The following is a 57,671-nucleotide window of genomic DNA, read 5'->3' as shown; positions in this document are numbered from 1 at the left end:
GGGGCTGAACATCACTCACAATATCGTGACAGGAATATTGGGAGGCCGGATCCGCGTCCAAAGCGAACCGGGCGTCGGAAGCGCCTTCATCCTCACATTGCCGTTGGCGGCGCCGCAGATGACGGGGGAAGATGAGCCGATGCGGCCACAATCCTCCGGAGCATAGAAGCGCCGAAAATCATCGGTAGACAGATTGATCAGCCGCGAAGGAGCGACGCTACTTACAGTGCGCACCGGTCCCCGTCGATTGCGCCAAGACGTTTTACAATTAAAATGGATACGACGTCCGTTCGTCGCAGTGAAGACTGATTCTTTTTGCATCAAAGCCGGTGAACGACGTGCGCCGCACATTTCACAAAAGCGGCAACCAGTCGAGACACTTACTCGGTCCGCCGGCTTTTGCCCACGTACTGCCATATCGTAAGACCGTAACCGGAATCAAGATCGGCAAAACTCTCGCGCTCCATGTAGAAACGTGTTTCGGTCTTTCCGTCTTGCGATTGCCAATAGCCCGCGCGCGGGCATTCCTCGCCTGCCGTTGCACGCAACACACTCGAGTCCAATTCGTCGCGCTGACGCTCGGGCGCAGATTCAAGGTATTCTTTTTCCTCGTCGGGAATGGTGCCGTCTAAATAGCGCGTGTCTTGCCAGATCAAGCGCCAGCGTACTGGTATGGCTGGCTCATCCGTTCCGTCCCTGTAGAGTGGCGCGGTCGTTCCAGCGATCAAGTAATTCATGCACCCCTTTTGCAGGGCGTCCGGTTCGCTGGGCACGAACAGGCTACAAAGTTTGACGACCCGGCTCTGTTTAATGGACGGATCAAGCCATTCAGGTTCCCAGATGCCATCGACCGACACTTCTTTTCCAGAATCGACAATTGTCTTTGTGGGCTCTGGAACGTCAGGTAATTGAGATGGAAAGTTGAATTGTGAATAATCAAGATGCCGTGGCCAAGTGTCTGTGAAAAATACGGTCTTCGCTTTAAAGGTTGCGGGCAGCGTCTTGTCCGGATTTTCCGCAATGTAAAAAAGCCTCTTGTACTCTTCAACTTGTAAATGCGCGTTATAGATTTCCTCTTTGTTTACCATCCAATCATGTACATACTCCACCGGATCCATTAATCGGTACGCATATTTGATCTGATGTTTAATCAGCCAATTCGCTTTGTTCCTGAAGATATAGCGGTCACCTTGTTTCAAGAGGGGCAACCCTCTGTCAAAGCCTTCACAGCCTTTCCAAAAACTCTTGAGCGCCTCCACCCAGAAATCATCCGAATCAAGGGGCGGGTGAACATGGTTTACGGCATATTCCCAGCCGTCGGTAAATGCTTGGAACGCGTCGCCCAATGCTTTCCATGCGGTGTAAGAGCTATATTTTCTTAATAGCCAGAACACCCTTTTCCGGTCGTCTTCGGTCATCATCACTTAGTTCCTGTTTTAGCTTGCTTCGTCGCGTACTCATTACTTAAGAGCTTGTCGACCGAAGCCCCATTTTTCGCATTGGCCGCGATTTCATAGCCATACCTATTGGTGGTCTTTCCCCACCCTGTAGACAGGCTTGGAAGTTTTTCAATCAAGGCTTTCAAGTCTGCGGGCCAATCAATGTAAACCTGCATGCCGCCACCAGCCAGGAATTGCCCTGATTCGCTATTGAACTGCTCTGCAGCCTTGCCTTTCCATACTTTTAGTTCTCGTCCGGCCGGAATTTCAAATTTGACGAAAAAATTGTTGAGGTTGAAGTTGTCAAGAACTGCGAGATCCTCGCGCCAGACCTGTGAATCGGGAGGAAGCGTCTCTGTCCACCAAGGAGATGCTTTGCCATTCCTGCCGGGCTTAAGCACCCGGTATATCGTCTTCGGCCCCCTAAACTTGACCGCGTGAATCGGCCCGGAGAACGCCTCAATCACTTCGAGATCTTCCCACTTTTCTAGCGTATCGTTGTATTTAGCCCGCTTCGCCAAATTCGGCCACCCTTCCACATGCTGATAATCCTCAAAGCGATTCTGCGGGAATCCCTTGCTCTTCGGATGTGACGCCGGTGTGCCGTGCTCCACGAGACGCGCTTCAGCTTCGCGGGTCGTGTTCTTCATGGCGGTCTGGACCGTATGCCATTCACCTTCATAGAGCTGCGCCTGTATTTTTTTAGTCGCGCGTTAAGCTCCTTGATCGCTTCCGGGATCATGCGTCCGCCTTGCTCCTTGAGCTTGGCGAGCGCGTTCTGCAAGTCCGCAAATTCCTCCAAGACCTCTTTGGGCAAAACGGACTTCAAGCGATCTGACAAGACGCGCAGGGTGTCGTCGATTCGCTGACAAATGGTGTTGAAACCCTCAATTAGTTTTCCCTGATATTTCGCGAAATCGAGTTGCTTGACGAACTTGACGGCGTCGCCGTGACCGAGCCGGTTGCATAACTGGATGATGGCTTGCAGGATCTCTCTGTCTTGTGCCGCGCTTTTACCCGCTTTCATCACGAGTTTGCCTATCCCCTTGAGCAAACCTCCCAGCAATGGCACGATCGCCAATAATGGCAAGAGCAGCGCAACCCATTCCATCACCTCTTGCCATAGCTTTGGCGCCTTGCTCATGCGGATAAGCTGGGCAATGACATCGCGTGCTGCGGTTACTTCGCCAGCGATCGGAAAGGCACTCAGCGTCGCGTCGAAGGCAATCTGACCGATGCTCAGTTTGTCGTTGAAACCACCTTGGACCGCGCCCCACAACCATTCGCCGACTTCCAGCGCACTACGCTTAAATTCTGCCGCGCTCATGCCCACCCCCTGTATTTCTGCATGAGATTGTTGATATCGCCCTCGCTGAAATTGCTCTTGTAGTCGGGGTTGTCCGATCGGCTTTTCATTTCATATTGGCGTGCATCCGGTTTGAAGCGAATGCGCGCTGGGCCGGGGGGCACATCGTTCAGTCGCACCATGCCTGCGGCGTCAGTCACTCCAGTGCGCTTGCTGCCATCCGAGAAACGGATTTCATACCTGGCATTCTGGAGGCCCTCATTGTCGTGATACAAATGCGTTATATCGAGGTCATTGGGTGAAAGTGTTGTACTCGCGTTGGGTAACCCAGGCAAGCGCGCTGCATGGCTTCCCGCTCCCAGGAAGTCATGCGTACTCCCCTTCACCGATACCGATGCCGGACAGTGAATATCGATATCCGCTCCAGCAAGCTTGATATATCCGCCACCGGACGCGAGCAGAATTTCGTTCTTCGCCTGCAGCGTGATATTCGCATTGCTGGAGGTGACGATCAGCGCCTGGTCTGCCAGCACATCCATCGGTCCGGTGTGTGCTCGCACCGACACGGTTTCCTTCGCAGCGATCACTTTCGCGCCACCGGCATGGGTAAACAGCGATGCAGCCTTCGCGGCCACGATCGAGGCTGCCTGCCCCGCGGTCGCGCGCATCGACGATTCTGCCGTCATCGTTATGTCCTGCCCCGCGAAGATGACTGATGATGCCGGTGTCGCAATATGGATGCCGGCCTGGCTGTCGAACAGTGCGGCAGGTTGTTCGAAGGCTGCGACGTCGTGACCGTCCGCATTTTCCTTGCCTGTCACATTGACCTTCAAATTTTCCAATCCGGCCTGGATGGCGAGTGGCGTTGCCTGATGCTGGGTCGCGGCATTCGACAAAGTTTGCGCGAGCTCGCTGGCTGCCTTGAACCTGTTCTGAGCTTCTTGCGTGTCGAGTTGTGTCGACGTCGCAAAGGCTCTCTGCGTCGTCGACAGGAAGATGCCGCGCTTGCCGCGCAAGCTACTCCATGCATCGGTGGCGAGTTCGAACCCGATGCCACGGTATGCGCTCCGGATATTTCCGCTTTGACGGATCAGGTAGCCGATGTTCAGTTGGCTCACTTCATAAGTCGACGCCACTGTCTGACGCAATTGCCCCGGTGTGTCGTCGATCGCCCACTGGTTGAAACCGTTCGCGCCATATTCTTTTGACTTAATGCCAGCCAGGGCGCCGGGGTGATTGTCCGCGCCGTGAAAAGGCGGCAGGTCGGCACCGTTGTAGAGTTGCCCGACAACGACCGGGCGGTCGATGTCGCCGTCGATAAAATCGACGCACACTTCCTGACCGATGCGCGGGATGAATGAGACCCCCCAATTGGCGCCGGCGGCCGGTTCTGCGACGCGCACCCAGGTGCCGGACGTATTGTCACCCGGCGCATTCGATGACGTCGGGTGTTCCAGTTGGCCTGGTGTCGCCCGCGCTCCACGCTGCCAGAGAAACTGGATCTTGATGCGATGGTCGCGTTCGGTCGTGATTTCCTCGCTGGCGACACCAACCACCAATGCAGTCTGTACGCCAGGCGCGACCGGTTTGGGGAAATGATATCCGGGGCGAATCGGTGTGACGCGTGGCGCGCAGGTGAACTGATTGCGGTAGGTGCCGGCTTCGATATCGGCGCGCTGCGCCAGTTCTGCCGCGCCGTGCGCCAGGTTGTTGGCGCCACGATGTTCGATCGATAGCACCGCGTAGTCGCCATCGGCATCCGGATGTCCGATCAGGGTGAACCAGGTGCCAATGCTCAGTGCTCGGGCAGCCCCTTCTCCACTGATGACATGTTGGGCGAGGCCGAGCGATTCAGCCCGTGCGCGGGCAATGCGCGCGCTCTCTTTAATGTCGGTGTAGCGATAGGCGCCTGAGCCCTGGTAGATCTCCAGTGCGGGTATCGCGTCGGGTCGCGCCTGCACTGATTCTTCTGCGGCGTGCGCTACGAGGTTCTTGTAGTCCCAGCTTGCCAGCGCGACTGCATTTGACTGCATCTGGCGGCGCTGCACGAAATGCGTGATGGAGTCGGTGGTTTCGGCAATATCGGCGCGGTGGAAACGGATCTCGGATTGCGCGCATGCGCGCAGCGCAGCGTTGTCGTCGAACACGACCAGGCGATGACGCATGCCTGCGGCATAAGCGTCGGGAATCGCACCGGCTTGCTCAGCTTCATGCTCGAAAAAGAAGTTCAGGCCTTCTTCCGCCAGCAGGCGGGCGACGAAGTCGTAGTCGCTTTCACGATACTGGATAGTGATTGAACGTTGCGGCAACGCAGTCTTGACATCAAATCGGTAGCTGGCGTTCGGGTAGTCTTTGAAGATGTCTTCGAGAATCTCCAGTATGGTCTTGTCCTGGAAGACATAGCTGTCACGCCGCAGCGTGAGCTGATGCAACCAGGGCACAAGCGTGAGGCGATAACTCGCAAGGCTGCCGTCGCTGCCAAGTTGTGAGGCCTCGCCGACAATGCCGTGGAAAGAGCGGCTACGGCCGTCAGCAAGCATCAAGCGCAGCGATACTTCTTTTCCAATCAGGGTCTTGAGTACGACATAGGCCGAGCTCGCGAGACAGTCGACATCGAGTCGAAACTGGCCGGACATGGATTCCCGTCCCGTGAAGCGCTCCACAATCAGCGCGCCGGCTCCGAGCGGAGTCTCAATCGAGATCAGACGGGCATGTTGCGACAGGCTGTTCAAAAAAGCCTGGCGGCCTTGGCCGGCGAGGTGAGTAAGGACGGAAGACGTGCTTGAACCAGGCGGTCCGGCCGCCACTTCGGAGAAATGCATGGAATTCTTCTTGGCTACGGGATTATTATCAAAAATGCATCAAATATTACTGCATTTGATGTCATTGATGCAACATTAATCCGGCCCGCCGGCCCGGCTTACATGGTTATCTGTAGCCAGGCAATTCCATGCCCCGTCTTCGCTCGAAGGTTATTTCCACTCGCCGCGCAATTCACGCACTTGTTCGTAGAGCATTTCCGGCGTCGCGATCGCCGGCGCGACCGGCTGACCGACCACCAGGGACAGGCGTGAGAACGGTCCGCGCCTGAATGAACGTTCAAAGGGGTTTCCGGGGCTGCGCGTGAGCATGCTGCCCCACAAGCCGCGCAAGGCCATCGGAATGACCGGCACCGGCGTACGGTCTATGATCTTGCTGATGCCACCCTTGAATGCATTCATTTCGCCGGTCGTGGTCAACTTCCCTTCGGGGAAAATGCAGACCAGCTCGCCCTCGTGCAGCGCTTGCGCAATGTCGACAAAAGCCTTTTCCATCAGCCACGGATCTTCCTTGGCGGGCGCGATCGGAATGGCCTTTGCCGTCCTGAAGATCCAGGACAGGAGCGGAATCTTGAAGATGCGGTGATCTATCACGAAGCGGATTGGCCGCGGGCTGGCCGCCATGATGACGATGGCGTCAACGTAGCTGACGTGGTTGCAGACCAGCACCGCCGCGCCCTCCTCCGGGATGCACTCGGTATCCACCGTGTGCACGCGGTGAATGGTATGGATCAGCAGCCAGGCCAGGAAGCGCATCAAGAATTCCTGCACCAGCGAGAAAATGTAAATGGCAACTACTGCGTTCAGGAGTGCGGTCGCCATGAAAATCTGCGGAATGGTATAACCCATCTTCAGCAGGACCATGGCAAACAGCGCTGCTGCAACCATGAACAGCGCATTCATGATGTTCATGCCGGCGATGGTACGCGACACATGCTTGCGGTCGCAGCGCGTCTGAATCAGCGCAAACAAGGGCACGATGTAGAAGCCGCCGAACACGCCGATCATCACGATATCGAACAGAATCCGCATGCTGCCATGCTGTGCGATGAATCCCGCGATGTCGACTGGCGTCGTGCCGGAATAGGCCAGGCTGGCAAGATAAAGGTCGATACCGAAGACGGACAGGCCGATCGAGCCGAACGGGACCAGCCCGATTTCCACCTTGTGCCCCGACAGGCGTTCACACAGCAGCGAGCCGGCGCCGATACCGATTGAAAATACCGTGAGCAGCAAGACAAAGATGTTGTGATCGCCATGCAGGTAATCTTTCGCATAGACCGGGAATTGCGCGAGGATCAATGCGCCGTAGAACCAGAACCAGGAGTTGCCGAGCACCGAGAGGAAAACCGGACGATTCTGCCGCGTAAATTGAATGTTGCGAACCATCTCGGTGAACGGGTTCCAGTTGATCCTCAGCGCGGGCTCGGGTGCCGGCGAGTGCGGAATGCGGCGGCTGACGAGCCAGCCGATCACGGCGATGATGATCGTGCCGAAAGCCACCAGTTCGACACCCCATGGCTTGTGCACGACCAGCATGGCGCCGAGCACCTCGCCCAGAAGAATTCCGACGAAGGTGCCCATCTCGATCACGCCGTTGCCGCCGACCAGTTCGTCCTGATGCAGGTGCTGCGGAAGATACGCATATTTGACCGGTCCGAATAAAGTCGAGTGCAAACCCATCCCCACCACGGCGGCCAATAGCAGCCAGAGGCTATGCATCATCCAGCCAAATCCGGCGGTCGCCATGATGGCGATTTCCAGCAACTTGACGTAGCGCGTCAACGATGACTTTTCAAACTTGTCGGCCAATTGCCCCGCTGTCGCGGAGAACAGCACGAACGGCAGAATGAACAAGCCCGGGATGAGGTTGTTCAGCAATCCGGGCTCAAGCGTGGTCCAGTTCAGGGCCTCGTAGGTGAGGATGGTCATCAGCGCGGTCTTGAACACGTTGTCGTTGAAGGCGCCGAAAAACTGCGTCCAGAAGAACGGTCCGAAGCGGCGTTGCGCAAGCAGCGAAAATTGACTGGATTGGCTCATCTCTTTTTTTCAGGAAAATGTGAATGCGGATCGAATTGCTCGTCGCATGGACGCAAACGACCGGCGCCCATACGCGATGGCGCAAGTGTAGTAGAGAGTCGGTGGATTGTGCGCGCTTTACGGAAAGTCGCGCAGGATGATACGCCGGTTAGCCGATCATTTCCGCCAGTGCCGTGCCGCTCAAATAGGCGTTCTCCACGCGACCGCTGCCATCCAGGCCAGCAGAGAACCAGTCGCCGCACACGCCGACGCGTGCCTGTCCATCCCACAGGCAATCGCCCGGCAGTGTGCTGGTGGCCTGCGCGTACCGCCAGCAGTGCACGTCGGCATACACCGGCTGCACCGGCGATCCGGTTGCCTCGTGAAACGCCTTCAGCAGTTTTTCCTTGACCCGTTCGGGGTCGTCATGCAGATGTTCCTCGCTCCATTCCGGCGACGCATGTCCGATCCAGTGCTCGCCCGGCCGGCGCATGGGCTTGGAGGTATCACGTGCGATCCAGCGCAGGCGCGAACCCTGCAGCCATGCGCCGTCGTAATCGAGGTCGAGTGACTGCTGGAAGCCGAGGATCAATGCCCAGCACGGCGCGAGATGTTCCTGGCCGACCTGATCGGCAAGCGCAGCTACCGGCTGCAGCAGCGGTTGCGCAAGGTCGGCGGGAACGGCAGCAATCACCGCGTCGAACGGGCCCGCGCTGGCATCGATCGCGACCGTATCGGACTGGACGGCAAGCAGCCACTGCTCGCCGTAGCGTTCGATGCGATGAACATTCTGTTCCGTGCGTACTTCGATGCCGTGCGCAAGTTGCTCGCCCAGCGCCGCCATGCCCGGCACCGCGACCAGCCTCTGGTTGGCATTGGAGCGTCCGGCCGGTTTCGCCGATCCGTTTTCGAGCCTGACCAGTTTTCCTTGCCATGGCAGTACCCAGCCGGCCTTGCGCCACCGAGCGACTTCCTTCTTGAAACGCTCGCTGGAAGCCGTGAAGTACTGAGTACCATGGTCGAAGCCGCCGAGCTCGGTCTGGCGGGTTCCCATGCGGCCGCCGACATGATTGTTGCGTTCATAAACGATGACGCTGTGTCCTTGCTCCTGAAGGCGCTGTGCGCAGATCAGGCCGGCCAGGCCGGCGCCGACGATGGCGATATGCATGTTGAATATCCTTTCCGTATCCGACGCTTCCGAGGCTTCGGATCCGATGCGATTCACTCAATGGAAATACAATAAAAAAGGCCGTTCATGGTTCGTCCCATGAACGGCCCTGCAGTCAATGCCACGGCGCAAAGAGGTAAATGCAATAGGCGCAATCGCCGCTCGCTACGATTATTCGTCACCTTCTGCCGGCCAGTCGCGAATATAGGCCTTGAGCATCTTGTTCTCGAAACTCTGCGCTTCGAACACCGCCTTGGCGACGTCGTAAAACGAAATCACGCCAAGCAGCGTTTTTGCGTTCACCACCGGCACGTAGCGCGCATGACGCTCCAGCATGAGGCGGCGCACTTCGTTGACTTCGGTATCCGGCGTAATGGTGATCGGATGATCGTCCATGTGCTTGCGCACGGTCTCGGAGCCGATCGTGCCCTTGTTCATGTACAGGGCTTTCATGACTTCGCGGAAGGTCAGCATGCCGACCAGTTCGCCGAACTCCATGACGACCAGCGAGCCGATGTCCTTCTCGGCCATGATCTCTACTGCCTCTGCCATCGGCTTGTCCGGCGTCACGGTGTAAAGAATGTCGCCTTTGACTTTTAGGATTTCGGATACTTTCATGTGGTCGTCCCAGCAGGTTAATTGTTGTTGTCGCACTTGAAATGTAGCCTAAGCCGCACGAAAAATCCAGCGCAGCGCTGTCGCTCGCATGACAGCTCGAAGAGCCGTTCGGTGCTAGGATTGCAGAGCTTCAAGTGGCTGTACAAAAAACTGATCCAGGACAAGTTTCGGAGACAAGCGAATGAGTGCCCCCAAATATCCAGGGTTCGATACCCTGTCCCTGCACGCCGGCGCGGCACCGGATCCCGCCACAGGCGCGCGGGCCACGCCGATTTATCTGACGACCTCGTTCGTCTTCAAGGATTCCGATCACGCCGCGTCGCTGTTCAACATGGAGCGCGCAGGTCACGTGTATTCACGTATTTCGAATCCGACCAATGCCGTGCTCGAAGAACGCATCGCTGCACTGGAAGGCGGCGTTGCCGGCATCGCGGTGGCCAGCGGTCAGGCGGCGCTGCATCTCGGCCTGGCGACAATCGCCGGCGCCGGCTCGCATGTGGTTGCCTCGCGCGCCCTGTACGGCGGATCGCAAAACCTGCTGGCATATACGATGAAACGCTTCGGCATCGACACCACGTTTATCGATCCGCGCGATCTGGATGCGTGGCGCAACGCGATTCGTCCGAATACCAAGGTGCTGTTCGGCGAGACGCTGGGCAATCCCGGACTCGACGTGCTCGACATTCCGAAGCTTGCCGAGCTTGCGCACGAACACTATCTGCCACTGATGGTGGATGCGACCTTCACCACGCCCTATCTGCTGCGGCCCTTCGACCATGGCGCGGACTTGATTTTTCATTCAGCGACCAAATTCCTGTGCGGGCATGGCACCGCGATGGGCGGCCTGCTGGTAGACGGCGGCACCTTCGACTGGCAGCTTGCGTACGAGAAGACCGGGCACTTTGCGGAATTGTGCGAGCCGTACGACGGATTTCACGGCATGGTGTTTTCGGAAGAATCGACGGTCGCGCCGTTTTCGCTGCGCGCACGGCGCGAGGGCTTGCGCGACTTCGGTGCCATCATGAGCCCGCATAATGCCTTCGCGATCCTGCAAGGCATCGAGACGCTGAGCCTGCGCATGGAGCGGCATGTTGCCAACACGCGCAAGATCGTGGAGTTCCTGGCTTCGCATGCTGCGGTCGAATCGATCGCTTATCCGGAATTGGAATCGCACCCTGATCATGTGCTGGCACGGACGCTGCTGCCCAAGGGTTGCGGTGCGGTGTTTTCATTCAGCCTCAAAGGCAACCGAGCCGCGGGGCGACGTTTCGTCGAAGCGCTCAAGCTGTTTTCGCACCTGGCCAATGTCGGCGATGCCAAGTCGCTGGTGATCCATCCTGCATCGACGACGCATTTCCGTATTCCCACCGACCAGCTCGCGGCCGCGGGCATTACCGAAGGAACGATGCGGCTGTCGATCGGACTGGAGGATCCGGACGACTTGATCGAAGATCTGGCGCGTGGCCTGAAGGCTGCGCAGAAGGGAGCGTGACATGCTGCTCAATGTTCAGGGACAGGAAGCCTATTGCTATACCGGCGGCAAGCCCTTCAATCGAGAACTGCCAACGGTGGTCTTCATTCACGGCGCGCAGAATGATCATTCGGTATGGATTCTGCAGACGCGCTATTTCGCGCATCACGGGTTCGGCGTGCTCGCGCTGGATCTGCCCGGCCATGGTCGCAGCAAGGGCGCGCCCCTGACCAGCGTGGAAGCCATGGCCGATTGGCTGATCGCCCTGCTGGACGCTGCCGGCGTGCAGAAGGCAGCGCTGATCGGACACAGCATGGGATCGCTGATTGCACTGGAATCGGCATTCCGCGCGCCGGACCGCGTCGGCCGGCTGGCACTGGTTGGCACCGCCTATCCGATGAAGGTTTCCGACGCGCTGCTCGACGCCTCGAAAAACAATGAGCAGATGGCGATCGACATGGTCAACATCTGGTCGCACACCTCGATTGCACAGAAGCCCTCCTGCCCCGGCCCCGGCTTTTATGTGATGAACGGCAGCCAGCGACTGATGCAGCATGTCTCCCGTCAGAATCCGGCACAGGTGTTCTATACGGATTTTTCTGCCTGCAATGCATACGCAAACGGCGAAGTGGCAGCAAAGTCGCTGGCCGGCCCTGCCCTGCTGGTGCTCGGCAAACGCGACATGATGACGCCGCCGAAAGCCACGGCGACACTGACCAAAACCATCCCGCAATGCCGGGTTGTGCAAATCGACAACTGCGGCCATTCGCTCATGGCCGAGCAGCCGGATGCCGTGCTGGACGCGTTGTTCGGCTTCATGAAGGAGTAAACCCCATTGCGCAGGACAGGAAGAGAATGCGGCTTGCCGGGAAGAATACCAGTTGCATCTCGACAAAACCGGCTTGCCTGAAATCAAGCAAGCCCAAGATGGCCATCATGTCGAGTCGTTTACCGAACGGAGAGGCGTCGTTCTAAGTGAAATGGGAGGCAAGGGTCTGGCCCAGACCCTGCTCCACCGCGCCTTCGACTTGCTTGGCCAGCACCGCATTGCTCCCGGTATTGAATACGAACATCCGGTACACATCTGCAATTTTCAGTTGTTCCGGATTTGCGAGCAGCACCCATCTGTCCAGACCTTCGGTAAGGTGCTTGCCGAACTGAACGCGCTTCGGCGACTCGGACTTGATTCGTCCCACCCAACCGGCGTCGAGCATCTTCTGCAGCAAGGCTTCCGACTCGTCGAAACCGAGCCGCGTCAGGGCCCGCAGGGTTCGTGCATCAACCGCCGCATTGATGCCGTTCTTGCGGGCCGTATAGAGTACTTCCAGCACCGCCATGGCGTCGACGAAGGCACTGCCCGGCGTGGCCACGTGCCACCAGCGCTCATACTTCACGACCGGCAAGGCTGCCGCGAGCACGGCGCCCATCAACGTAATCAGCCAGGACAGGTATATCCACAACAGAAAAATAGGCATCGCTGCAAGCGCGCCATAAATAACCGTGTAAGTCGGAAATTTGGTCAGGAAGATGACGAAAATGCGCTTGGCGATTTCAAACGCGGTCGCGGCCAGCAAGCCGCCGCAGGCCGCGTCCCGCCAGTCGATAAGGCGGTTGGGCACCGCCAGGTAAAGCAGGGTGAATGCGCCCGTCGTCAACAACACCGAGATCAGCGTATATGAAACCGCGCCAATGACAGGGGATTTCATGCCCAGCCCGCTGGTGACCGAAAACAGATCCGAGGTGAATGTGAGCGACACGCCGATCAGCAGCGGACCGAGCGTGACCACCGCCCAGTAAATCACCAGCCGCTGCATGAATGGCCGCGCCGTCTTGACGCGCCAGATATGGTTGAATGCGCGGTCGATGGTCAGCATCATGACGATGGCTGTCAGGATCAGACCGATCGCGCCGATGGCCGACAAGCGAGTCGCCTTGCTGGAGAACTGATTCAGATACCCGAAAATCGTATTGGCGATCGTCTTGGGCATCAGGCTCTTGATGAAATACGCTTCCAGCGAGGCGCGAAAGGTATTGAAAAGCGGAAAAGTCGTAAAGATCGCAAAGGCGATGGTCAGTATCGGCACCAGCGCCAGCACCGTGGTGAAGGTCAGACTGCCAGCGACCTGCGGCAGGCGCTCCTCGTCCAGTCGCCGGCGCGCAAACTGGAACAGGCCGCGCACATCGTCGAACGGAAAGTTGCGGAAGATCGCCAGGTTGAACGGAAACATGCGCTGTACAGGCTGCGGCTGCGTCATTGAGGGCAGGTCGGGATGGTTGTAAAGCGTCCTATAATAGCAAGCATGAATTATCCTGACCTCACAATCCTTGTTTTATATTATTCCCGTTCCGGAACGACGCGCAAAATGGCAGAGCTGATCGCCCAGGGAATCGAAAGCGTTCCCGGCTGCGAAGCGCGCCTGCGCACGGTGCCCGCAGTCTCCGCCGTGACGGAAGCGACCGAACCCGCCATCCCGAAGGAAGGCGCGCCCTACGTCGAACTGCGCGACCTGGAAGAATGCGCGGGTGTGGCGCTCGGTTCTCCTACGCGCTTCGGCAACATGGCTGCGCCGCTGAAATATTTTTGGGACGGCACCTCGGCACAATGGCTGTCCGGTGCGCTGGCCGGCAAACCGGCCTGCGTGTTCACATCGACCGGCAGCATCCACGGCGGGCAGGAGGCAACATTGCTGTCGATGATGCTCCCCTTGCTGCATCACGGCATGCTGCTGCTTGGCCTTCCCTACACGCATCCGGAATTGATGACCACCACCAGCGGCGGCACCCCCTACGGGGCCAGCCACTGGTCGGGTTCCAATGGGACCAACGCCATCTCTCCCGATACGCACTTGCTGACCGTCGCGCTCGGACGCCGCCTGGCGGAAACCGCGGCGAGATTGAGAGGCGCATGATGCAAAACCGCATGCAAAAGGGTTTTTATTACGGCTCCGCCAGCAGCCTGATCCTGCTGATTCTCCTTGCCGTGGCATGGGAACTTGTACTTGATCCGCTGCGTCCCGGCGGCTCGTGGCTGGTATTGAAAGTGCTGCCCCTGCTGCTGCCGCTGCGCGGCGTCTTGAAGCGCGACATCTACACCATGCAGTGGTCGTCGATGCTCATTCTGCTTTACCTGATGGAAGGTATCGTGCGCGCAACCAGCGACAAGGGCCTGTCCGCGACGCTCGGATGGATCGAAGTCGCGCTCGTCTGCATATTCTTCTTTTGCACTATCTTGTATCTGCGCCCCTTCAAGCAGGCTGCGAAAAAACTGGCGCAGCAGGCCATTCAAAAAGCATCCAAATGAACGATTTCCTTCAACAATGCCGCGACGCCATCGGCGCCGCATACGTACTTACCGATGCCGCCGACACGGCCGGGTATCTGACCGATTGGCGTCGTCGCTTCACCGGCAAGGCGCTGGCCGTGATCAAGCCCGGCTCCACCGAAGAAGTGGCGACCGTGGTCCGCCTCTGTGCGCAATTTCAAGTACCGATCGTGCCGCAGGGCGGCAATACCGGGCTGGTATTGGGCAGCGTGCCGGACGAGAGCGGCAGCGCCATCGTGCTTTCGCTGGCGCGCCTGAACAAGATTCGCGCGATCGATACGATCAATAACACCATGACAGTCGAATCGGGCTGCATCCTGGAGCAGGTGCAGAATGCAGCCGCCGATGCCGACCGATTGTTTCCGCTTTCGCTGGCGGCGGAAGGCAGCTGCACCATCGGCGGCAATCTGTCGACCAATGCCGGCGGTACCGGCGTGCTCCGCTATGGCAACTCGCGCGAACTGTGTCTAGGACTGGAAGTCGTCACGCCGCAAGGCGAGGTGTGGAGCGGCCTGCGTGGGCTGCGCAAGGATAATACCGGCTACGATTTGCGCGATCTGTTCATCGGCGCAGAAGGCACACTGGGCGTCATTACCGCCGCCGTACTGAAACTGTTCCCGCAACCGAAGGCGCAGCTGACGGCACTGGCCGCCATGCAGTCACCGGACGATGCGCTGCGCCTGCTGTCGATGGCGCAGGAAAAATGCGGAGCGATGTTGACCGGCTTCGAATTGATGTCGGACTTTTGCCTGCGCCTGGTCAGCAAGCATTTCCCGCAGCTGCGTCTGCCTTTCCCGCAGAATTATCCGCAATATGTCTTGCTTGAACTTTCCGATAATGAATCGGAAGAGCATGCGAACGCCATGCTGGAAGACCTGATCACCGATGCGCTGGAACAGACGATCATCCAGGATGCGGCCGTTGCCTCCTCGATCGCGCAGTCGAAAGCATTGTGGAGCCTGCGCGAGCACATTCCGCTGGCACAGGCCGAGGAAGGCAAGAACATCAAGCATGATATTTCGGTGCCGATTTCACGCATCGGCGACTTCATTCGCGTGACCGACGTGGAGCTGGAGAAAAACTTCCTCGGCTGCCGCATGGTGACTTTCGGCCATCTCGGCGACGGCAATCTGCATTACAACGTGTCGCCGCCCGAGCATGGCTGTCCCGACGCGTTTATCGCGCATCAAACGGAAATCAATCGCGTGGTGCATGACAGCGTGCACCGCTTCGGCGGTTCGATCTCGGCCGAGCATGGACTGGGCGCATTGAAACGCAATGAAATCGTTCAATACAAATCCGAAGTCGAAATGCGCCTGATGCGTACGATCAAGCAAGCGCTCGACCCCTTGGGCCTGATGAACCCGGGCAAAGTCGTATGAGAAGGTCCGTCAAGTCCATCATGAAGCCGGCCTTGCTGTTCGGCTTCAGTTTCCTGCTGGCGTCGCCGGCCTTTGCCATCTACAAATGTGAATCGGATCACGGCACCGTGTACAGCGACACCCCCTGCCCCAACGCCAAGCTAGTCGACATCAACAATGCGACGCCCGCCGACACCGACGATGCGCGTCGCCAGGCAGCGAAGGAAAAGAAGGCGCTGAAGCAGCTTGAGGATGCGCGCCACAAGACGGAACGGATCGACGACAAGGATCGCCAGCGCGCCGCGCGGGCGCAAGCCGCGTCGCGAAAAGCCTGCGCAAAACTGGCGCTGCGAAAGAAGTGGGCGAATGAAGATGCCGCCTCCGCCACCGGCAAGGCGGCAGACAAGGCCAGACGCAAGGCGCGGCGCGCCGAAGAGTACTTTCAAACGGAATGTGCCTGAATCAGTGCTGTCCGTCGAGCAGAGCAATCAAGGGTTGAAACGCCTCTGCCTCATGCGCCTCCAGTGCGGAAGCCTGCAGGGATAGATCGCGCGCCACGTCGCGAAGCCGCCACTCGATCTCTCTCGTCGCAACCTTGGTTTCGAACAGGATATCGACACTGCGCGATTCAAATATGCAAACCGATTCAGCGAGACATACATCCAGGCCGGTACTGCTGAAGGCGCGCTGGATATTGTTGGTTCGCCGGTTGACGTCGCTCAGCAGCTGGCTCGCCTTCTTCGACCTCAATCCGGGCGACTCCTGCAGCTTCTGTTCCTCTTGCAGCACGGCGTCGATATGCTCGTACAAGGATTGCACCTGCTGTCGTTCCTCGCCAGTCGGCGTGCCGCTATCGGCCGCCGCCGGACCGTTTTCTTCACGCGCTTTTTGCATCGCCGCCGAGACAGCTGAAACCAGCTCGTGCGCATGTTCGCCCGGAATGATCTTCAAGGCCAGCACGGCACGGTTCAGCGGCTGGTCCTGATTGGTCAATATGCCGGAAATCATTTCCGCCACTGAAATCACCTGCCCTGCCGCACTGATCTGGGAGCCGGAAATCTGGCGCGGATAGCCTCCGCCGTCAAAGCGTTCATGATGCTCGAACACGGCCTGCGCAACGGAAGGGGGATAGTTTTCCAGTCCCTGGATCAGCATCTGGCCGATGCGCGGATGGACGACCACATGCCGCCACTCGTGGGGATACAGACGGCGGTTCGAATGCAGATATTCCGGGTCGATGTACAGCTCACCGATGTCATGCAGCAGGCCGGCCAGCGCGACAACCATCTGATCCTTGCTGCTCAGGCCGAATTTCCTTGCCAGACAGATCGATATCAGACTGACCATCACGCTGTGCTGCAAGGCTGTCTGGCCACCGCGCTCGATAATGGTGAGCATGGTGCTCATCGCGCTGCCGAACTCGATCTGCGACAACAGTTGTACTGGCGAAGTGCCGTTGCCGGCCAGCCCGAGCATGGCGCGAATCGGCTCAAACGTATCGGCAATGCGTTGCGCCTCCACCGAAATCATGTCGACGTCGACACCGGAATCCACCGCAATGCTGGATTCGAACGGCTTGCTTAGCCGGCGCATGATCAGCCTCTCCTGCAGGCTGCGGGAAATCTTGGCGCCCTTGGCGACCAGTTTCATGCCGCGCGCATCAAAGATGTCTTCCGTCGCCTTGATATCCTTTTCCTCGGCAAGGTTCATCACCTTGTCGAGATAGTGTTTGTTGACGGAATTGATCAGGAGTTCGTCGGACATCGGGCGTTTCTTTAGCAGGGGTAGCCAGGGTAAAGACGGTGCCAGCGGTCCCACTCAGCAGTTCCGATCAGAAATTGCTGAATGGAAATCACACAAGTATTGTGCCCCGCGTATGGTCTTCCGTAAATGAATTTTTCATAAATCCTTGCGCCATCCTGTTTCTGCGGAACATGCAGAAAAAGCGTTGCACCGCAAAGATGCATACAGGGGAAAACACGGATCAGCGAGGGGTGGCCTGCCCAGCAGGAATCGAACCTGCGACCCTCAGCTTAGAAGGCTGATGCTCTATCCAACTGAGCTATGGGCAGCGCGAAACGAGAGCGAACCGCAACTGAATAAAACGACAACATGGCTGTTGGCGGCGTGCATTCCGTGTGCGATGAAGCTTGCGGATATTACATCTAATAACGCAGGCTTTCAACGTCCAGGAGACTATTCGTGAGAATCTAGTTCAGCTGTAATTTGTTCTCGGCCATCAGCTTCTCAAGCTGGGAAACCGCTACCGGCCTGCTCAAGTAATATCCCTGCATCTGATCGCATCGCTGCTTGCGCAGGAAGTCGAGTTGCTCCACGGTTTCGACGCCTTCCGCGATCACCTTCATCTTCAGGCTGTGCGCCAGTGCGATCACGGCCTTTGCAATTGCCGCGTCGTCAGAATCGGTTGTGATATCTCTGACAAAGGACCTGTCGATCTTGAGCGAGTCGATCGGGAAGCGCTTCAGGTAGCTCAAACTGGAATAACCCGTTCCGAAGTCGTCGATCGACAGGTGCACGCCCATTTTGCTCAACTTGAGCAAGACTTCCGCCGCAGCCTCCGGGTTTTCCATGATGACGCTTTCGGTGATTTCCAGCTCCAGCCATTCGGGGCTGCAACCGGTTTCCTCGAGAACGCGCGACACGGTCTTGACGATATCCTGCTGCTTGAACTGCCGCGCCGACAGGTTGACCGCGACCTTGACGTGCGCCAGCGCATTGTTTTCACGCCAGGCACGCCCCTGCGCACAGGCAGTGCGCAGCACCCACTCGCCCATCGGCACGATCAGCCCCGTATCTTCCGCGACCGGAATGAAATCGCCCGGAAAAACCATGGGCTGGCCGGGCGGCTCCCAACGCAGCAAAGCTTCGACACCAATGATCCGGCCACTGGAGAGATCCATCTGCGGCTGGTAATGCAGGACGAACTCGTCGCGTTCCAGTGCACGGCGCAATCCGCTTTCCAGCTTGAGGCGATCCAGTGCCCTGGAATTCATTTCATGCGCGTAGAACTGGAAATTATTGCGGCCGGCATCTTTCGCGCGGTACATCGCGGTGTCGGCATTCTTCAGCAAGGTTTGCGCGTCAAGGCCATCCCGGGGAAATACGCTGACGCCGATACTTCCCGTGGGGTAGAACTCGTGATCCTGCATCGCCATCGGCCGCGACATCGTTTCGAGAATCTGCTGCGCCATGATCGCCGCGGCATTTTCGTGCGCAATGTCGGGCCGGATCACGACGAACTCGTCGCCGCCAAGCCGCGCGATGGTATCGCCGGCGCGCACGGTGAAGGATAGTCGGCGCGCGATCTCGACAATGATCTTGTCGCCCACGTCATGGCCCAGGCTGTCGTTGATATTCTTGAAGCGGTCAAGATCGATCATCATGACCGCAACCTGGCCGCCGGAGCGATTGGCGAAAGCCAGTGCCTGCGTCAGGCGATCCAGCAACAGCGAGCGGTTCGGCAAACTGGTCAGTGCGTCGTAGTTGGCAAGATGCAGCAACTCTTCTTCAATCTGCTTGCGCCGCGAAATATCCTCGACCACCGTACTGAAATACTTCGGTTTGCCCTGTTCATCGCGCACCGTCGAGCTCGTGAGGTTGACCCAGATGTAATACCCGTTCCTGTGACGATAGCGCTTTTCCCAGGTCTTCTCGTCCACTTCGCCGCCAATCATGCGGCGTGCGACCGACCAGTCGGCGATCACGTCCTCCGGATGGGTAATATCCTGGAAACGCATTTCCAGCAGTTCTTTTCTTGAATACCCGACGATTTCGCAGAGCTTCTTGTTGACCATCAGCCAGCGTCCGTCCGGCGCGACATGAGCAAGGCCGACCGCGGCCTGATTGAACGCCACGCGGAAGCGCTCTTCGCTCTCGCGCAATACCGCCTCGGCCTGCAGGCGCGCGGTAATGTCGCGCACCACGGCAACCAGTAGCTGCCGGCCTTCCGACTGAACCGCCCGCAGATACACTTCGACCGGAAATCGCTTGCCATCCTTGCGTTGGTGAACCGTGTGCAGGATCCCGGTCTTGCTGTCGCTGCCGATGACTTCATCGAAGCGATGATTGATTCGTTCCAGCTCGCCATCGTCCGGCTTGAGGTCCTGCGGCCCAAGACGCAGCAATTCCTGATGCGTGTATCCCAGCGTGGACAGCGCCGTCTCATTGGCGTCGATAAAGCACATCCGTTCGCGGTCGATCAGGTAGACCGCATCGATCGAGCTGTCCAGCGCCATCCGGAAGCGACGCAACTCCTCCTGCGAGCGAACGCGATCGGTAATGTCCTGCGCCATCACCAGCAGCGTCTCTTCCTGCGCAAGCAATGCACCGGACACATTGAATTCGTAGTGGCGCACCAACGGACCGTCGGTCACGGTCACCGTCAGGTCATGCTGATCCACGCCGGTGGCCAGCACCTGCCGCAGGCCGTCGAACAAGGCGGCGCTGTTGATCAAGGTGTTCAGTGGCATGCCGGCGACGTTTGCCTCGGCGTCAACACCAAACATCCTGCACATCGCGCGATTGATGGTACGAATATTCAAATTCACATCTACCGCCATCAGGCCCGAAGGCATGGAAGCTATGATTTGCTCAGTGTAATTCTTGACGCGCAGGATCTCCTTGCGGTCGGCCTGGAAATAGGTATCCAGGGTCAGCACCACATCCATGCAGATAATCTTCAGCAATGCGTTATACGCAGCAAAGAACTGCTGCGGCTCGTCGCGCATCACGTCAGCCAGAATCGGGATCACCTCGGCGACATACTTTCGGTAAGCACCGACATACCACTTGGGTTCCAGGCCGATGCGTTGATGCACGACGCCGACACGCAGGCGATCCTTGATATAGCGCGCATCGTAATCGCCCTCCGTCAGGCGATTGAAGTACGCAACCTGAGCGCACTTCAATCGCTCGCTGATGCCGGCATCGCCCAGCAAGGGCTGAAGCTCGGGGAATTTGGACAGATAACTATGGAAGGAATCGACCAGCGCCGGCTGATGCGGCGCCAGCAGATCATGAACTTTTCGCAATAACGCGATGTCGGTGTCGGTCAGTTCGAGGACGGCCTTGCGCTGATCGATTCCGCCAGGATCCAGGCCGATTTCCCTGGCGATGATCTCAACGAGTTCATCCAGGTCTTTCATGCAATGGCTCCGCCGGAATACGCGAATACAGCTGTTGTATTACATGCAGACGCCAAGTGTCCCTCGCTCGCGACAAGATAGGAAGACTGATTATCTCAGCGACGCCAAGTCAACGCAAATTGTAAATCTGGGATGTCGCATTATTGCTGGCCTCTGCGCGCATGTCCGCTCTCCGGGCGAAGCGGACATGCCTGTCCCTGCCAGCCTAACGCTTCATGATCGCCAGCCCGCTCACGGCATTGAGCGGCGTGAACGTCGAGCCGCTCGCTGTGCTGGTCGTCGATCCGGTTGCCATGCCGTACATGACCGCCGCTCCCTGCGCGCCGCCGAAGAACACACCGTCGATATGGCCTATCGTTTGCGCACCGCACGAAGGTCCGCTGCAGCTTGCCGTATGCGTGATGCCGTTCACGCCGTTGAGCATGGTGCTGGAACCGAATCCATCATGCCCGCTCAGCGGGAGATTGCTGGCGCTCATGCTCCAGTTGCTGGTATTGGTCGCCGAGTTGAAGCTGACATTGACGCCGGCGTTGACCTTGGCGTTCGTGAAGTCGGCGCTCAAGGTCACCGAATTCAAGGTGCCGACGTTTCCCTTGAAGTCGGTCGGGCTGGTGCTGCCAGCCAGGGTATATGTCGCAGTCCCGCTCAGCGGCAGGCTCGTAAACGTGCCCATGTCGGTCAGCACCGGTGATGCAATCCAGTGAACGCTGCGGCCGGAGTTGTCGATCGTTCCCAGCTTGATCGCACCGTCGCGGCTGTAAATATCGATACTTCCACCTTCCCAGCGGCCCCAGGACACGGTGCTCGTGCCAATGGTGGTCGATCCGATGTCGCGATTCACGGCTGATCCGATCTTGATGGTGGCCGGCGTATCCAACACCGCTGCAAAAGTCCCTGCCGTCACAGGCGTGAAGCCAGTCGCAGTGCCGAGGAATTCGTTCAGTCCGTCTGCGCCGTAGACGACGCGCGTAGCCGGCGCTTCGCCGGCATCTATGCTGCCACGGAAGAGTGTCGTATTCGTGGCGCTGATCGACCCATCCACCAAATCAAGCCCATATCCCCAGCCGTCCGTCACACCGACGGCACGAAATGGCGTATTGAGGTTCTGCGTCGGGCCGGTGAACCCCGCCACCCCTTGCATCAGATTGTTGACAAACGTCGTGTAGCTCTGGCCGCTGGCGCTATCGACTTGCGTCGTCGGCACGCCTTCCTGAATCGCATACTGCAAGGCCGCGCCGTTCAGTCCCCGCCCCAGCAGGGAGCCGTCCATTGAACCGAATGCAAAGCCGCTCGTCGGCGTGCCGATCGAACTCATTGCGACGCCATTCTTGGTCACACTCACGCTGGACGTGCAGCCGGCGGTACCGGCACAGGCGTTGTAGCCTGAAAAGTGCGGACCGTTCAGCTGCATGTCGCTACTCTGCATGGCCCAGGTATTGCCGCCAATCGAAAAATTCAGGCTGGCGTTGGCGATCTGCGTCGTGAAATTCACGCCCAGGCTTGCGCTGTTCAAGGTGCCAAGGTTTCCTTGCTGATCCGTCGGACGGGTGCCGCCGGCCAGCGTGTAGCTGGCGCTACCGGTCAGCACTTGCGGCAGATTCTTCGGCGTCGCAACGTCGCCGGCGATCCAATGCAGGCTGCCGCTGCCAAGCGTCGCGTTGGTTGTAAAGTTTGATCCGATGACAAAAACACCCGAGGCGTTGTATGCGCCAAGACCCCAGTTTCCATTGGCATCCACCCCCATATACTGGCTCGTCTGCGTCACCTGTCCGCCCTGCCAGCGTCCCCATGTAAGCCCGCTTGCCGCATTCGAACCCGGGTCGGCCATGACACTGCCGCTTTGCGACAAGGTCGACCGATAGCTGAAGTAGTCGCTGCCGCTGTCCGTCACCTTGATGACATTGCCTGCCGCATCGCGCTGGACGGATGAACTTGGGCCGCCGAAGTAATACACCCCGGGATAGGAAAAGGTCTGCGGCTGTGTGCCGCCGCTGGACTGCACCTGCACGGGGTAGGTCGCGATCAGCTGGGTGTACGGCACCGAACCCTGGGTGGGCGGCGTCGGTATATTCAGTGTGTCGCCATTCAAGCTCAAGGACTGACCGCTGGCCGTCGTAATGACCTGACTGGAGAGATTCAAGGTATTGCCGCTCGCGTCGGTACCCGTCAAAGTGGCCGCGGGTGTCGCGGACGAGGTGGTCGAAGTCGCGGTGGCTGCTGACGCGGATTCGGTCTTGACTCCACTGCCGGTATTCTCGCTGCTGCTTGCGCTGTCGGCGTCCTGCTTGGTCGAGCTCTGTGCCTGCTGCGATTTCTTCTCTTCCTGTTCCTGCTTCTGCTCCTGCTTCGGCGCGGGCGTGGCCCGATAAAAATCGGGTACCTTGGGCAGAATGACCGGCAGATTGGTCGGAGATGCCGCAAAGCCGACCTGGTTTGCCGCGACCACGGCCATACCGGCCTGGTTGGTCAGTGTCGTGGCGCCAACGTTGACCTTGTCATAAGTCCCCGGTACCACCCCCGGCGCCGCTGCCGAGGGCAATACCACCACCGGCTCGTGATCGGTGCCGCGAATACCGATGACCGCTGTCGGCGTCTCGATCTTGTACCTGTCCTTGTTGATACGGCCGATCTTGCCGGTCACCGCGCGCAAGCCGCCCTTGAGCAGGGAGAAGGATGCCTTTTCCTTGCTGTCGTCGTCCTCGGCGAACACGTAATCGTTGACCTTCAGTTCCGTGGCCGGACGCACGGCGACCATCGCACCGTCGATCATCTTCAGTTGCGCAGAACCGCCAGGACCGGTCAGGACAGTATCGCCCTCATCCACTGCCTCGCCTTTGCGCAGCGGACGTTGCTTGCCATTGGCATCGACCACGCGCACGTCGCCGGCCACAAATTGCACATGGCCGGCCACGCCGGCTTCCGCGAACGCCGGATAAGCCGCGATCAGCGCAACGCACAATACTTTCAATCGGATGGAATCAAATCGGGTGGATGTCATGATGCGCCCCGTCGGTTAATGCAAGTCGTAGCGCACAGTGACTATTGTCTCGGTGCGGCGGTATTCGCTGAGCGCGATATTGGATCGATTCTCGGTGTACGCGACCTGAGGCCGCACCGTCCAATGCGGCGCCGGGCGCCAGTTCCAGCCAAGCGTGACGTCACTAGTGTGGTCACCGCCGTAGGCAACATTGTTTGAACGCGCGAAGGCCGAGCGATCACCGCGATAAAGAATGCCGATGCTCGCAAACAGATCCGACGCCTCGGTCAAGGACAACTGACCGTAGAGGCGGCCATTCACGAAACGCCTGTCGTAGTTGGCACCGTTCGGCAAGGCATTCAGCGCATTGTCTTGCCCGCCCAGCACGCTGGCGTACAGCAAAGGCTTGCGCGCGCCCTCGAACTGATGAAGCCAGCCGACGCCGACGCCAACGGTATTGACGTCGTTTACCGCAATGTCGGGAAAGCGCTGGCGCGTCACAAGACCGAACAGGCTGGCCTGGTCGGACGCACCGTAGGAACGGCGCCACTCCGCATTCAGGCCGATGGAATTGCGGTCGGCGCTAGGCACATCGGTGCGCTGGTGATAGTCCTGCAGCGTCAATCCCGCCCGATACAGATTCACGCCTTGCGCATAACTGATGCCCGCGCGCAGATCGACCTGGTCGCTCGCATAATTGTGCGCCCTGAGCACTTCGCGATGCCGCACATCGGCACCGGCTGAAAGCGATACCGCCTCGGTCGCCTGATGCGTGACCTCGACGCCCGCACCAGCACCTAGAATGCCGGAACTGCGCTTGACCGCATTACCCGTGGGAAGAAAACCCGGCAGATTGTAGGTGGCAAGCACCGCATTGGTGAAGTCGCCGACCACGGAAGTAATGTTGTCGTCATAACCACCGAATCCCTCCACGTACCCATTCACCACGGTACGCTTTGCCTGCTCGCGCTCCTCGATGGCGCGATAGTACTTGTCGATGATCAGACGCGCGGTCGGCGGTGGATTCAATCCCGCCACGGCATCGAGCTCCTGCCGTGCGCGCGGATAGTCACCCAGCGCAAAATAGGCACGCGCCATGTCGAGCCGAACACCGGCGGCATTCGGATCCAACGCAAGCACGCGCTCAAATGCAAGCGTAGCCTTGTCCGGCTTGCCTGCATCGAGCGCGGCAACGCCGATCAGCGTATCGAATTCCACATCACCCGCGCGTATGAACTCCTGCTTTTCGAGCAGCGCATACGCGTCGGCAGGTTTGCCGTCGCGCAGCATCGCGCGTGCCTTATCCATCTCCGCATCGGCTGCCCAAGCGCTGCCACCAGCAAGCATGGACGCAACCAATGCCGACAAGATCCTTGTCCTTGTCCGGTAATTCATCTAGGGGAACTCTCCTGTCGACAAATCTTGTTGCGCTCGCTCGGGCTTGGTCGAGAGATCCACTGCGGGAGAACAAGACTTTCTTCGCGTTAAAATTTCCTTAAAGTAAGTTGGAAATTTACCGCTGTCAAGAAGCGAAGAGTACTTTTGATCGAATGAAACCTAGCAGGAATTTTGATCCCTTGGGGAAAGAAGGGCAGCCCAAGAATGCAGCATTCCGGAGCTGATATGCGCGGGAGCCGCTCGATTGCAATGGAAGTATCTTGGGAGCAAGGCACGGGCAATGCCGGATTTGCGTAGTGAAAGCCGGCCCTCTACCGTCAATGGAGAACAGCCGCCTTGCTTGGAGGAGCGGGTTTGGCGGTTACTAGGTCCTTGAAACCCGCATGAAGAGAGAAAATCCTGGTCGGGGCGACACGATTCGAACGTGCGACCACCTGATCCCAAATCAGGTGCGCTACCAGGCTGCGCTACGCCCCGAGAGACACGCATCATACCGGGCTTGGACGATGCGGTCAATTTTATTCCGGCGGCATGCCAGCCGCCTGCATTGGCGCTCTATATCAAGCGGCAAGCTTGTCGGCAATCCGGCGCGCCATCGTATTTGCGGTATCCGCACTTCTCGCTTCGACCATCACGCGGATCAAGGGCTCGGTGCCCGATGCACGAATCAGGACGCGGCCGTTATCGCCCAACTCCGATTCGACGATTTCCTTCTCGGCCACCGCCGCGCCGTTCTTCTGCCATTCAAAGCCAGGCGTCACTTTCACGTTGACCAGACTTTGCGGGAAAAGAACGAGATCGGCCGTCGCCTGGGCCAGGGTCTGTCCACTGCGCTTCAATGCTGACAGTACCTGCAAGGCCGAGACGATGCCGTCGCCGGTGGTGTGCTTGTCGAGAAACAGCAAGTGGCCCGACCCTTCGCCGCCGATCAGCCAGCCGCGCTCCTGCAGCACCTCGAGCACATAGCGGTCGCCAACTTTCGCGCGCGCGAAGCCGACACCCAACTGCTTGCAGGCGATCTCAAGCGCCATGTTGGTCATCAGCGTACCCACGACGCCTTGCACGGGCCCGGTCGACAGGCGGTCCTTGATCATCACATACAACAGCTCATCGCCGTTATAGGCGCGCCCGGTTGAATCCACCATCAGCAACCGGTCTGCGTCGCCATCGAGGGCAATGCCGAGATCGGCTTTGTGTTCCAGGACCGCGGCCGAGATTGCAGCGGGCGCCGTCGCACCAACGCCGTCGTTGATATTCAAGCCGTTTGGCTGGTTTCCGATCGAGATGACTTCCGCACCGAGTTCATGGAACACATCGGGCGCGATGTGGTAGGCCGCACCGTGTGCGCAGTCCACCACGATCTTCAATCCTCGCAGGTCAAGCTCGTTGGGAAATGTGCTCTTGCAAAACTCGATGTAGCGGCCTTGCGCATCGAATAGTCGCTTGGCCTTGCCGAGCTTTTCCGACGGAACGCATTCGATTGGAGCTTCGAGCGCCGCTTCAATCGCGGACTCGACGGCATCCGGCAGCTTGTTGCCGCTTGCGGAGAAGAACTTGATACCGTTGTCGTCGTACGGATTATGAGATGCGGAAATCACGACACCTGCCGACAGGCGCAGCGCGCGCGTCAGGTAGGCGATCGCCGGCGTCGGCATCGGTCCGGCCAGGGTCACATCGACGCCGGCGGCGGCAAAGCCTGCCTCAAGCGCGGCTTCCAGCATGTAGCCGGAAATGCGCGTGTCCTTCCCGATGAGCACAACTGGTTTGCCGCTGCTCGATCCTGCCTGCGCCAGCACCTTGCCGGCAGCATAACCCAGCTTCATCACCAGGTCGGGGGTTATCGGCAATGTCCCCACTCGCCCGCGCACGCCATCCGTGCCGAAGTATTTGCGTGTCATGTTCTTTTTCCTTAGCTGTTCGTGGCGACTGCCTGCCAGACCTTGAGCGCATCCACCGTTTCCGCGACATCATGGACGCGAACAATCCGCGCGCCGCGCGCAACGGCCGCAATCGCTGCGGCCACACTTCCCGCGATGCGCTGCTCGACCGGCCTGCCGGTAATCGTGCCTATCATGGATTTGCGCGACAGTCCCGCCAAGACCGGAGCACCGACTTCGTCCATCATTCTTCCGAGATCCCGCAGCAGGGCGAGATTATGCTCCAGTGTCTTGCCGAAACCGAATCCGGGATCGATACACAAGCGGCGGCGATCGATCCCTGCTTGTTCCATGGCCGCGACACGCTCTCGCAGAAACGCAGTAACCTCCTCGGTAACATTGTCATAGTGCGGCGTGACCTGCATCGTCGTCGGATCACGCAGCATGTGCATGATACACAGTGCACAATCACTTTCCTTGACGACACTCAACGCCCCGTCCGCTCGAAAACCATTGATGTCATTGATCATGTCGACACCAGCAGCGATTGCTTCACGCATCACCTCGGGCTTGTAGGTATCCAGCGATAAGGGTTTGCCACAATCTTGCAATGCATAGAGGACCGGCATGACGCGTCGCAATTCTTCGTCAAGCGGCAAAGGTTCTGCACCTGGCCGACTCGATTCGCCGCCGATATCGATGATATCGGCACCGTCCGCAATCATTTGCTCGGCACGCGACAAGGCGAGATCCAGCGAATGAAATTGCCCGCCGTCGGAAAACGAATCCGGAGTGACGTTGAGAATTCCCATCACGAGCGGGCGCGCCTGCTCTTCCATGGGGAAGCGATAGCGTCCGAATTGCAGGTATTGTGTTGTCATTGGGGCGATTCAAACATGTGAGGCAAACAAAAAGGGCGAGGATCACTCCTCACCCTTGATTTGACCGTTAAGTCGGTTGTTGCTGCTTAGGCCGGCGCAGTGGCGTTGGGAGAAACGCCACCGGACGTGTTATCCGATGCGGACCGTTTGGTCGGAATCCCTGCCTTCGGCGGACGCGGCTCACGGCCTTCCATGATGTCATTGACCTGGTCTGCGTCGAGTGTTTCCCAATCGAGCAAGGCATTGGCCATGATTTCGACCTTCTCCTTGTTTTCTTCCAGCAGCCTGCGCGACAACGCATATTGCGCATCCAGGATCGATCGAATCTCGGTGTCGACCTTTTGCTGGGTCGCTTCCGACACCGTCTTGGACGTCATGCGACCGAAATATGCGTCCTGCTCACTGTCCTCGTACACCATGGTGCCCAAGGTTTCGGACATGCCGTAGCGGGTGACCATGGCACGAGCAAGCTTGGTTGCGCGCTCGAAGTCATTCGAGGCGCCGGTCGACATCTGATGCATGAAGATCTCTTCGGCGATGCGTCCACCGAACAGGATCGCGATCTCTTCCAGCATCTTGTCCTTGTACATGTTCACACGGTCATGTTCCGGCAGTTGCCATGTCAGGCCGAGCGCATAACCGCGCGGCATGATGGTGACCTTGTGCACCGGGTCTGCTTTTGGCAACAGCTTGGCGACGACGGCGTGACCGGATTCATGAAATGCCGTGTTGCGGCGTTCCTCCTCACGCATGACTGCCGACTTGCGCTCCGGGCCCATCACGATCTTGTCCTTGGCATCTTCGAAATCCTGCATTTCGACCAGGCGCTTGTTTCGGCGCGCGGCGAACAGTGCAGCTTCGTTGACCAGATTGGCCAGATCGGCTCCGGAGAAACCGGGTGTGCCACGTGCCAGAATGTCAGCCTTCACGTCGGGGGCAATCGGCACCTTGCGCATATGCACGTAAAGGATCTGTTCACGGCCGCGGATATCCGGCAAGCCGACCATCACCTGGCGGTCGAAACGACCCGGGCGCAGCAGTGCCTTGTCGAGCACGTCAGCGCGGTTGGTTGCTGCAATCACGATCACGCCCGAATTGGCCTCGAAGCCATCCATCTCGACCAGCAATTGGTTCAAGGTCTGTTCGCGTTCGTCGTTGCCGCCACCCATGCCGGCACCACGGTGGCGCCCGACGGCGTCGATTTCATCAATGAAGATGATGCAAGGCGAGTGTTTCTTCGCGTTCTCGAACATGTCGCGTACGCGGGAAGCACCTACACCAACAAACATTTCGACGAAGTCGGAACCGGAAATCGTAAAGAACGGTACCTTGGCTTCGCCTGCAATGGCACGGGCCAGCAAGGTCTTGCCGGTACCCGGAGGGCCGACCATCAGCACGCCGCGCGGAATGCGGCCGCCGAGCTTCTGGAATTTGGTTGGGTCACGCAGGAAGTCAACCAGCTCCTGGACTTCTTCCTTCGCCTCGTCGCAACCCGCGACATCGGCAAAGGTCACCGTATTGCTTGCTTCATCGAGCATGCGAGCCTTGGAACGCCCGAACGAGAACGCCCCACCCTTGCCACCTCCTTGCATCTGGCGCATGAAAAACACCCAGACGCCGATCAGCAGCAGCATCGGGAACCAGGAAATGAAAACTTGCGACAGGAACGATTGTTCTTCCGGCTGCTTGACGTCGAATTTGACGCCATTGTTGATCAGATCGCCGATCAGGCCGCGATCAAGATAGGTCACCGCTGTCTTGATGCGCTTGCCCTCATTGGTCGTCGCGACAATGGTCCGGTCTTCAATGACTGCTTCGCGAATCTGCTTGGCCTTGACCTCGTCCAGGAAGTCCGAGTAGGGGATCGGCGTTGCGCCGCCGGCCAGAGTGCGTCCGTCGAACTGCTTGAAGACAGTGAAGAGCACCAAGGCGATGACCACCCAGATGGCGGCCTTCGAAAACATATTGTTCACTAGAACTCCTTAGACGCAGGCGCGCCTATTTACAAAGCTTGTAATTGATTCTACCCGCAATAATCTGTGGTTGCCAGCCCGAATATTGCTTCAAATCGCGGGGAAAATGACCGCAAGTTGCGCCGTAGCGACCGAATCTTGATGGGTTTGCCCAGCATGTGCGGTTCGTTTTGCGGAAATCAAGGGTTATCAAGTAATCAACTTGCAACTAGTGAGGGTTTTTGAGGACTTTACCAAGCAAAAATATTTCCGAAGACTTGTCCCTGCTGGCCTTGGGCTTCTTGGATGTAACGGTCTTGAATTCCTGGCGGAACTTCTCGACAAGTTGGGTATAACCCGGCCCGTTGAAACATTTGACGAGCAGGGTGCCGGAAGGTTTCATGTGGGCTTGCGCAAATTCGATCGCCAGGTCGATGATATGCTCAACCCGTGCCGCGTCCGTGACTGCGACGCCCGACAGGTTGGGCGCCATGTCGGACAAGACCAGATCGACCTTGCGGCCGGCGACCACTTCTTCCAGTTGGTCCAGCACTTCCTGTTCGCGGAAATCGCCTTGTATGAAATGCACGTCCGCGATCGGCTCCATGGGCAGCATGTCCAGCCCGATGATGGTGCCGTTGATGCCGCCACCCTCCTTCCCGGCCAGCTTGTTGCGGGCATATTGTGACCAACTCCCCGGCGCGCAGCCCAGATCGACAATGATCTGCCCCGGCCTGATCAGTTTTTCGCTCTCGTCGATTTCCTTGAGCTTGTAGACGGCGCGCGCGCGATAGCCCTCCTTCTGTGCCTGCTTCACATAAGGATCGTTGATATGGTCATGCACCCAGTTTTTGTTGAATTTGTTCTTTGCCATTCGCGTAGAATACCGCTTTTAAGGAATATTAATCATGTTGAAACTGACACCCGCCGAGCGCAGCGCGCTCCGCTCCGAGGCGCATGCGCTGGACCCCGTCGTCATTATCGGCGATGCCGGCTTGACACCTGCCGTTCTGAAGGAAATCGACTCCAGCCTAAACGCCCATGGACTGATCAAGGTTCGCGTCTTCGGCGACGACCGTGATGCACGCATTGAAATCTATGAAAAGATCTGCGCAGAACTGGGTGCCGCCCCGATTCAGCATATCGGCAAATTACTGGTGCTCTACCGCCCGAAAAAAGATGCTCCCAAGGAGCGCAGCGAAAAGCGCGGCAAGGGCCTGCGCGAAGTAACGATCGTCAAACCAAGCCCGAGCGGAACCAAGCGCCCGACAGTGAGCAAGGTTGTCCTGAAAGGCAATGAGCGCGTCACGGCCGGCGGAAATATCAAGCGTGCCAAGAAACGTCAAACCAGTTCAAAGAAATCCGCTTTGAGCAGGACTTGAGAAGAAGACCGCGACAACTCGACAGGCATGGCGATCATGGTCGCCACTTCAATCATCGCATTTTCCAGATAAGTAGCACGCCAAGCAGGCTCTGGATCAGGTAGAGCGCGCTCGACACGCCGTGCAAGAGGCCGAACTGGCTCTTCGTAGCGGCGTCCATCACACCGCCGGGACCCGCCGCTGCGCGCAGCGTGGCCATAAACGGCTGCAGTCCGAAATAGCCGACCAGCGTACAAACGAGCATCGCCAATGCAAGCCAGCGAACCTGTTTTTCCGCTTTGGCATTACTTTCCTCTGGAGCGGACTTGACTGATGCGATCAGTGCGAGCGCGCAGACAATCGAGATCCAGGCTTCAATCCGGAACAATTTCCCCGCGATCGTTCCAGCCAGCATTCTGTCAGTCAAGCTGGCGAAGAGCGTTGGCGCGACCACATAGCCAATGGTCCACAGACTCCCGATCCAGAGCGTAGCAATCAGGAGCCGAACGCGCGCGGCACGCATGGCAACTCAGATGTAGCGAACTTCGAGAACTTCGTATTCGCGAATGCCGGACGGCGCATTCACTTCAACCACATCGCCCGCATATTTGCCGATCAGCGCACGCGCGATCGGTGATGTGATCGACACCTTCTTTTCTTTCAGGTCGGCCTCATCCTCTCCGACAATCTGGTAGGTCACTTTTTGGCCGGACTCAAGGTCTTCGAGATCGACCGTCGATGCAAAAACAATGCGGCCTTCGGCATCCAGCACCGTCGGGTCGATGATCTGCGCGGCGCCCAGCTTGCCCTCCAGCTCCGCGATACGTCCCTCGATAAAGGCCTGGCGTTCCTTGGCAGCGTCGTATTCAGCATTTTCGGACAGGTCGCCCTGGGCGCGCGCCTCGGCAATGGCGCTGATGACGGATGGACGATCCTTGGTTTTCAGGCGATGCAATTCGGCTTTCAAAAGCTCTGCGCCGCGCTTGGTAATGGGTACTGTACTCATGATTTTTTTGAGGCGAAATGAAAACCACAGAGGTCACAAATAACTCCGGGAAACCCGGAATCGTCTGTGACCTCTGTGGCTAAGTCTTATCTGTAAAAGCTTAGTGTAAGGTTTTATGCAAGCCTTGTAAATCGTAGACATGCAGCACGTCAAGATGACGCATGCCTTCGACCGCAGCTTCCGCACCGGCAATGGTGGTATAGGTCGTTGCGCGCGCCTGCAGAGCCGACGTGCGGATGGTGCGCGAATCGGTAATGGCGGTCCGTTTTTCCTCGACCGTGTTGATCACCATGACGATCTCGTTGTTCTTGATCATATCGACAACGTGCGGGCGACCTTCCACGACCTTGTTGACAGCCGTCACGGGGATGCCGGCCGCGCTGATTGCCGCTGCCGTACCCTTGGTTGCGACCAGCGTAAATCCGAGTTCGGCCAGATCCTTCGCCACTTGCACTGCGCGCGGCTTGTCGCTGTTCTTCACGCTGAGGAACACCTTGCCGGACTTCGGCAATTTCACGCCCGCGCCCAACTGCGACTTCACGAAGGCTTCACCAAAGGTCTTGCCTACGCCCATCACCTCACCGGTCGACTTCATTTCCGGTCCGAGAATCGTATCGACGCCCGGGAACTTGTTGAACGGGAATACCGCTTCCTTGACGCTGAAATACTTCGGTACCACCTCATTCCTGATCCCTTGACTCTCGAGCGACTGGCCAACCATGCAACGTGCGGCGATCTTCGCCAGTTGCAGACCGGTCGCCTTCGAAACGAACGGTACGGTGCGCGAAGCGCGCGGATTGACTTCCAGCACGAAGACGATGTCCTGCAGCTTGCCATCGACTTCCTTCTGCTGGATGGCGAACTGCACGTTCATCAGGCCAACTACGTTCAAACCCTTGGCCATCAATGCCGTCTGGCGCTTGAGTTCTTCAATGGTGTCCTTCGACAACGAATACGGCGGCAGTGAGCACGCCGAGTCGCCGGAGTGAACGCCAGCCTGTTCGATATGCTCCATCACGCCGCCGATGAAGGTGCGCTGACCATCGGACAGGCAATCGACGTCGACTTCGATCGCATCGTTCAGGAAGCGATCCAGCAATACCGGCGAATCGTTGGATACCTTGACCGCTTCACGCATGTAGCGTTCGAGGTCACGTTGCTCATGCACGATTTCCATCGCGCGGCCGCCCAGCACGTAGGAAGGACGGACCACCAGCGGATAGCCGATTTCCTGGGCAAGACGCAGTGCATCTTCTTCGGTGCGCGCAGTGCGGTTCGGCGGTTGACGCAGATCGAGATCCTGCAGCAGCTTCTGGAAACGCTCGCGGTCTTCGGCGGCATCGATCATGTCCGGCGAAGTGCCGACGATCGGCACGCCGTTGGCTTCGAGGTCGAGCGCCAGCTTGAGCGGCGTCTGGCCGCCGTACTGCACGATCACGCCGTAGGGCTTTTCCTTGTCGACGATTTCCAGCACGTCTTCCAGCGTCAGCGGCTCGAAGTACAGGCGGTCGGAGGTGTCGTAGTCCGTGGAAACCGTTTCCGGGTTGCAGTTGACCATGATGGTTTCGTAACCGTCTTCACGCATTGCCAGCGCAGCATGCACGCAGCAATAGTCGAATTCGATGCCCTGCCCGATGCGGTTCGGGCCGCCGCCCAGCACCATGATCTTCTTCTTGTTGGTCGGCTGCGCTTCGCACTCGTCCTCGTAGGTCGAATACATGTACGCGGTCTTTGTCGCGAATTCCGCGGCGCAGGTATCGACACGCTTGTAGACAGGGCGAATGCCGAGTTCCCGACGCTTGTCGCGCACGGCCTTGTCGGTGGTCTTCAACAACTTCGCGAGTCGACGGTCGGCAAAACCTTTTTGCTTGAGTTTGAACAGCGTGGCCTTGTCGAGTGCACCGAGCTTCTGCGTTTCCAGCCACAGTTCGATATCGACGATTTCCTTGATCTGCACCAGGAACCACGGGTCGATGTGCGTCAGCTGATGCACTTCCTCCAGCGAGAAACCTTGGGCAAAAGCATCGCCGACGTACCAGATGCGCTCCGGGCCGGGCTCGCCGAGCTCTTCCTCGATGGTCTCGCGGTCGGTGGTCTTTTCGTTCATGCCGTCGACGCCCACCTCGAGGCCGCGCAAGGCTTTCTGGAAGGATTCCTGGAAGGTGCGGCCGATGGCCATCACCTCGCCCACCGATTTCATCTGCGTCGTCAAGTGGCTGTCGGCAGCCGGAAATTTTTCGAAGGCGAAACGCGGCACCTTGGTCACAACGTAGTCGATGGTCGGCTCGAAGGACGCCGGGGTCGCACCGCCGGTAATCTCATTGCGCAATTCGTCGAGCGTAAAGCCGACCGCGAGCTTGGCCGCGACCTTGGCGATCGGGAAACCGGTTGCCTTGGACGCCAGCGCGGATGAACGCGACACGCGCGGATTCATTTCGATGACAATCATGCGGCCGTCTTTCGGATTGACCGAGAACTGCACGTTGGAGCCGCCGGTATCCACGCCGATCTCGCGCAACACCGCGAGCGAGGCGTTACGCATGATCTGGTATTCCTTGTCGGTCAGCGTCTGCGCCGGCGCCACGGTGATCGAGTCACCGGTGTGCACGCCCATCGGATCGAGGTTTTCAATCGAACAGACGATGATGCAGTTGTCCTTCTTGTCGCGCACCACCTCCATCTCAAACTCTTTCCAGCCGATCAGCGATTCTTCGATCAGCAGTTCGGAGGTCGGCGAGGCTTCCAGGCCGCGCTTGCAGATGGTTTCGAATTCTTCCGGGTTGTACGCGATGCCGCCGCCGGTGCCGCCCATGGTGAAGGACGGGCGGATGATGACCGGGAAGCCGATTTCCTTCTGCACCGTCCACGCCTCATCCATCGAGTGCGCGATGCCGGAACGCGCGGAGCCGAGGCCGATCTTGGTCATCGCGTCCTTGAACTTCAGACGGTCTTCCGCCTTGTCAATCGCTTCCGGCGTCGCGCCGATGAGTTCGCAGCCGTACTTGGCCAGCACGCCGTTGCGGTGCAGGTCAAGCGCGCAGTTGAGCGCTGTCTGGCCACCCATGGTCGGCAGGATCGCGTCGGGGCGTTCCTTGTCGATGATGCGCTCGACGACCTGCCAGGTGATCGGTTCGATGTAAGTAACATCGGCCATCTCCGGATCGGTCATGATGGTCGCAGGATTGCTGTTGACGAGGATGACGCGATAGCCTTCCTCGCGCAACGCCTTGCAGGCCTGCGCGCCGGAATAGTCGAATTCGCACGCTTGGCCGATGATGATCGGGCCGGCGCCAATAATCAGGATGCTTTTAATGTCTGTGCGCTTAGGCATTTTTGTGTTTCTCCATCATCGCCACGAAGCGATCAAACAGGGGGGCGATGTCGTGCGGGCCGGGCGATGCTTCCGGGTGGCCCTGGAAGCAGAACGCCGGTTTGTCGGTGCGCGCGAAGCCTTGCAGCGAACCATCGAACAGCGACACATGGGTGATGCGACAGTTAGGCGGCAATGTATCCACATCAACGGCAAAACCATGGTTCTGCGAGGTGATCATCACCTGCTTCGTGTCGAGGTCTTGCACCGGATGGTTTGCGCCGTGATGGCCGAATTTCATCTTCAATGTCTTTGCGCCGGATGCGAGCGCCATGATCTGGTGTCCGAGACAGATGCCGAAGGTCGGGATGCCGCGTTCAATCAGTTCGCGGGTAGCTGCGATTGCGTAGTCGCAGGGCTCCGGGTCGCCGGGTCCGTTGGACAGGAAGATGCCGTCAGGGTTCAGAGCGAGCGCTTCCGCTGCGGATGCCTGCGCGGGCAGCACCGTGACCTTGCAGCCACGCTCGGCCAGCATGCGCAGGATGTTGTACTTGACGCCATAGTCATAGGCAACGACATGGAATTTCGGTTTGGTCTGCTTGCCGTAGCCTTCGCCGAGCTTCCATTCCGATTCCGTCCACACATAGGACTTGGCCGTGGAAACCACCTTCGCGAGATCCATGCCGGCCAGGCCCGGGAAGGATTTTGCCAGCGCCAGTGCCTCTTCGACGTTGGCCGCCTCGCCCGCCATGATCGCGCCGTTTTGCGCACCCTTCTCGCGCAAGATGCGCGTGAGCTTGCGGGTATCGATGCCGGCGATGCCGACCACGTTTTCCGCCTTCAGATAGTCGGACAGGGTTTGCTTCGAGCGGAAGTTCGAGGCCAGCAGCGGCAGGTCCTTGATGATCAGGCCGGCAGCGTGGATTTTGCTCGCCTCGACGTCTTCTTCATTTACGCCGACGTTACCGATGTGCGGATAGGTCAGGGTGACAATTTGACGGCTGTAACTGGGGTCGGTCAGGATTTCCTGGTAGCCTGTAATGGCCGTGTTGAACACGACTTCGCCGATCGTATGACCGGAAGCACCAATTGAAAAACCCTGGAAAATCGACCCGTCTGCAAGCGCTAGGATGGCCGGAACTGATTGGCCAGAAAAAAATGGCAGCAAGGGTAACTCCTGAGATTGTTACCGCCGCTGCGCCGCGCCAGAACGACCGCCAACCGAACGGCTTGCGCTGGGTATCGAGGGTCTTTTTGGGACGAGATGGAAGGGGTATGCGCTACGGCGGACTGAATTAGTTAAACCCCGAAATTATAGCCGAGAACACCCTTTCCTGCAAACTTGTAAGTTTGCGGTAAGGCAGTCGGCGCCCGGCGCAGAAATCTCGAAATCATGCCGCCGCCGCGGCGTGTCAGAGTGCCAGCGCCGCGATGCCCGCCTTGGCAATTTGCACGTCTTCAGAAGATTTGACGCCCGAAACCCCGACAGCGCCGATGCATTGACCGTTCGCCATGATCGGAACGCCGCCTTCCAGCATGCCTTCCACAGCCGGCACGGTGACGAACGACACGCGACCGTTGTTGATCATGTCTTCGTACACCTTGGTTTCCCGGCGCCCCAAGGCCGCAGTCCTGGCCTTGGCGGGTGCGATGTGCGAGGAAATCGGCGCTGCGCCGTCCAGACGTTGCAGCCAAAGCAGATGGCCGCCATCATCCACGATCGAAATCGTGACTGCCCAGTTGTTTGCCTTTGCTTCAGTTTCGGCAGCTGCGGCGATCTTCTTGACGTCGTCGAGCGTGAGGACTTGTTTGGATTGCATTGCGCCTCCATGGTGGGTATCCAGGGATTGTACGTCCACCGCACCACATGCGCCGTCCGCATAAGTACGTAGGTGCGTCAGCGCTTGTTTTGCTTCAAGAGCAGATCAACCAAAGGTTGCAGTTCGGCCGACAGCTTGCCGATATGCGGCAACACCTCATCCTGCCGCCCGTCCTTGATCCATTGCAGCAGGGTTGCCAGATCGGGACTGCCTGATTTTTCACTCGCACCAAGCGGGTCCGCGGCGCACTCGCGCGCGTCCGACACGGGAATGTCGCCGCGCAAAAACGCCATTTCCTCTTCCTTGCCCACGATTCCCGTGATTGCGCGGGTCAGGCCGAGCATCGCGCGCCGACGTGCCAGTCCTTGAATTGCCTGCAGATTGACGGTGCCGTGCTCCGGGCAATCGTCGCTGAGCGATGCAAGGCCGCAACTTGCGATAAATGCCATCCGGTCACTTTTGATCAATTGCGCGTTGGCAATTGCCCGGCATATGCGTTGAGCAAAACAGCGGGCGGAATCGAAATTGATGCTGCCCGTCGCAAGAATGAATTCCGCTTCGCCGCTCCGCGCAACATGGTCGCTTTGCCGCACGGTCCGGCGCAGCAGATCACCGATCGCCCTCACCACGTTTTGTGGCGGTGCTGCCGCGACATCGTCCACACCGATATGCTTCAGACCGATGCAGACATGGAGGACGACAAAGTTTTTCCTGGATTTGACGGAGTTCGCCAGCAGCGATTCGACGCCGGCCCGCGCGGCGTCGGCAGACGGCAGGCTTTCCGGAGAAATGTCTTCGGCGTTCTCGACCAGCGCTTCCAGGCTGCGCTCGAATTCATGTTGCGTCGTCACCAGCTTGGACAAAATATCGAGGCGGGACAGGAGCTGTGCGGTGCCGATACCCTTGGTAATCAAATCGGTGGCGCCTGCGGCTTTGGCGCGGTCACGCTCCTCGTGCTCGTCGCTGCCGGATACGACCACGACCGGGATGTCGCGTATACGGCTGATGCGGGAGCTGCGGATGCGGTGCAACAACCCATAACCATCCAGCTTCGGCATCGTCAGGTCGGTGATGACCACGCGTATGCTTGGGTCCAGCAGCAAGGTTTCCCAAGCCTCTTCGCCGTCGAGCGCCTCGCGAAAATCGAACATGCCTTCGATATGCTTGATCAGCGTTGCGCGCACGATGCGCGAATCGTCAGCGATCAGGACGCGCGGCTTGGCAGGCAGTTCAATCGAGGTTTGTGTGGTCATGCGAGACAGTGAAGTATGCTTTCTTGCAAGCATAACCCTGCATCATGGATTTTGACAGCACCACCCATTTCCCTTACATTGTCCGTGTCTTTACCACGCAACTTATTCGAATGGCAACTTTTCTGTCAGGGCAACGGTCCCGCATCCAAGTGCGCATTTGCGCGCTGGGGATCAGCTTGTGTCTGGCCGGATTGGCGTATGCGGACGATCAGAACCCGGCGACGGAGCAGACAACCACATTGACCAGATTGCAGGAGCTCACCTCGCGTGCCAAGGCGAACGCATCGGAACTCGTGGTCCGCGCGATGGGATTGATCGGCATCCGCTACAAGTATGGCGGCACTGCACCGGAAAGCGGTCTGGATTGCAGCGGCCTCGTGCGATACCTGTTCAAGGACGTGTGGGGAACCGACTTGCCGCGTACTTCCGAGGAAATGAGCCGGGTCGGCGAGAAAGTCGACACGCAGAATCTGCAGCCCGGCGATCTCGTTTTCTACAACACCCTGCGGCATGCTTTTTCACACGTCGGCATCTACCTCGGCAACAACAAGTTCATCCACTCCCCCTCGCCCGGCGGCGAAGTCCGCATTGAAAGCATGGACCTGAGCTACTGGAAAAAGCGCTTCAACGGCGCGCGCCGCATCAACGAGCCGGAATAGACCTCCGGACCGAGCAGGCGCGTACCCGGCCTACTGTTCGCGTTTTGCATTCAGGCGGCGCTTGATTTCCGGCAGCAAGGCGGCTGTGGCCTGCTCGCCCGCCAGAATCGCAGTATTTCTAGCCGGAAAATCACTTCCCTTCATCGTACCCAGCCGGGGCTGAATCACGATGTCGGCATCCTTCAACTCGTAGTGATTGATGCTTTGTCCCATGATGGCGAAGGTTTGCAACAACACGTCGAGGTTGCTGGACGAAGGTTGCGCATCCGGTTGGGATGAAATGTTCACGGCAATGACGAAGTCCGCGCCCATTTCGCGTGCAAACCGCACCGGAACCGGGGAAACGAGCCCGCCATCGACATACGAGTGCTCACCGATCTTCACCGGCTGGAATACGCTTGGAACTGCGGAAGATGCGCGAACAGCCAGGCCGGTATTGCCACGCTGGAACAGAATCGGTTGGCCATTATGCAAATCGGTGGCGACGGCGCCGAACGGGATTTTGAGCTTTTCGAGCGGAACGTTGTTCACCGTGCGGTTGACGTAGTTTTGCAAGGCCTCGCCCTTGAGCACGCCGGTCGCCTTGCTGAAAAACGGAACCGACCAGTCCGAGATGGTTGCCTCATCCATTTCCAATGCCAGCTTATGCAGCGCGAAGCCGTTGTTCCCGGCGGCATACAAGGCGCCGACCAGGCTTCCGGCACTGGTGCCCACTACCAGGTCCGGCACGATCCCCTGCGCTTCCAGCGCCTTGATCACGCCGATATGCGCGAATCCACGTGCGGCTCCACCGCCTAGTGCGAGCCCGATCTTTACCTGCCGAGGGGCTTTGGGCTGGCTGGCTGCTTGCGCGGCCGGCTGAGAGGCCGGAGGATGAGTCACGGTCGAGCAGCCGACAAACAACAACACAGCGGAAAAGAGAACAGCCAGGGATGAACGTTTCATGGATGAGCGTGGGCGCGCGACGGCGCGTGAAAAAACATTGAGCGATGGTGATGACGGACAAGACCCGCCACAAAAACCGGCATTGCCTGAAGACATCGCATTTTAACGGATGTTTTCGCCGTGCATCCCGAATGCGGAGGGTAAAGTGAGGAACGGCTGGCGGGCTTGCATGCAATGTCAGCGCGTCAACAAGGTCGGTCCGAATCCTTGGAACGGACCCAATGGGCTTCTCTCCTCTTCCCGCTGGTGCACGCTGGGTTTGCCGTTCCAAAGCTTATACACCACGGTATCGCCCTTGATGACAAACACTGCGTTGAATCGCCAGCCCGTTATATCTATTTGTCTCTTGAAATTGAAGAAATCTAGCCAGAAGTTTCCGTAACGCTTCCGATCGAGGGACACTTGATCAACTTCATAGGCGAAACAATTGTCCTTTGCCGAAACACACTCCCGCAGGCCCGGCTCAAGCACATTGAGGTCGTAGGAAAAAAGCGGAAACAGCCGTCGAAGCAGATCGGTGTGGCTGAGATAAGCCACATTCGGCGTCAGACCCGGATCGATTGCGAGCGCCTTGAGCTCGGCCACGCTAGTCTTGCCGGGAATGATCTTGTCGAACGCTGTCTGGGCATCGGCGTACGTGCGCCACGGTATCTGCGTTTCCTGTTTTGCGGTGGGAAGCAGGCTTGCACAACCAGCCACAAATACGGCAAATACAATACTGGCCATGAGACTTCTCAGGACAGTACTGCAAGACACTGCAGATTTTTGGGTCATGACGGAGAAACGTCGGGTCGGTCAGGCCCGAAAGCGAATTACCATACCTCTAGTTTATCCCAAGAAATCCATTCTGCCAGTTCATTCGGCATAAACCGACTTGCCCGGAAATTTCACGGTAAAAGTGGTCCCCTTGTCCGGCTCGGAATCAATCGACAGGGTGGCGTCGTGGCGCAGCAGCACATGTTTGACGATGGCCAGGCCGAGACCGGTGCCCTGGGTTTCGCGCGACCGGCTCTTGTCAACGCGATAAAAGCGTTCGGTCAGGCGCGAAATGTGCTCGGGACGGATGCCGATACCGGTGTCCTTCACCACAAACTCAGGCCGATTGTCTTTCATTCGCCACGCGAGCGCGATGCTGCCCTGCTCCGGGGTGTAGCGCACCGCATTGGATGCGAGATTGCCGAACGCGCTTCGCAACTCGTCGGTGCTGCCCTTGATGTCCGGGCCATCTACTTCCAGCGAGATGTGGTGCCTGCCTGCGGACAACGCCATCGCTTCGTGCTGAATCTGTTCCATCAAGGTCCGGATATCGACCCGCTCGGGGCGCAACGGATACTCGACCGATTCAAGCCGGGTCAGGGTCAGCATGTCCTCGACGAGGTTCTGCATGCGCTGGCCCTGTTCAATCATCAGCTTCAGATGCGACATGCGCGTCTGGAGCTCGAGACTCGGCTGATTGAACGCGATCTCCAGAAAACCATTGATGACGGTGAGCGGCGTGCGCAACTCATGCGACGCATTGGCGATGAAGTCGCGGCGCATCATTTCGACCCGTTCCGACTCGGTTGCATCATGCGTGACGAGGATTTGGCGCCGGCTTTCGAAGGGAATGATCTGCACGATCAGCTTGCGCTCGCGCAGGCTCAAGGTCAGCGGCTGCTCGTAACGCCCGAGAACGATGTAGTCGATGAAGGCCGGTGTGCGCACCAGGTTGGTCACACGCATTCCCTTGTCGCGTTCCAGATCGAGACCAAGATGCCGTTCCGCCGCAGGATTGCACCATTCCAGGAACAAGACGTCGTCCATGATCGCGACACCGTCGGGCAACAGGCGCATTGCCTGCCGGAAGCGGGCCAGCCACTCCGTCAACTCCGCCTGGTTTTTTTCGTCGTCGCGACGCAGCTTGTACAAGCGTGAAAAGATACCCGTCCAGGCGCCCCAGCCATCCGGCAGTTTGGCACTGCTCGGATTATCGAGCCAGTCCGAGAGCTGAAAGAGGTAATGCAATTGCGTGGCCAGCATGACCAGCATCGCGCCCACGATTGCCGCAAGCGCGACGATCGGACCGAAGAAATACCAGACGATTCCGGCCCCAGCTAAAAGAAGCATCAGCCGCAAGGCCACCGGGATCCAGAATACCAGGCGTCGATTCATGAAAAGGCGTGTTTATTTTTCGGACAGCATATAGCCTACACTACGCACTGTCTTGATGAGCGATTCCGCATCCTTGAGTGCCTTGCGCAGCCGCAGCACATGCACGTCGACCGTGCGCTCTTCGATCACCACGTGATCGCCCCATACCTTGTCCAGAAGCTGGCTGCGCGAAAACACCCGGTCCGGATGCGCGAGGAAAAATTTCAACAGCTTGAACTCGGCATGTCCGATATCGATCCTTTCCCCGTGCAGTTGAACAGTGCAACTGACCGGATCAAGGATGACCGCTCCGGCCGTCATCAGACTCTGCGCATGCTCCGGACTCTTGCGCCGTAACAGCGCCTTGATGCGCGAAGTCAGCTCGCGCGGCGAGAACGGTTTCGTAATGTAATCGTCCGCGCCCTGGTCCAGACCCGCGATCTTGTCCTCTTCCATGCTCTTCGCGGTGAGCATGATCACCGGCAGTTGTTGCTGCTGGCGGTCGGCGCGAATACGCGACAACAATCTCAATCCGCTCTGGTCCGGCAGCATCCAGTCGAGCAGCACCAGATGTGGCGCGCGGCGCTGAATGAACTCCCAGGCTTCCGCGGCGGTGTGTACCGCGAACGTGTTCCAGCCGGCCTCCCTGAGCGTAAACGTCACCAGCTCAATGATGGCTGGCTCGTCCTCGACAATCAGTATTGTGGTTTTATCGACGGCCATGTTCAGAGTGAGTCGTCCTTCTTGGCGTGTGCGAAATCGGTATGGCGAATGTCCTTGCCTTCGACCACATATACCACATATTCGGCGATGTTTTTCGCATGGTCGCCGATCCGTTCGATGGCCTTGGCCACCCACAAAGTATCGAGCGCTGCCGAGATCGTGCGCGGGTCTTCCATCATGAAGGTGATCATGGTGCGAATGATGGAACGGAATTCATGATCGATCGCCTGATCCTGTCCGATGATGCGGGCCGCCTGCGTGTCATCCAGACGAGCGAAAGTATCGAGTGCCCCATGCAGCAGATCCGCCGTGTTGTGCGCCATCACGCGAATTGCTTCGTAATGATTGAGCACGCCCACCGTGCCTCGCTCATGCAGGTTCTTCGCGCTGCGCGCGATCTTGGTCGCCTCGTCGCCGATGCGTTCCAGATCGGTGATCACCTTGAGCGTGGCCATGACGGTACGCAGATCGTTTGCCGCCGGCTGGCGCTTGACGATCAGATGACTGCAGGTGTCGTCGAGCGTGACTTCGAGCCGGTTGACGTTTTCGTCGGCCTTGATCACTTGCTCCGCCTGTTCAAGATTGCCTGTTCGGAAGCTGGCGATGGCATCGCTGAACTGGTTTTCCACCAGTCCGCCCATGAGCAGCACCTTCGACCGGATCGCTTCGAGGTCCTGGTCGTATTGTTTCGAAGAATGGTCACCTGGCATCAGGTTCTCCTTAATGATTCGATATTCGTTTGCGACGGGTCAGCCGAAGCGGCCCGTGATGTAATCCTGCGTCGCCTTCTTCGCCGGGTTCATGAAGACCTGATCGGTCTCGCCGAATTCCACCAGCTCGCCCAGATACATGTAGGCGGTATAGTCCGAGCAGCGTGCCGCCTGCTGCATGTTGTGCGTGACGATGGCGATCGTGTAGTCGTGTTTCAGTTCGTGGATCAGCTCTTCGATCTTGACTGTCGATATCGGATCGAGCGCCGACGTCGGCTCGTCCAGCAAGAGCACGTCGGGCTTGACCGCGATTCCGCGCGCGATGCACAGACGCTGCTGCTGGCCGCCGGAAAGGCTGAGACCGCTCTTGTTCAGCTTGTCCTTCACCTCTTCCCAGATGGCCGCCTTGCGCAGCGCCGCTTCGACGCGCTCATCCATCTCGCCCTTGGAGAGGTTCTCGTAAAGACGCACTCCGAAGGCGATATTTTCATAGACGGACATGGGAAACGGCGTCGGTTTCTGGAACACCATGCCGATCTTGGCGCGCAGCATGTTGACGTCTTGTTCCGCATCGAGGACGTTGCGGCCGTCATACATGATCTTGCCCTCCGCGCGCTGTCCCGGATACAGGTCGAACATGCGATTGAAAGTGCGCAGCAGCGTCGATTTGCCGCAACCGGACGGTCCGATGAAGGCCGTGACTTTCCGGTCGTAGATGTGCATGTTGATGTTCTTCAGCCCCTGGAAACCGCCATAGAAAAAATTCAGGTTGGAGATGTCAAGGGTGATGTTGTCTGCTGCCGTCAGGCTTGGAGTCGTCATCATGTCACTTCGGTACTTTCTGGCTGAACAAGGTGCGCGACAGGATATTCAAGCCGAGCACGCTGAAGGTAATCAATAATGCGCCGCCCCACGCCAGGGCGCGCCAGTTGTCGTAGGGGCTCATCGCGAACTGGTAGATCACGACAGGCAGGTTGGCCATGGGTGCATTCATGTTGGCACTGTAGAACTGGTTGTTCAGTGCGGTGAACAGCAGCGGCGCCGTTTCGCCCGAGATGCGCGCGACTGCGAGCAGGACGCCGGTCACCACGCCCGCCTTGACCGCGCGCAGGCGAACCATCAGGGCCACTTTCCAGCGCGGTGCTCCAAGCGAAAATGCCGCTTCCCGCAGACTGCTCGGCACCAACTTGAGCATGTTGTCGGTAGTTCGCACGATGACCGGGATCGCAATCAGCGAGATCGCAAATGTGCCCGCCCAGCCCGAGAAATGCTTCACGTTCGCGACGTAGATCGCATACACGAACAGGCCGATCACGATGGACGGTGCCGACAGCATGATGTCGGTGACGAAGCGCGTAACCTGGGCCAGCCAGCTTTCCTCGCCGTATTCCGCGAGATAGATGCCGGCCAGGATGCCGATTGGCGTGCTGACAGCAGTCGCCGCCCCCACCATCAGCAGGCTGCCGACGATGGCATTCATCAGCCCGCCTCCCTCGCCGCCCGGCGCCGGGGTCGTCTCGGTGAGCATGCCGATGCTCAGCGCATCGAAGCCCTTGAGCAGCAGCGTCACCAGGATCCACATCAGGAAGAACAGGCCGACCGCCATGGCCGCCACGGAGAGCGCGATGCCGATGCGGTGCGCCCACAGGCGCCTGCGGTAAACAGGATTCATGACTTGGTCCCCTCTTTGCGGGACATGCCCATCAGCATCAATTTCGCTGCGGACAAGACGATGAAGGTAATGAAAAACAGGATCAGGCCGAGTGCGAACAAGGACGAGACATGCAGCTTCGATTCAGCCTCGGCAAATTCATTGGCGAGTGTCGAGGCGATGCTGTTGCCCGGCGCGAACAGCGACCAGGACAGCGCGTTCGCATTACCGATCACGAAGGTCACCGCCATCGTCTCACCCAAGGCGCGGCCGAGACCGAGCATGACGCCGCCGACTACGCCGTTCCTGGTGTAGGGCAGCACGATCTTGCGCACGACTTCCCATTTGGTGCAGCCGAGTCCGTAGGCCGATTCCTTGAGAACGGCGGGCACGACTTCGAATACGTCGCGCATCACGGAGGCGATGAAAGGAATGATCATCACGGCCAGAATCAGGCCGGCGGTAAGAATGCCGATACCCATCATCGGTCCCTTGAACAACTGGCCGACGACCGGCAACTGGCCGAGCGTATTGTTCAGCGCCGGCTGCACATAGTCGCCGAACAAGGGCGCGAAGACAAACAAGCCCCACATGCCATAAATAATGCTGGGCACGCCGGCGAGCAATTCCACGGCCGTTCCCAAAGGACGCCGCAATGCCGACGGGCAGATTTCAGTGAGAAACAGGGCGATGCCGAAACTGATGGGAAAAGCAATCAGCAGAGCGACCAGAGATGTCGCCAGCGTGCCGACGATGGCGATCAGCGCACCGTACTGGTCATTGACCGGATCCCATTCGACCTTCGTGATGAAGCCCGGGCCGAATTCCTTGAATGCCGGCCAGGCACCGATCATCAAGGAGATGATGATCCCGACCAGCACCAGCAGGACGCTCAGCGCGAACAGCAGGGTCAGTTTGTGGAACAGGAAGTCCTGAAGCCGCTGCCTGCGCATGGTCGATACCATGGCTTTGGCAGCGGCCTCGTATTCGTCACTCTTCCTGTCGGGTTTTGCGCCGGGCCTTGCTATCGATGAAAGATGTACGTTCATATACTCGGTCGCCCTTTCGGGCATTTGCATCCGCATACCCTCACCATCCAGTGATGGCGATCGCAATGGCGGATGCGCGATAGATGTCGGTGCTCACCAGACCGCCTTGCCGGAGCCGTCCTTCAACTGGGTTTTCCAGGTATCCTCGACCAGCTTGACGACCGCGGCGGGCATTGCCACGTAGTCGAGATCGGCTGCCATCGAACCGCCGTTCTTGTAGGCCCAGTCAAAGAACTTCAGCACTTCCTTGCCCTTGGCGGCATCGGCCTGGGTCTTGTGCATCAGGATGAAAGACGCTCCCGTAATCGGCCAGCTGCTCTTGCCAGGCTGATCGGTCAGGATCACGGCAAAACCCGGCGTCTTGGCCCAGTCAGCATTGGCGGCGGCTGCCTTGAACGTGTCATCGTCCGGCTGCACGAACTGGCCATCATGATTCTTCAATTGCGTGTAGCCCATCTTGTTTTTCTTTGCGTAGGCGTACTCGACATAGCCGATCGAATTCTTGATGCGCTGCACGTTGGCGGCGACGCCTTCATTGCCCTTGCCGCCGACACCCACCGGCCACTTGACCGCAGTGCTGGAGCCGACCTTCGCCTTGAAGTCGGGGTTGGCTTTGGACAGGTAGTCGGTGAACAGGAAGGAAGTGCCGGAACCGTCGGCGCGATGCACCACGGTGATGTCTTGCGTCGGCAGCTTCACGCCTGCGTTGAGCGACGCGATTTCCGGGGCATTCCACTTGGTGATCTTGCCCAGATAGATATCAGCCAGCACCTGGCCGGTCAGTTTCAGTTGGCCAGGAGCGACGCCTTCGAGATTCACGACCGGCACCACGCCGCCCATGATCGCCGGGAATTGCATCAGGCCTTCGGTTTGCAGTTCTTCTGCCTTGAGCGGCATGTCGGAAGCGCCGAAATCAACTGTCTTGGCCTTGATTTGCTTGATGCCGCCACCCGAACCGATGGACTGGTAGTTCAAGCCATTACCGCTGACCTTCTTGTATTCCTCCGCCCATTTTGCGTAGATGGGATAGGGAAAGGTTGCGCCGGCGCCGGTGATATCGGCGGCAATGGCGGAGGAAAACGAGATTGCCAGACCGGCAGCCGCAGCCGCCGATGTGAAGAATTTGTTCAGTCGCATATCTGCTCCATGAATTGTCGTCAAAGTAAGACGTTGCGAACTTTATCGTTGAAATGTGACGGCTTTATGACACATGGCGAAAAGCATGTCATAAATGCCGCGATGCTCGCAATTCATGTCATATTATTGACATAATGAAAATAGTCTAGGTGATGACTTGGCTAAAGTACAAGTGAAATAGCGTGAAGTATCAAGCCGACCAAGCCACCGACCAGCGTGCCGTTGATACGGATGTATTGGAGGTCTTTGCCGACATGCAGTTCAAGCTTGCGTGACATGGTGTCGGCGTCCCATTTCCTGATCACGCGTGCCACCAGATCGGCAATCATTTCACGGCGGCCGACGATTGTTTCCGTCGCAAAGATCCGGGCCCACTGATTCAGCTTCTTTTGCACTTTGGCATCGAGCAGGAGTTCGTTGCCGAATGCATGAAATCCGCGGTCGAGCTTGGCAATCAGCTGCGAGTCTGGCGAAGCGATGTCGGCTTCGACACGCGACTTGATGTCGTGCCACACCTCGACTATGTAATTGCGCACGAGAGGATGGCCGAGCACTTCGCTCAGCATTGCATCCAGCTTCGCCTCATATTCCGGCGAGGTTCGCAACTGCTCGATGAACTCATTCGTCAATCGCTGAAAGCGCAGACGCCATTCACTGTCGTCGTCCCGCATTTCCTCCAGCGTGCTTTGCAGCGCCTCGATCAAGCGGTGATAAAACTTGTCGTCGATCACCTTGGGCAGCCAGCGGGGACTGTTTTCATGAATTTTCCAGCGGATGTAATCCTTGTTCTGTTCAAGTGCGCGCGCGGCCATGCCGATCAACCGGTCAAACACGACCTGATGATGCTGTCCCGCAACCAAGACCGACAGTACTTCAGCGACCACCGGCGCGAACTTGGTATTTTCCAGCGCGGCGCTGAGGCGGTTCTGCATGAACTGACGCACGTCGTCATCTTCGATCACCTTCAACAGAGAAGGAATGGCGCGTGCGATCTGACGGGAAACGGCACGGCTGTTTTCCGCTTGCGCGAGCCAGGACGCGGCAGCGCCCGCGAAGTCAATCCGGCGCAATTCTTCGCGGATGACTTCCTGCGTGATGAAATTGTGTTCGAGAAAATCGGACAGACTGTCGCCGATGCGATCCTTGTTGCGAGGAATAATTGCGGTGTGCGGAATGGGCAGGCCGAGCGGCGAGCGAAACAGTGCCGTGACGGCGAACCAGTCGGCCAGGCCGCCGACCATGGCGGCCTCGGCAAAAGCAGAGACAAACGATAGATAGGGATATCCGGGCTGCAACAACCTGGCAGCGACAAACAGACCTGCCATCGCCACGAGCAAGCCGGTGGCCAATCCACGGGTTTTCTTTAGTTGAGCTGCCTGCTCTTTTTCGTGCATCGATTGGCTGTTTCCGATGAAGGTCTGCTATCCAATTGAGAGCATCGCGCACTGAAATTAGTTCGCGTATGACAACAGGCATTTGTAGCAACAATGCAATTTCATCTTGCCGTCATATTCGACAGGCAATATTGCTGCGCCTCAATCCCGCTCCTGTTTTGTCATCTATGCGCAAGTCAACTCAATCTCTCTCCCGCCTCATCGGCGCACTCTCGCTGTGCCTGCTGTCCTCGGCCGCAATCGCCGAACGTGACACCATCGTCATCGGTCAGGCCATCGACCTGTCGGGCCCCGATGCCAGTATCGGACGCGATTATGTCGCCGGCATAAAGACCTGTTTCGACATGGTGAACTCGCACGGCGGCATCAACGGCAGGCGAATTCAGTACATCGTCCGCGACGACGGCGGACAGGCCGGATTGTCCGCGAACGCCGCGACGGATCTGATCGAACGCGATCAGGCCGATTACCTGCTCGGGGGCGTGGGAGATGCGACAACACGCGCGGTGCTCGCCCTGCCCGCCTTCAAGCGCAGCGGGCTGGTGCTGTATGCGCCCCTGACGACAGCCGACTTTGCAGACAATCCCCGCATCCTTTTCTGGCGTCCCGCTTATCAGCAGGAGATCCGGCATATTTTTTCGCACTTCAGCAAGCTGGGAATCAGCAATGTCGGCATTGCCTATCAGGATACGGCGGTAAATCAGGAGGCCTATCGCAGCCTTGGCATAGCGATCGCGGAGCGCCGCATGAAACTCGGCGGCGTGGCACATTTCGGGACGCACGGCGAGCCAATGGCGCAGGAAGTCGCACAGCTCGCGGCCTCGAAGCCGGGATTCATTCTCGTTATCGCCGATACGATCAGCACGGCACTGTTCCTCAAGGAATACCGCAAGCATGATGCCCGCAGCTTTGTCGCAGGAACTTCCCTGATCAACCTCGATACGCTGCGGGAACTGGCGGGAAGCGCGGCAGTGGAATGGACGGTGTTTTCGCAGGTCGTGCCCAATCCCGGTGCCGGCACGTCCCTGATCCAGGTCGAGCACATGCGGATGATGAAGAAATATCGCGATGAAGCTGTTTCATCAATGACGCTCGAAGGCTTCGCGGCTGCGAAGGTGCTGATCAACGCGATTCAGCAGTCGAAACGCAACGACCGGCACGCGCTGCAGGAATTCGTCGCACGCAAGGGCGACATCGATCTGGGCGGCCTTTCCGCGGTCGTGCGCGGCAATGGCAATCGACTGTCGAACTATCTGGACATTGCATTGTTCAACAGAAATGGTTTGGCATTCTGATCCCGTTCACCATGCCTGCTTCATTCATCGTCCGCACGGCAACCTGGAAGCGCCTTCTTCAAGCGGTGGAAACAGTTTCATCGATTTTCCTGTCGGGATTCGCGGGCCGAGATGTAATTTGTGGCGAACTTAACATCTCGCCAAGACTCAAATCTGCTCGGCGAGCGATCGAAGTCAAATACGGCTCCCGGCCATGAATCGGCCTCCGGAATGCGAAACGACTCACTGTTCCGTGCCTGTCAGTTGATGCAATTCGCATTCGCCCCACTTCTTCAGAACGCAAGGACTTCCCATGAAACGACGAACAGCACGCCGGACCTCGGCCAATCCATTTTTTGGCTGGACTCAGCTCGCACTGAAAACCAGCGAGATGATGGTGGCCTCGGCCCAGGTCATCCATCATCGAACCGGCCGCATTGCCATGGCCGGCGTCATTCCGAATGAACGCGACCGGCGCGAATTCACATTGATGGGACAGGAGAAGGTTGATGCCCTCGCCGAGTCGGCACAGGCGATGGCGGCACGGATGATCGTCATCTATACGCAAATCGGCACACTGGCATTCAAGCAGCTTCTGAATGGCGCGAGCGGCTTCATGACCTACATCGCAAGCCCCGCCACCATCCTGTCAGCGAAGAGCCAGGCCGATCTCCTTGGCAGAACGCTCGGCGGTTCTGCCGCATTGGCATCACAGTTGTCCAGTTCACTGGCACGCTTGGCTCATCACGGACTCAAGCCTATCCATACGCGGGCCACGAGCAATGCCAAGCGCCTGCTGAGAAGCTGAGCAGCGTCGATAATATGTAGACTGGAATTGCGCTGGCGATATGGCGTGCGATCCGTCGCTCGCGATCGGAACGCGACCGACAAAGCTAGCGATACCTGGCCACGATCGCGCTCAGCCTGCCTTTCGCCTTCACCTGGTCAAGCGCGGCCTGGAGCCGGGCGACCAGTCTGTCGTCTGTCTCCTTGTTGAGTGCGAAGTAGTAATGAAGCGACTCGTTGAGAGTATATACCTCCTCATAATCTCTGGTCGGGTAGCCCAGTTCCTTCAGATTCCAGAGAATGACCTGGTCGCCATAGGCCCACATGTCGATCCGGTCCGCCTGCAGCATCTTGGCCAGGCTCATGCCCGAATTGGCCTGGAATGTCTTGTCCTTGGGCACACCCAGATCGTCGAGCAGTTTTTCGCCGACGTCCTCCCGCACCACGCCGATCCGATAGTTCGCGGCTTTCAGATCGTCGATCGAAGCGATCTTGATGCCCTTCCGCTTCTTGGCGACCAGCACGATGCGCGAAGGCATGATCGGCCCGACCCATTTGAATAATTTCTCGCGCGCCTCGGTTCTCGTGGTGGAAAACAGCACCGTGTTTTTTTCATTGAGCGCCGTTTCATAGCCGCGCGCCCATGGCCACACCCTGATGTCGGCACGCGTCTTCTTTGCCCCCGCTTGCGCGAGCATTTCAGCCAGCACGTCAACTGCAATACCCTGCCGCTTGCCGTCGCGTTCGAAATTAAACGGCGGATAATCTTCCGTAATGTAGGTGAGATCGTCGAGAGTCTGGGCGGAGGCCGGCACGACAACCGCAGCGAGCATGACGACAGCGACCAGGCTTTGCACGCATGCCATTACCGAGAAGAGAAGTCGTCGGCAGGACGAAAGATCGCGATAGTCCATGCTGTTCTGCGCCTCCGTTATTCCAGTTGTCGGCAACCATTCTACTACCGAGCACTGGGGCAGCTATGTCTGCGCGGCAGGCATCATCATTTCAAGTCGCCCGATCTCCAGCATCTTGCGATCGTGCAGCATCTGCAGGAAACAGGGCGCCTCAACCGGCGGACTGAAATAGTATCCCTGCATCTGGTCGCAACCGAATCCCGCCAATTGCATGAGTTGGTCCGCCTCTTCCACGCCTTCCGCCACGATGTTCAGTCCGAGGCTGTGCGCCATCGCGACGATCGCGCGCGCGAGGTGAGAATCGTCCGCATTGCTGGTAATGTCGGCGACGAAAGAGCGGTCGAGCTTGAGCCGATCCACAGGAAAGCGCTTCAGATAAGACAGGTTCGAGTAACCGGTCCCGAAGTCGTCGATCGCGATACTGATTCCCATGGCTTTCAGTCTGCGCAGCAATGCCACTGTCCTCTCGGGATTGCGCATCGACGTCGTCTCCGTGATCTCCAGCTCCAGATATCGCGACGCAAGATCCGCGTCCTGCAGCGCCGTGGCGACTTCGGTTTCGAATTGCGGACGAACAAGCTGCTGAACCGACAGATTGACTGAAACCTGGAGGTCGGGAAAACCCGCGTTATGCCAGGCTTTGACCTGCTGGCACGCAGTGCGCATCACCCATTCGCCGATGCCGACAATGAGGCCGGTTTCCTCGGCAAGCGGGATGAAGCGCGCCGGCGGCACCAATCCCAGTTCGGGATGCTGCCAGCGCACCAGCGCTTCGGCACCGATGATGCGGCCGCTGCGAATATCCAGCAACGGCTGGTAATGCAAGAGGAATTCCTTGCGCTCCAGCGCGCGACGCAGGTGCGACTCCATCACCAGATGCTCGTTGACGCGGCTGTGCATCTCTTCCCTGTAGCGCGCAACCTCATTACGGCCTTTTTCCTTGGCGTGGTACATCGCCGTATCCGCATACTTGAGCAGTGCGAAGGGATCGGACGCGTCCTGCGGATACACGCTGATGCCGACACTGCAGGTCACCGCGACCTCCTGATCGCCAAGCAAAACCGGTTCGCACACCTTGTCCATGATCCGCCGCACCAATGGCGCCACCGCCTGATCGTCGACGCCTTCGAGCATCAGCACGAATTCGTCGCCGCCCAGCCGTGCCAGCGTGTCGCGCTTGCGCGCGCACTCCGTCATGCGTGCGGTGACGGTCTTCAGCAGAACGTCACCGGCATCATGCCCGAGTGTATCGTTCACATATTTGAAACGGTCCAGATCGAAGAACAGCACATAAATCGCTTGCTTGTCGCGCTCCGCGGCCGCGATCGCCTGCTCCAGCCGGTCCATCAGCAGCAAGCGGTTTGGCAATCCGGTCAAGGCATCGTGCAAAGCCTGCCGGCGCAACTCTTCTTCATAGTTTTTATGATGTGTGATGTCGTGGATCACGGTTTGAATCGCGCGCGCACCGCCAAACTGAAAGCTCGCGCGCCGGACCTCCACGTCGATCACGGTACCGTCGAAGCGCATCATCTTGCCCTCGAACGAGCGCTGCTCGTGATGCGGATCCATCAGTAGCTGCATCTGCTCCTGCATGCGCTCGCGCCACCCGAGCGGTACCAGCTGCAGGAAGGGCATCGCCTTGACCTGCTCCGCGTTCGGCGCGCCGAGCAAGGCCAGCGTTCCCTGATTGACGAAGATGATCTTGTCATCGCGCTCGATCATGATCGCATCGGGAGACATGTCGACCACCTGCCGATAGCGCTCCTCGTTTTCACGGGCAGTCTGTTCCGCGAGCTGGCGCTCCGCCATCTCCTCGTTCAAGCGCTGGATAGCGTCTTCTTTCTCTGCGACCTTCTGGGCCAGCTCCTCTGTGCGGCGCACCACCAGCTTTTCCAGTCCCTCGCGATAACTCGCCAGTTCATCGATATCGCGCCGGATGGAACTGGTCATGTCATTGAACGCGGCGACCACCACGTCGAGCTCGTCGGTGTGCTGCATCTTCCTGCGCCGCAGCTTCAATGGTTCACCGAGATTGGACAGGTCAAGCTGACGCGCATAGGCGGCAATAGCCGACAAATGGCGGCTTACCAGCCGCCGGAATATGAACAAGGTGAAGATGACGACGATCGCCGTCTTGGTACTTTGCGTGACGAGAATGAGCAAGACCTTGTCCTGCAAATCACTGTAGATGCCATCCAGGCCGGCGATCACTTCCAGTGTCCCGAGCGGAATCTTACCCGTTCCATCCTTGGCATCGGAAAATGTGATGGGTATCTTGCGGGTGATCGTCTGATGGCTGTTCCCGGCAGCACGGCCCGCGTGCATCAGGAATTTTCCGTTTGCGTCGCGCAGTTCAACCATCTGGATGCCCGGCAGCCTGGCGATGCCTTCCATCTGCTTGCGCGTCTGCGTCTCATCCATCGTCCACATGGCGGCGCCGATGCTGTCGATGTAGGCCCGCTCGATTTCATTCAAGCGCAATTCAATGCCGGACACGCCCTGTCGAAAATCCAGCAGCAACTGCATGCCTGTCGCAACGAAAGCCAGGCATGTACTGCACAACAGGATCGCGGTCAGTACCCTCCGTCCGAGTGGATTGGCGTGCAACGACTCGTGTAACAACTTTCTCATGTCGTTTCGACCCACTAGTCAAAATTAATCGCTTGATGACATCGACGGAGTTTTTGTCGCTAGCCCAAGATGGAAACGGCAACTTTCGTTTCCCAAAAGAAAGGATAGCACTTTCGCCACCAAGGTAACGAATGCATACCGACAAATTATTTTCAGGAAAAAGTTAGCAGAGTGACACTCCCTGTTCCTGGGAGGACTGCCGGCGGAAAGGAGTGGGACAGAAAAAATAAAGCCGCACGAGGCGGCTTCAAATTCCAGTATTACTGGCGGAAAGGGTCGGATTCGAACCGACGGTACGGTATAACCGTACACTGGATTTCGAATCCCATTCGACTGGACGTAAACACAGCACGCTGAAGTCTAATCCCAGGTCTTATGCGGGTTTTCGGGCCATGTTCAAAACCGATGGGTTCAACCGGTCAACGCAACACCTTCCGTCAAACTACTTCAAGAGGAAGATCGTGTATGCATAGCTCAGAGAGAATGGACGACCGGCGTAAGGCGATAATATGGCGTGAATGGAAAAAGGGGAGCACCATGAGCCTGATTGCGCGCCTTTTAGAGAAACCGCCTGCTACGGTGTTTTCCTATCTTCTCTATCACGGCGGAATTCACCGGCGCCGCCCAGATAGTCGGAGCCCGCGGTTGCCACTAACGAAGCCGCAACCAAATCGGGAATGCCCCATACCGTCCCATCCGAAAATTCGACGCGCTCCACCTTGTGCTGGTCGCTGAAGAACCAGTTCTGCAAGGTCAGCTCTTCAAGCGTCTTAAGTTCGCCCTCGTCGGTAATACCATTGCTGTCTTTATCCAGCCAAACCTTGAGCTCTGACCAGGCGGAGTCTTGCACATCAAGCTTGCCGTCGCCATTTGTGTCTAGGTCGGCCATGGCGGCAAATCCGTCAACAGCGACCTGGCCATTTTTCAGCAAGGTATTGCTTCCATAACTCCGCCACATTTGTGGTCTGCTGATTTCCCGAATTGGCAAGATCATTATTTGTTCCGTCAAACGCAGCGAAGTATACAAATGTATCGCTTCCCGATACGCCCCCAACCGGCGCGCTGTTACGAATTGTTTGTGCACTTTGCAGGGTTGCATTCAATACCTGCTGCTTTTGATCATCATTCAGATTCAATTGGATGGTCATCTTTTGCTCTCTTTATACGGAGGATTATTATTTGCGCTCGTCGGGATAAAGCTGGGTAACTTTTCTTGATCGGTACATGCTTGGGCCAATGGCAGGCATTCCAGGCGATCTTGGCTCTGGAGAAATCAAGTACACCAATAATTGGGGGCCACGCACCATGAAGTAAACTTCGTTGTGTTCAATGTCTCTTGGTAAACGGTGGCGTAAATCGACTGTATCCTCGTATACATTCCCAGTACTCTTAATGCGCCACTTCACATAGAGAAATTGCCCTCTCAGCATTCGTCCACCATAACTAGTCGTCTGGTATGTTTTTCCTTCTTTGACCGCCCATTCAGCCGCTCTGACTGGAATCTTGGAATCGCCATAACGGAAATCAATAACCTCGGCATCCTGATTATCACGTGAGACATCGAAGCTAAAGGAATGGAAAACAACATCACGATTGAACGCGCAAGCGGCGAGCAGGCACGCAACTACAAGGGCAAAGACCCAACGTCCCAGGTTCTTCATGTTCATAGAATTCATGTCTGCGAATTTCCGGAATTGGCGAGATCATTGTTTGTTCCGTCGAACGCAGCGAAGTACGCAAATGTATCGCTTCCCGATACGACCCCGACCGGCGCGCTGTTACGAATTGTTTGTGCACTTTGCAGGGTTGCATTCAATACCTGCTGTTTTTGATCATCATTCAGATTCAATTGGATAGTCATCTTTTGCTCTCTTTATACGGAGGATTATTATTTGCGCTCGTCGGGATAAAGCTGGGTAACTTTTTTTGATCGGTACATGCTTGGGCCAATGGCAGGCGTTCCAGGAGGTCTTGGGTCTGGAGAGACCAAGTAGATATACAACTGTGGACCTCGGATCATGAAGTACACAATGTGCTTTTCAATATTCTGGGGAAGTCTGTGGCGCAGATCGACGGTATCTTCAAAAATGCTCCCAGTACGTTTATTTCGCCATTTCACGTATAAGAAATCGCCACGTAGCATTGGACCAGTCACGCCGTTGCCACCAAACGTCTTTCCCTCCTTGACTGCCTCTTCTGGAGCACGTACTGGAAGTCTAGAATCGCCATATCGATAGTCCAAAACCTCCGCATCTTGGTCATCCAGCGAGACGTTAAAAGCGAAGGAATGGAAAACAACATCCCGATTAAACGCACAAGCAGCGAGCAAGCATACAAGTACAAGGGAATTAACCCATCGCATGAGGTTCTTAGAGCGTTTAACAAAATGATCAAAATGGTGTCCAACGCACTTTCATCCCAAATGTCGGGGAGAGCGCGATGGCACGCCAACTGGTTGACCATGAACTATGGGAAATAGTCCAACCCCTGCTGCCGGTCCAGCGGCGGCGCACCACCCACCCCGGCCGCAAGCGGCTCGACGAGCGGCGCGTGCTGACTGGCATTCTATTTGTTCTGCAATCGGGACTTTCCTGGGACATGCTGCCCCAGGAAATGGGATGCGGCTCGGGCATGACGTGTTGGCGTCGTGCCCGCGACTGGCAAAAGGCCGGCGTCTGGGAAAAGTTGCATCGCATCCTGCTGGCCAAGCTGCGCAACGCCGAGCGGCTCGATTTCTCGCGCGTGATTGCAGACAGTTCATCGGTGCGCGCTGTGCATGGGGGAAAAAGACCGGGCCCAACCCGACTGATCGGCGCAAGGCGGGCAGCAAGCACCACCTCGTCGTCGACGGCAACGGCACACCGCTCAATGTGATCCTCACGGGGGCCAACCGTCACGATTCGACGCAACTGCTGCCTTTGCTCGACGGGATTCCCGCCATCGGCGGACGGCGCGGCCGCCCGCTGCGCAAACCACGGTGTGTGCAAGCCGACCGGGCTTACGATTGCGAGGGCTATCGTCTTATCCTGCGGCAGCGCCACATCCATCCTCAACTCGCCAAGCGCGGCACCGGGCATGGCAGCCACCTTGGCTTGACGCGCTGGGTCGTCGAACGCACTTTCGCCTGGCTGCATCAATTTCGACG

51 protein-coding genes, 2 tRNA genes and 1 pseudogene (1 of these 54 running past the window's edge) are annotated in these 57,671 nt (G+C 58.0%); 12 read left to right on the top strand and 42 right to left on the bottom strand.

All coding sequences use genetic code 11. The features are described 5' to 3' along the window. Positions 1 to 166, top strand: partial view of a PAS domain S-box protein gene (locus VJ651_RS08215; protein WP_324106980.1) — the end only. 3,101 nt of this gene lie to the left of the window's left edge; only the last 166 of its 3,267 coding nucleotides appear in the window; its start codon lies off the left edge, out of view; its stop codon occupies positions 164 to 166. A gap of 214 nt (positions 167 to 380) precedes the next feature. On the opposite strand, the gene VJ651_RS08210 is transcribed toward VJ651_RS08215, so the two are convergent. The 7 genes from VJ651_RS08210 to VJ651_RS08180 form a co-directional block, all read right to left on the bottom strand. Beyond that, on the bottom strand, positions 381 to 1,421 hold the full coding sequence (locus VJ651_RS08210; protein ID WP_324106979.1) for an Imm72 family immunity protein: 1,041 nt from the start codon (positions 1,419 to 1,421) through the stop codon (positions 381 to 383). Further along, positions 1,421 to 2,089, bottom strand: coding sequence for a hypothetical protein (locus tag VJ651_RS08205; RefSeq protein ID WP_324106978.1), 669 nt, complete (start codon positions 2,087 to 2,089; stop codon positions 1,421 to 1,423). The genes VJ651_RS08210 and VJ651_RS08205 overlap by 1 nt, the downstream gene beginning before the upstream one ends. Continuing rightward, positions 2,086 to 2,766 carry a hypothetical protein gene (locus VJ651_RS08200; protein WP_324106977.1) on the bottom strand — a complete coding sequence of 227 codons (681 nt, stop codon included), beginning with the start codon at positions 2,764 to 2,766 and terminating at the stop codon, positions 2,086 to 2,088. Before VJ651_RS08200 ends, VJ651_RS08205 begins: the two co-directional genes overlap by 4 nt. Next, the gene (locus VJ651_RS08195) at positions 2,763 to 5,567 is read right to left on the bottom strand and encodes a type VI secretion system Vgr family protein (protein WP_324106976.1); all 2,805 of its coding nucleotides are present in this window, start codon (positions 5,565 to 5,567) and stop codon (positions 2,763 to 2,765) included. The genes VJ651_RS08200 and VJ651_RS08195 overlap by 4 nt, the downstream gene beginning before the upstream one ends. A 150-nt stretch (positions 5,568 to 5,717) precedes the next feature. Next, complete coding sequence (locus VJ651_RS08190; RefSeq protein WP_324106975.1) at positions 5,718 to 7,604, bottom strand: MFS transporter; 1,887 nt, start codon at positions 7,602 to 7,604, stop codon at positions 5,718 to 5,720. Between the two features lie 148 nt (positions 7,605 to 7,752). Next, a complete protein-coding gene (locus VJ651_RS08185; RefSeq protein WP_324106974.1) occupies positions 7,753 to 8,751 on the bottom strand; it encodes an NAD(P)/FAD-dependent oxidoreductase in 999 nt (332 codons plus the stop codon). Between the two features lie 171 nt (positions 8,752 to 8,922). Continuing rightward, the gene (locus VJ651_RS08180) at positions 8,923 to 9,369 is read right to left on the bottom strand and encodes a CBS domain-containing protein (protein ID WP_324106973.1); all 447 of its coding nucleotides are present in this window, start codon (positions 9,367 to 9,369) and stop codon (positions 8,923 to 8,925) included. Positions 9,370 to 9,550: 181 nt separating this feature from the next. On the opposite strand from VJ651_RS08180, the gene VJ651_RS08175 reads away from it, so the two are divergent. Next, positions 9,551 to 10,861: an O-acetylhomoserine aminocarboxypropyltransferase gene (locus tag VJ651_RS08175; protein ID WP_324106972.1), complete on the top strand. Its 1,311-nt coding sequence runs from the start codon at positions 9,551 to 9,553 to the stop codon at positions 10,859 to 10,861. Between the two features lies 1 nt (position 10,862). Next, positions 10,863 to 11,669, top strand: a complete 807-nt coding sequence (locus VJ651_RS08170; protein WP_324106971.1) for an alpha/beta hydrolase — start codon at positions 10,863 to 10,865, stop codon at positions 11,667 to 11,669. Here VJ651_RS08170 and VJ651_RS08165 read toward each other — a convergent pair. Continuing rightward, positions 11,656 to 11,778, bottom strand: a complete 123-nt coding sequence (locus VJ651_RS08165; protein WP_324106970.1) for a hypothetical protein — start codon at positions 11,776 to 11,778, stop codon at positions 11,656 to 11,658. The two genes, VJ651_RS08170 and VJ651_RS08165, sit on opposite strands and share 14 nt — an antisense overlap. 33 nt (positions 11,779 to 11,811) lie before the next feature. Next, positions 11,812 to 13,068, bottom strand: a complete 1,257-nt coding sequence (locus VJ651_RS08160) for a YihY family inner membrane protein (protein ID WP_324106969.1) — start codon at positions 13,066 to 13,068, stop codon at positions 11,812 to 11,814. A 72-nt stretch (positions 13,069 to 13,140) separates the two neighbouring features. Between VJ651_RS08160 and wrbA the strand changes: the two genes are divergently transcribed. The 4 genes from wrbA to VJ651_RS08140 are packed head-to-tail and all read left to right on the top strand — an operon-like array spanning position 13,141 to position 15,984. Further along, entirely contained in the window at positions 13,141 to 13,749 is a 609-nt protein-coding gene (gene wrbA / locus VJ651_RS08155; protein ID WP_136418073.1) for an NAD(P)H:quinone oxidoreductase, read from the top strand. After that, the gene (locus VJ651_RS08150) at positions 13,749 to 14,141 is read left to right on the top strand and encodes a DUF2069 domain-containing protein (protein WP_324107006.1); all 393 of its coding nucleotides are present in this window, start codon (positions 13,749 to 13,751) and stop codon (positions 14,139 to 14,141) included. The genes wrbA and VJ651_RS08150 overlap by 1 nt, the downstream gene beginning before the upstream one ends. Next, complete coding sequence (locus VJ651_RS08145; protein WP_324106968.1) at positions 14,138 to 15,544, top strand: FAD-binding oxidoreductase; 1,407 nt, start codon at positions 14,138 to 14,140, stop codon at positions 15,542 to 15,544. The genes VJ651_RS08150 and VJ651_RS08145 overlap by 4 nt, the downstream gene beginning before the upstream one ends. Then, a complete protein-coding gene (locus VJ651_RS08140) occupies positions 15,541 to 15,984 on the top strand; it encodes a DUF4124 domain-containing protein (RefSeq protein WP_324106967.1) in 444 nt (147 codons plus the stop codon). The genes VJ651_RS08145 and VJ651_RS08140 overlap by 4 nt, the downstream gene beginning before the upstream one ends. A 1-nt stretch (position 15,985) precedes the next feature. Here VJ651_RS08140 and VJ651_RS08135 read toward each other — a convergent pair whose 3' ends face one another. The 10 genes from VJ651_RS08135 to VJ651_RS08090 all read right to left on the bottom strand — a co-directional run bounded on the left by VJ651_RS08135 (position 15,986) and on the right by VJ651_RS08090 (position 30,647). Beyond that, positions 15,986 to 17,287: an HD-GYP domain-containing protein gene (locus VJ651_RS08135; protein ID WP_324106966.1), complete on the bottom strand. Its 1,302-nt coding sequence runs from the start codon at positions 17,285 to 17,287 to the stop codon at positions 15,986 to 15,988. 231 nt (positions 17,288 to 17,518) lie between these two features. After that, a tRNA-Arg gene (locus VJ651_RS08130) sits at positions 17,519 to 17,595 on the bottom strand. 138 nt (positions 17,596 to 17,733) lie between these two features. Then, the gene (locus VJ651_RS08125) at positions 17,734 to 20,688 is read right to left on the bottom strand and encodes an EAL domain-containing protein (RefSeq protein WP_324106965.1); all 2,955 of its coding nucleotides are present in this window, start codon (positions 20,686 to 20,688) and stop codon (positions 17,734 to 17,736) included. Positions 20,689 to 20,893: 205 nt separating this feature from the next. Beyond that, positions 20,894 to 23,686 carry a FecR domain-containing protein gene (locus VJ651_RS08120; RefSeq protein WP_324106964.1) on the bottom strand — a complete coding sequence of 931 codons (2,793 nt, stop codon included), beginning with the start codon at positions 23,684 to 23,686 and terminating at the stop codon, positions 20,894 to 20,896. A gap of 15 nt (positions 23,687 to 23,701) precedes the next feature. Next, on the bottom strand, positions 23,702 to 25,033 hold the full coding sequence (locus tag VJ651_RS08115) for a tetratricopeptide repeat protein (RefSeq protein WP_324106963.1): 1,332 nt from the start codon (positions 25,031 to 25,033) through the stop codon (positions 23,702 to 23,704). 430 nt (positions 25,034 to 25,463) lie between these two features. Next, positions 25,464 to 25,540: transfer RNA gene (locus VJ651_RS08110), tRNA-Pro, on the bottom strand. Between the two features lie 83 nt (positions 25,541 to 25,623). Then, a complete protein-coding gene (gene glmM / locus VJ651_RS08105; RefSeq protein WP_324106962.1) occupies positions 25,624 to 26,961 on the bottom strand; it encodes a phosphoglucosamine mutase in 1,338 nt (445 codons plus the stop codon). A gap of 11 nt (positions 26,962 to 26,972) precedes the next feature. Continuing rightward, positions 26,973 to 27,821 carry a dihydropteroate synthase gene (gene folP, locus VJ651_RS08100; RefSeq protein WP_324106961.1) on the bottom strand — a complete coding sequence of 283 codons (849 nt, stop codon included), beginning with the start codon at positions 27,819 to 27,821 and terminating at the stop codon, positions 26,973 to 26,975. A gap of 86 nt (positions 27,822 to 27,907) precedes the next feature. Continuing rightward, entirely contained in the window at positions 27,908 to 29,794 is a 1,887-nt protein-coding gene (gene ftsH / locus VJ651_RS08095; RefSeq protein ID WP_324106960.1) for an ATP-dependent zinc metalloprotease FtsH, read from the bottom strand. A gap of 208 nt (positions 29,795 to 30,002) precedes the next feature. Continuing rightward, the gene (locus VJ651_RS08090) at positions 30,003 to 30,647 is read right to left on the bottom strand and encodes an RlmE family RNA methyltransferase (RefSeq protein ID WP_136419298.1); all 645 of its coding nucleotides are present in this window, start codon (positions 30,645 to 30,647) and stop codon (positions 30,003 to 30,005) included. A gap of 34 nt (positions 30,648 to 30,681) precedes the next feature. Between VJ651_RS08090 and yhbY the strand changes: the two genes are divergently transcribed. After that, complete coding sequence (gene yhbY / locus VJ651_RS08085; RefSeq protein ID WP_324106959.1) at positions 30,682 to 31,155, top strand: ribosome assembly RNA-binding protein YhbY; 474 nt, start codon at positions 30,682 to 30,684, stop codon at positions 31,153 to 31,155. Between the two features lie 52 nt (positions 31,156 to 31,207). On the opposite strand, the gene VJ651_RS08080 is transcribed toward yhbY, so the two are convergent. The 6 genes from VJ651_RS08080 to VJ651_RS08055 all read right to left on the bottom strand — a co-directional run bounded on the left by VJ651_RS08080 (position 31,208) and on the right by VJ651_RS08055 (position 38,523). Beyond that, on the bottom strand, positions 31,208 to 31,657 hold the full coding sequence (locus tag VJ651_RS08080) for a DUF4149 domain-containing protein (RefSeq protein WP_324106958.1): 450 nt from the start codon (positions 31,655 to 31,657) through the stop codon (positions 31,208 to 31,210). A gap of 6 nt (positions 31,658 to 31,663) precedes the next feature. Continuing rightward, positions 31,664 to 32,140, bottom strand: a complete 477-nt coding sequence (gene greA, locus VJ651_RS08075) for a transcription elongation factor GreA (RefSeq protein ID WP_136419301.1) — start codon at positions 32,138 to 32,140, stop codon at positions 31,664 to 31,666. 100 nt (positions 32,141 to 32,240) lie between these two features. Then, the gene (gene carB / locus VJ651_RS08070; protein ID WP_324106957.1) at positions 32,241 to 35,471 is read right to left on the bottom strand and encodes a carbamoyl-phosphate synthase large subunit; all 3,231 of its coding nucleotides are present in this window, start codon (positions 35,469 to 35,471) and stop codon (positions 32,241 to 32,243) included. After that, positions 35,464 to 36,618 (bottom strand): glutamine-hydrolyzing carbamoyl-phosphate synthase small subunit, encoded by a 1,155-nt coding sequence (gene carA / locus VJ651_RS08065; protein WP_324106956.1) that lies wholly within the window; start codon positions 36,616 to 36,618, stop codon positions 35,464 to 35,466. The genes carB and carA overlap by 8 nt, the downstream gene beginning before the upstream one ends. Positions 36,619 to 36,862: 244 nt before the next feature. Beyond that, positions 36,863 to 37,270, bottom strand: a complete 408-nt coding sequence (locus tag VJ651_RS08060; protein ID WP_324106955.1) for a heme-binding protein — start codon at positions 37,268 to 37,270, stop codon at positions 36,863 to 36,865. A 77-nt stretch (positions 37,271 to 37,347) separates the two neighbouring features. Next, positions 37,348 to 38,523: a GGDEF domain-containing response regulator gene (locus tag VJ651_RS08055; protein WP_324106954.1), complete on the bottom strand. Its 1,176-nt coding sequence runs from the start codon at positions 38,521 to 38,523 to the stop codon at positions 37,348 to 37,350. 110 nt (positions 38,524 to 38,633) lie between these two features. Here VJ651_RS08055 and VJ651_RS08050 point away from each other — a divergent pair, with 110 nt between their 5' ends. Beyond that, entirely contained in the window at positions 38,634 to 39,182 is a 549-nt protein-coding gene (locus tag VJ651_RS08050; RefSeq protein ID WP_324106953.1) for a C40 family peptidase, read from the top strand. 30 nt (positions 39,183 to 39,212) lie between these two features. Here the strand turns inward: VJ651_RS08050 and VJ651_RS08045 are convergent, their stop codons facing one another. The 10 genes from VJ651_RS08045 to VJ651_RS08000 form a co-directional block, all read right to left on the bottom strand. Beyond that, on the bottom strand, positions 39,213 to 40,127 hold the full coding sequence (locus VJ651_RS08045) for a patatin-like phospholipase family protein (RefSeq protein ID WP_324106952.1): 915 nt from the start codon (positions 40,125 to 40,127) through the stop codon (positions 39,213 to 39,215). A 177-nt stretch (positions 40,128 to 40,304) separates the two neighbouring features. Then, the gene (locus tag VJ651_RS08040; protein WP_324106951.1) at positions 40,305 to 40,853 is read right to left on the bottom strand and encodes a hypothetical protein; all 549 of its coding nucleotides are present in this window, start codon (positions 40,851 to 40,853) and stop codon (positions 40,305 to 40,307) included. Positions 40,854 to 40,982: 129 nt separating this feature from the next. Beyond that, positions 40,983 to 42,278 carry a phosphate regulon sensor histidine kinase PhoR gene (gene phoR, locus VJ651_RS08035; protein WP_324106950.1) on the bottom strand — a complete coding sequence of 432 codons (1,296 nt, stop codon included), beginning with the start codon at positions 42,276 to 42,278 and terminating at the stop codon, positions 40,983 to 40,985. 12 nt (positions 42,279 to 42,290) lie between these two features. Beyond that, the gene (locus VJ651_RS08030) at positions 42,291 to 42,980 is read right to left on the bottom strand and encodes a response regulator (protein WP_324106949.1); all 690 of its coding nucleotides are present in this window, start codon (positions 42,978 to 42,980) and stop codon (positions 42,291 to 42,293) included. Positions 42,981 to 42,982: 2 nt separating this feature from the next. Further along, positions 42,983 to 43,690: a phosphate signaling complex protein PhoU gene (gene phoU, locus VJ651_RS08025; RefSeq protein WP_324106948.1), complete on the bottom strand. Its 708-nt coding sequence runs from the start codon at positions 43,688 to 43,690 to the stop codon at positions 42,983 to 42,985. Between the two features lie 39 nt (positions 43,691 to 43,729). Further along, on the bottom strand, positions 43,730 to 44,515 hold the full coding sequence (pstB, locus tag VJ651_RS08020) for a phosphate ABC transporter ATP-binding protein PstB (RefSeq protein WP_414691321.1): 786 nt from the start codon (positions 44,513 to 44,515) through the stop codon (positions 43,730 to 43,732). Between the two features lies 1 nt (position 44,516). Then, a complete protein-coding gene (gene pstA / locus VJ651_RS08015; protein WP_324106947.1) occupies positions 44,517 to 45,362 on the bottom strand; it encodes a phosphate ABC transporter permease PstA in 846 nt (281 codons plus the stop codon). Then, complete coding sequence (pstC, locus tag VJ651_RS08010; protein WP_414691322.1) at positions 45,359 to 46,306, bottom strand: phosphate ABC transporter permease subunit PstC; 948 nt, start codon at positions 46,304 to 46,306, stop codon at positions 45,359 to 45,361. The genes pstA and pstC overlap by 4 nt, the downstream gene beginning before the upstream one ends. A gap of 177 nt (positions 46,307 to 46,483) precedes the next feature. Beyond that, positions 46,484 to 47,527: a phosphate ABC transporter substrate-binding protein PstS gene (gene pstS, locus VJ651_RS08005; protein ID WP_324106945.1), complete on the bottom strand. Its 1,044-nt coding sequence runs from the start codon at positions 47,525 to 47,527 to the stop codon at positions 46,484 to 46,486. A gap of 161 nt (positions 47,528 to 47,688) precedes the next feature. After that, complete coding sequence (locus VJ651_RS08000; RefSeq protein WP_324106944.1) at positions 47,689 to 48,921, bottom strand: DUF445 domain-containing protein; 1,233 nt, start codon at positions 48,919 to 48,921, stop codon at positions 47,689 to 47,691. Positions 48,922 to 49,088: 167 nt separating this feature from the next. On the opposite strand from VJ651_RS08000, the gene VJ651_RS07995 reads away from it, so the two are divergent. Next, on the top strand, positions 49,089 to 50,216 hold the full coding sequence (locus VJ651_RS07995) for an ABC transporter substrate-binding protein (RefSeq protein ID WP_324106943.1): 1,128 nt from the start codon (positions 49,089 to 49,091) through the stop codon (positions 50,214 to 50,216). Between the two features lie 292 nt (positions 50,217 to 50,508). Continuing rightward, positions 50,509 to 51,003 (top strand): polyhydroxyalkanoate granule-associated phasin, encoded by a 495-nt coding sequence (locus VJ651_RS07990; RefSeq protein WP_324106942.1) that lies wholly within the window; start codon positions 50,509 to 50,511, stop codon positions 51,001 to 51,003. An 85-nt stretch (positions 51,004 to 51,088) separates the two neighbouring features. Here the strand turns inward: VJ651_RS07990 and VJ651_RS07985 are convergent, their stop codons facing one another. The 7 genes from VJ651_RS07985 to VJ651_RS07955 all read right to left on the bottom strand — a co-directional run bounded on the left by VJ651_RS07985 (position 51,089) and on the right by VJ651_RS07955 (position 56,888). Further along, positions 51,089 to 51,895 (bottom strand): substrate-binding periplasmic protein, encoded by an 807-nt coding sequence (locus tag VJ651_RS07985; RefSeq protein WP_324106941.1) that lies wholly within the window; start codon positions 51,893 to 51,895, stop codon positions 51,089 to 51,091. 63 nt (positions 51,896 to 51,958) lie between these two features. Beyond that, entirely contained in the window at positions 51,959 to 54,526 is a 2,568-nt protein-coding gene (locus VJ651_RS07980) for a bifunctional diguanylate cyclase/phosphodiesterase (RefSeq protein ID WP_324106940.1), read from the bottom strand. A 574-nt stretch (positions 54,527 to 55,100) separates the two neighbouring features. Beyond that, positions 55,101 to 55,457 (bottom strand): calcium-binding protein, encoded by a 357-nt coding sequence (locus tag VJ651_RS07975; RefSeq protein ID WP_324106939.1) that lies wholly within the window; start codon positions 55,455 to 55,457, stop codon positions 55,101 to 55,103. Then, positions 55,429 to 55,674, bottom strand: coding sequence for a hypothetical protein (locus tag VJ651_RS07970; RefSeq protein WP_324106938.1), 246 nt, complete (start codon positions 55,672 to 55,674; stop codon positions 55,429 to 55,431). The genes VJ651_RS07975 and VJ651_RS07970 overlap by 29 nt, the downstream gene beginning before the upstream one ends. A gap of 27 nt (positions 55,675 to 55,701) precedes the next feature. Further along, on the bottom strand, positions 55,702 to 56,193 hold the full coding sequence (locus VJ651_RS07965; protein WP_324106937.1) for a hypothetical protein: 492 nt from the start codon (positions 56,191 to 56,193) through the stop codon (positions 55,702 to 55,704). Between the two features lie 5 nt (positions 56,194 to 56,198). Beyond that, complete coding sequence (locus tag VJ651_RS07960) at positions 56,199 to 56,387, bottom strand: hypothetical protein (RefSeq protein ID WP_324106936.1); 189 nt, start codon at positions 56,385 to 56,387, stop codon at positions 56,199 to 56,201. A gap of 27 nt (positions 56,388 to 56,414) precedes the next feature. Beyond that, positions 56,415 to 56,888: a hypothetical protein gene (locus tag VJ651_RS07955; RefSeq protein ID WP_324106935.1), complete on the bottom strand. Its 474-nt coding sequence runs from the start codon at positions 56,886 to 56,888 to the stop codon at positions 56,415 to 56,417. A 77-nt stretch (positions 56,889 to 56,965) separates the two neighbouring features. Between VJ651_RS07955 and VJ651_RS07950 the strand changes: the two are divergent. Continuing rightward, positions 56,966 to 57,671, top strand: a pseudogene (locus VJ651_RS07950) (IS5 family transposase); the annotation flags it as partial.

It is taken from the genome of Noviherbaspirillum sp. (assembly GCF_035254865.1).
Lineage (GTDB): Bacteria > Pseudomonadota > Gammaproteobacteria > Burkholderiales > Burkholderiaceae_D > Noviherbaspirillum.
This window is presented reverse-complemented; position numbering and strand designations above follow the sequence as displayed.

Bases quoted from the DNA above. Each gene is read 5' to 3' on its own strand.
- VJ651_RS08190 (WP_324106975.1), bottom strand. From the start codon at position 7,604: ATGAGCCAATCCAGTCAATTTTCGCTGCTTGCGCAACGCCGCTTCGGA.
- pstB (WP_414691321.1), bottom strand. From the start codon at position 44,515: ATGATGACGACTCCAAGCCTGACGGCAGCAGACAACATCACCCTTGAC.
- VJ651_RS08090 (WP_136419298.1), bottom strand. From the start codon at position 30,647: ATGGCAAAGAACAAATTCAACAAAAACTGGGTGCATGACCATATCAAC.
- pstA (WP_324106947.1), bottom strand. From the start codon at position 45,362: ATGAATCCTGTTTACCGCAGGCGCCTGTGGGCGCACCGCATCGGCATC.
- glmM (WP_324106962.1), bottom strand. From the start codon at position 26,961: ATGACACGCAAATACTTCGGCACGGATGGCGTGCGCGGGCGAGTGGGG.
- VJ651_RS08175 (WP_324106972.1), top strand. From the start codon at position 9,551: ATGAGTGCCCCCAAATATCCAGGGTTCGATACCCTGTCCCTGCACGCC.
- VJ651_RS08080 (WP_324106958.1), bottom strand. From the start codon at position 31,657: ATGCGTGCCGCGCGCGTTCGGCTCCTGATTGCTACGCTCTGGATCGGG.
- VJ651_RS08030 (WP_324106949.1), bottom strand. From the start codon at position 42,980: ATGGCCGTCGATAAAACCACAATACTGATTGTCGAGGACGAGCCAGCC.
- pstC (WP_414691322.1), bottom strand. From the start codon at position 46,306: ATGGTATCGACCATGCGCAGGCAGCGGCTTCAGGACTTCCTGTTCCAC.
- greA (WP_136419301.1), bottom strand. From the start codon at position 32,140: ATGAGTACAGTACCCATTACCAAGCGCGGCGCAGAGCTTTTGAAAGCC.
- VJ651_RS07985 (WP_324106941.1), bottom strand. From the start codon at position 51,895: ATGGACTATCGCGATCTTTCGTCCTGCCGACGACTTCTCTTCTCGGTA.
- VJ651_RS07970 (WP_324106938.1), bottom strand. From the start codon at position 55,674: ATGACCATCCAATTGAATCTGAATGATGATCAAAAGCAGCAGGTATTG.
- wrbA (WP_136418073.1), top strand. From the start codon at position 13,141: ATGAATTATCCTGACCTCACAATCCTTGTTTTATATTATTCCCGTTCC.
- yhbY (WP_324106959.1), top strand. From the start codon at position 30,682: ATGTTGAAACTGACACCCGCCGAGCGCAGCGCGCTCCGCTCCGAGGCG.
- VJ651_RS07965 (WP_324106937.1), bottom strand. From the start codon at position 56,193: ATGAACATGAAGAACCTGGGACGTTGGGTCTTTGCCCTTGTAGTTGCG.
- VJ651_RS08165 (WP_324106970.1), bottom strand. From the start codon at position 11,778: ATGATGGCCATCTTGGGCTTGCTTGATTTCAGGCAAGCCGGTTTTGTC.
- VJ651_RS07995 (WP_324106943.1), top strand. From the start codon at position 49,089: ATGCGCAAGTCAACTCAATCTCTCTCCCGCCTCATCGGCGCACTCTCG.
- VJ651_RS08180 (WP_324106973.1), bottom strand. From the start codon at position 9,369: ATGAAAGTATCCGAAATCCTAAAAGTCAAAGGCGACATTCTTTACACC.
- VJ651_RS08120 (WP_324106964.1), bottom strand. From the start codon at position 23,686: ATGACATCCACCCGATTTGATTCCATCCGATTGAAAGTATTGTGCGTT.
- VJ651_RS08150 (WP_324107006.1), top strand. From the start codon at position 13,749: ATGCAAAACCGCATGCAAAAGGGTTTTTATTACGGCTCCGCCAGCAGC.
- pstS (WP_324106945.1), bottom strand. From the start codon at position 47,527: ATGCGACTGAACAAATTCTTCACATCGGCGGCTGCGGCTGCCGGTCTG.
- VJ651_RS08185 (WP_324106974.1), bottom strand. From the start codon at position 8,751: ATGCATATCGCCATCGTCGGCGCCGGCCTGGCCGGCCTGATCTGCGCA.
- phoR (WP_324106950.1), bottom strand. From the start codon at position 42,278: ATGAATCGACGCCTGGTATTCTGGATCCCGGTGGCCTTGCGGCTGATG.
- VJ651_RS07955 (WP_324106935.1), bottom strand. From the start codon at position 56,888: ATGCGATGGGTTAATTCCCTTGTACTTGTATGCTTGCTCGCTGCTTGT.
- VJ651_RS08125 (WP_324106965.1), bottom strand. From the start codon at position 20,688: ATGAAAGACCTGGATGAACTCGTTGAGATCATCGCCAGGGAAATCGGC.
- VJ651_RS08160 (WP_324106969.1), bottom strand. From the start codon at position 13,068: ATGTTTCCGTTCAACCTGGCGATCTTCCGCAACTTTCCGTTCGACGAT.
- VJ651_RS08045 (WP_324106952.1), bottom strand. From the start codon at position 40,127: ATGAAACGTTCATCCCTGGCTGTTCTCTTTTCCGCTGTGTTGTTGTTT.
- VJ651_RS08000 (WP_324106944.1), bottom strand. From the start codon at position 48,921: ATGCACGAAAAAGAGCAGGCAGCTCAACTAAAGAAAACCCGTGGATTG.
- carB (WP_324106957.1), bottom strand. From the start codon at position 35,471: ATGCCTAAGCGCACAGACATTAAAAGCATCCTGATTATTGGCGCCGGC.
- VJ651_RS08205 (WP_324106978.1), bottom strand. From the start codon at position 2,089: ATGAAGAACACGACCCGCGAAGCTGAAGCGCGTCTCGTGGAGCACGGC.
- VJ651_RS08140 (WP_324106967.1), top strand. From the start codon at position 15,541: ATGAGAAGGTCCGTCAAGTCCATCATGAAGCCGGCCTTGCTGTTCGGC.
- VJ651_RS08135 (WP_324106966.1), bottom strand. From the start codon at position 17,287: ATGTCCGACGAACTCCTGATCAATTCCGTCAACAAACACTATCTCGAC.
- VJ651_RS08145 (WP_324106968.1), top strand. From the start codon at position 14,138: ATGAACGATTTCCTTCAACAATGCCGCGACGCCATCGGCGCCGCATAC.
- VJ651_RS07960 (WP_324106936.1), bottom strand. From the start codon at position 56,387: ATGACTATCCAATTGAATCTGAATGATGATCAAAAACAGCAGGTATTG.
- VJ651_RS08060 (WP_324106955.1), bottom strand. From the start codon at position 37,270: ATGCAATCCAAACAAGTCCTCACGCTCGACGACGTCAAGAAGATCGCC.
- VJ651_RS08200 (WP_324106977.1), bottom strand. From the start codon at position 2,766: ATGAGCGCGGCAGAATTTAAGCGTAGTGCGCTGGAAGTCGGCGAATGG.
- VJ651_RS07990 (WP_324106942.1), top strand. From the start codon at position 50,509: ATGAAACGACGAACAGCACGCCGGACCTCGGCCAATCCATTTTTTGGC.
- VJ651_RS08055 (WP_324106954.1), bottom strand. From the start codon at position 38,523: ATGACCACACAAACCTCGATTGAACTGCCTGCCAAGCCGCGCGTCCTG.
- VJ651_RS08210 (WP_324106979.1), bottom strand. From the start codon at position 1,421: ATGATGACCGAAGACGACCGGAAAAGGGTGTTCTGGCTATTAAGAAAA.
- VJ651_RS08040 (WP_324106951.1), bottom strand. From the start codon at position 40,853: ATGGCCAGTATTGTATTTGCCGTATTTGTGGCTGGTTGTGCAAGCCTG.
- VJ651_RS08195 (WP_324106976.1), bottom strand. From the start codon at position 5,567: ATGCATTTCTCCGAAGTGGCGGCCGGACCGCCTGGTTCAAGCACGTCT.
- phoU (WP_324106948.1), bottom strand. From the start codon at position 43,690: ATGCCAGGTGACCATTCTTCGAAACAATACGACCAGGACCTCGAAGCG.
- folP (WP_324106961.1), bottom strand. From the start codon at position 27,821: ATGACAACACAATACCTGCAATTCGGACGCTATCGCTTCCCCATGGAA.
- VJ651_RS08050 (WP_324106953.1), top strand. From the start codon at position 38,634: ATGGCAACTTTTCTGTCAGGGCAACGGTCCCGCATCCAAGTGCGCATT.
- VJ651_RS08170 (WP_324106971.1), top strand. From the start codon at position 10,863: ATGCTGCTCAATGTTCAGGGACAGGAAGCCTATTGCTATACCGGCGGC.
- VJ651_RS07980 (WP_324106940.1), bottom strand. From the start codon at position 54,526: ATGAGAAAGTTGTTACACGAGTCGTTGCACGCCAATCCACTCGGACGG.